Source organism: Pseudovibrio exalbescens, from assembly GCF_028737195.1.
Taxonomy (GTDB): Bacteria; Pseudomonadota; Alphaproteobacteria; order Rhizobiales; family Stappiaceae; genus Pseudovibrio; species Pseudovibrio zosterae.
Genome location: NZ_JAQZAJ010000005.1, coordinates 343,774 through 401,444 on the forward strand (window position 1 = coordinate 343,774; position 57,671 = coordinate 401,444).

The 57,671-nt window shown below is 56.6% G+C and carries 52 protein-coding genes (2 of these 52 only partly in view); 27 read left to right on the top strand and 25 right to left on the bottom strand.

Features of this window, described 5'->3' with window-relative positions; translation table 11 throughout:
- The 4 genes from PUV47_RS15715 to fbaA form a co-directional block, all read left to right on the top strand.
- A protein-coding gene (locus PUV47_RS15715; RefSeq protein ID WP_274219529.1) for a LysR family transcriptional regulator crosses the window boundary here: on the top strand, positions 1-118 show its end. It extends 812 nt beyond the left edge of the window; 118 of the gene's 930 nt are visible here — the last part of the coding sequence; its start codon lies off the left edge, out of view; the stop codon is at positions 116-118.
- A gap of 159 nt (positions 119-277) precedes the next feature.
- Complete coding sequence (locus tag PUV47_RS15720; RefSeq protein WP_274219530.1) at positions 278-679, top strand: c-type cytochrome; 402 nt, start codon at positions 278-280, stop codon at positions 677-679.
- A gap of 120 nt (positions 680-799) precedes the next feature.
- A complete protein-coding gene (locus PUV47_RS15725; protein ID WP_274219531.1) occupies positions 800-1,513 on the top strand; it encodes a (Fe-S)-binding protein in 714 nt (237 codons plus the stop codon).
- 267 nt (positions 1,514-1,780) lie between these two features.
- Positions 1,781-2,851 (top strand): class II fructose-bisphosphate aldolase, encoded by a 1,071-nt coding sequence (fbaA, locus tag PUV47_RS15730; RefSeq protein WP_274219532.1) that lies wholly within the window; start codon positions 1,781-1,783, stop codon positions 2,849-2,851.
- 67 nt (positions 2,852-2,918) lie between these two features.
- Here the strand turns inward: fbaA and PUV47_RS15735 are convergent, their stop codons facing one another.
- Both PUV47_RS15735 and PUV47_RS15740 read right to left on the bottom strand, forming a co-directional pair.
- Positions 2,919-3,731, bottom strand: coding sequence for an amino acid ABC transporter permease (locus PUV47_RS15735; protein ID WP_274219533.1), 813 nt, complete (start codon positions 3,729-3,731; stop codon positions 2,919-2,921).
- Between the two features lie 93 nt (positions 3,732-3,824).
- Positions 3,825-4,625, bottom strand: coding sequence for a transporter substrate-binding domain-containing protein (locus PUV47_RS15740; RefSeq protein ID WP_274219534.1), 801 nt, complete (start codon positions 4,623-4,625; stop codon positions 3,825-3,827).
- A gap of 286 nt (positions 4,626-4,911) precedes the next feature.
- Here PUV47_RS15740 and PUV47_RS15745 point away from each other — a divergent pair, with 286 nt between their 5' ends.
- The 3 genes from PUV47_RS15745 to PUV47_RS15755 all read left to right on the top strand — a co-directional run bounded on the left by PUV47_RS15745 (position 4,912) and on the right by PUV47_RS15755 (position 7,774).
- A complete protein-coding gene (locus tag PUV47_RS15745) occupies positions 4,912-6,072 on the top strand; it encodes a Na/Pi symporter (RefSeq protein WP_274219535.1) in 1,161 nt (386 codons plus the stop codon).
- A 30-nt stretch (positions 6,073-6,102) separates the two neighbouring features.
- The gene (locus tag PUV47_RS15750; protein WP_274219536.1) at positions 6,103-6,759 is read left to right on the top strand and encodes a hypothetical protein; all 657 of its coding nucleotides are present in this window, start codon (positions 6,103-6,105) and stop codon (positions 6,757-6,759) included.
- Positions 6,760-6,841: 82 nt separating this feature from the next.
- Positions 6,842-7,774, top strand: a complete 933-nt coding sequence (locus PUV47_RS15755) for a DMT family transporter (protein ID WP_274219537.1) — start codon at positions 6,842-6,844, stop codon at positions 7,772-7,774.
- A gap of 3 nt (positions 7,775-7,777) precedes the next feature.
- On the opposite strand, the gene PUV47_RS15760 is transcribed toward PUV47_RS15755, so the two are convergent.
- Positions 7,778-8,659, bottom strand: a complete 882-nt coding sequence (locus PUV47_RS15760) for a LysR substrate-binding domain-containing protein (protein ID WP_274219538.1) — start codon at positions 8,657-8,659, stop codon at positions 7,778-7,780.
- Between the two features lie 183 nt (positions 8,660-8,842).
- Here PUV47_RS15760 and PUV47_RS15765 point away from each other — a divergent pair, with 183 nt between their 5' ends.
- The gene (locus PUV47_RS15765) at positions 8,843-9,166 is read left to right on the top strand and encodes a DUF1127 domain-containing protein (protein ID WP_274219539.1); all 324 of its coding nucleotides are present in this window, start codon (positions 8,843-8,845) and stop codon (positions 9,164-9,166) included.
- Positions 9,167-9,229: 63 nt separating this feature from the next.
- Here PUV47_RS15765 and PUV47_RS15770 read toward each other — a convergent pair whose 3' ends face one another.
- The 4 genes from PUV47_RS15770 to PUV47_RS15785 all read right to left on the bottom strand — a co-directional run bounded on the left by PUV47_RS15770 (position 9,230) and on the right by PUV47_RS15785 (position 13,425).
- On the bottom strand, positions 9,230-10,114 hold the full coding sequence (locus tag PUV47_RS15770; RefSeq protein ID WP_274219540.1) for a LysR substrate-binding domain-containing protein: 885 nt from the start codon (positions 10,112-10,114) through the stop codon (positions 9,230-9,232).
- A 137-nt stretch (positions 10,115-10,251) separates the two neighbouring features.
- A complete protein-coding gene (locus PUV47_RS15775) occupies positions 10,252-10,752 on the bottom strand; it encodes a hypothetical protein (protein WP_274219541.1) in 501 nt (166 codons plus the stop codon).
- A gap of 105 nt (positions 10,753-10,857) precedes the next feature.
- Positions 10,858-12,657, bottom strand: coding sequence for an adenylate/guanylate cyclase domain-containing protein (locus PUV47_RS15780; protein WP_274219542.1), 1,800 nt, complete (start codon positions 12,655-12,657; stop codon positions 10,858-10,860).
- 18 nt (positions 12,658-12,675) lie between these two features.
- A complete protein-coding gene (locus tag PUV47_RS15785; RefSeq protein ID WP_274219543.1) occupies positions 12,676-13,425 on the bottom strand; it encodes a 16S rRNA (uracil(1498)-N(3))-methyltransferase in 750 nt (249 codons plus the stop codon).
- Positions 13,426-13,609: 184 nt separating this feature from the next.
- Between PUV47_RS15785 and xseA the strand changes: the two genes are divergently transcribed.
- Positions 13,610-15,100, top strand: a complete 1,491-nt coding sequence (gene xseA, locus PUV47_RS15790) for an exodeoxyribonuclease VII large subunit (protein ID WP_274219544.1) — start codon at positions 13,610-13,612, stop codon at positions 15,098-15,100.
- A gap of 85 nt (positions 15,101-15,185) precedes the next feature.
- Here xseA and PUV47_RS15795 read toward each other — a convergent pair whose 3' ends face one another.
- From PUV47_RS15795 to PUV47_RS15805, 3 genes are all read right to left on the bottom strand, one after another.
- Positions 15,186-16,553, bottom strand: coding sequence for a TRAP transporter large permease (locus PUV47_RS15795; RefSeq protein WP_274219545.1), 1,368 nt, complete (start codon positions 16,551-16,553; stop codon positions 15,186-15,188).
- On the bottom strand, positions 16,550-17,188 hold the full coding sequence (locus PUV47_RS15800) for a TRAP transporter small permease subunit (protein ID WP_274219546.1): 639 nt from the start codon (positions 17,186-17,188) through the stop codon (positions 16,550-16,552). The genes PUV47_RS15795 and PUV47_RS15800 overlap by 4 nt, the downstream gene beginning before the upstream one ends.
- A gap of 110 nt (positions 17,189-17,298) precedes the next feature.
- A complete protein-coding gene (locus PUV47_RS15805) occupies positions 17,299-18,315 on the bottom strand; it encodes a C4-dicarboxylate TRAP transporter substrate-binding protein (protein WP_274219547.1) in 1,017 nt (338 codons plus the stop codon).
- A 424-nt stretch (positions 18,316-18,739) separates the two neighbouring features.
- Between PUV47_RS15805 and PUV47_RS15810 the strand changes: the two genes are divergently transcribed.
- Both PUV47_RS15810 and PUV47_RS15815 read left to right on the top strand, forming a co-directional pair.
- Positions 18,740-19,570 carry a universal stress protein gene (locus PUV47_RS15810; protein WP_274219548.1) on the top strand — a complete coding sequence of 277 codons (831 nt, stop codon included), beginning with the start codon at positions 18,740-18,742 and terminating at the stop codon, positions 19,568-19,570.
- 105 nt (positions 19,571-19,675) lie between these two features.
- Entirely contained in the window at positions 19,676-22,399 is a 2,724-nt protein-coding gene (locus tag PUV47_RS15815) for a bifunctional acetate--CoA ligase family protein/GNAT family N-acetyltransferase (protein ID WP_274219549.1), read from the top strand.
- A gap of 5 nt (positions 22,400-22,404) precedes the next feature.
- Here PUV47_RS15815 and PUV47_RS15820 read toward each other — a convergent pair whose 3' ends face one another.
- Positions 22,405-24,075, bottom strand: coding sequence for a thiamine pyrophosphate-binding protein (locus tag PUV47_RS15820; protein ID WP_274219550.1), 1,671 nt, complete (start codon positions 24,073-24,075; stop codon positions 22,405-22,407).
- A gap of 251 nt (positions 24,076-24,326) precedes the next feature.
- Between PUV47_RS15820 and PUV47_RS15825 the strand changes: the two genes are divergently transcribed.
- The 8 genes from PUV47_RS15825 (at position 24,327) to PUV47_RS15855 (ending at position 32,132) form a co-directional block, all read left to right on the top strand.
- Entirely contained in the window at positions 24,327-25,871 is a 1,545-nt protein-coding gene (locus PUV47_RS15825) for an AAA family ATPase (protein ID WP_274219551.1), read from the top strand.
- 160 nt (positions 25,872-26,031) lie between these two features.
- Positions 26,032-26,337: a FeoA family protein gene (locus PUV47_RS15830; RefSeq protein WP_274219552.1), complete on the top strand. Its 306-nt coding sequence runs from the start codon at positions 26,032-26,034 to the stop codon at positions 26,335-26,337.
- Between the two features lie 2 nt (positions 26,338-26,339).
- The gene (feoB, locus tag PUV47_RS15835) at positions 26,340-28,691 is read left to right on the top strand and encodes a ferrous iron transport protein B (protein WP_274219553.1); all 2,352 of its coding nucleotides are present in this window, start codon (positions 26,340-26,342) and stop codon (positions 28,689-28,691) included.
- 3 nt (positions 28,692-28,694) lie between these two features.
- A complete protein-coding gene (locus PUV47_RS19900; protein ID WP_413697784.1) occupies positions 28,695-28,925 on the top strand; it encodes a FeoC-like transcriptional regulator in 231 nt (76 codons plus the stop codon).
- 95 nt (positions 28,926-29,020) lie between these two features.
- Positions 29,021-29,407, top strand: coding sequence for a DUF805 domain-containing protein (locus PUV47_RS15840; RefSeq protein WP_274219554.1), 387 nt, complete (start codon positions 29,021-29,023; stop codon positions 29,405-29,407).
- A 150-nt stretch (positions 29,408-29,557) separates the two neighbouring features.
- Complete coding sequence (locus tag PUV47_RS15845; RefSeq protein ID WP_274219555.1) at positions 29,558-30,958, top strand: cytochrome ubiquinol oxidase subunit I; 1,401 nt, start codon at positions 29,558-29,560, stop codon at positions 30,956-30,958.
- Positions 30,958-31,968, top strand: a complete 1,011-nt coding sequence (cydB, locus tag PUV47_RS15850) for a cytochrome d ubiquinol oxidase subunit II (RefSeq protein WP_274219556.1) — start codon at positions 30,958-30,960, stop codon at positions 31,966-31,968. Before PUV47_RS15845 ends, cydB begins: the two co-directional genes overlap by 1 nt.
- Positions 31,968-32,132 carry a hypothetical protein gene (locus PUV47_RS15855; protein ID WP_274219557.1) on the top strand — a complete coding sequence of 55 codons (165 nt, stop codon included), beginning with the start codon at positions 31,968-31,970 and terminating at the stop codon, positions 32,130-32,132. Before cydB ends, PUV47_RS15855 begins: the two co-directional genes overlap by 1 nt.
- A 19-nt stretch (positions 32,133-32,151) precedes the next feature.
- On the opposite strand, the gene fcl is transcribed toward PUV47_RS15855, so the two are convergent.
- The 10 genes from fcl to PUV47_RS15905 form a co-directional block, all read right to left on the bottom strand.
- Complete coding sequence (gene fcl, locus PUV47_RS15860) at positions 32,152-33,174, bottom strand: GDP-L-fucose synthase (protein ID WP_274219558.1); 1,023 nt, start codon at positions 33,172-33,174, stop codon at positions 32,152-32,154.
- Positions 33,167-34,261 carry a GDP-mannose 4,6-dehydratase gene (gene gmd, locus PUV47_RS15865; RefSeq protein ID WP_274219559.1) on the bottom strand — a complete coding sequence of 365 codons (1,095 nt, stop codon included), beginning with the start codon at positions 34,259-34,261 and terminating at the stop codon, positions 33,167-33,169. Before gmd ends, fcl begins: the two co-directional genes overlap by 8 nt.
- 176 nt (positions 34,262-34,437) lie before the next feature.
- A complete protein-coding gene (locus PUV47_RS15870) occupies positions 34,438-36,420 on the bottom strand; it encodes a beta-galactosidase (RefSeq protein WP_274219560.1) in 1,983 nt (660 codons plus the stop codon).
- Positions 36,417-37,298, bottom strand: coding sequence for an SMP-30/gluconolactonase/LRE family protein (locus PUV47_RS15875; RefSeq protein ID WP_274219561.1), 882 nt, complete (start codon positions 37,296-37,298; stop codon positions 36,417-36,419). Before PUV47_RS15875 ends, PUV47_RS15870 begins: the two co-directional genes overlap by 4 nt.
- Entirely contained in the window at positions 37,298-37,933 is a 636-nt protein-coding gene (locus tag PUV47_RS15880; protein ID WP_274219562.1) for a 2-dehydro-3-deoxy-6-phosphogalactonate aldolase, read from the bottom strand. The genes PUV47_RS15875 and PUV47_RS15880 overlap by 1 nt, the downstream gene beginning before the upstream one ends.
- Positions 37,930-38,883 (bottom strand): 2-dehydro-3-deoxygalactonokinase, encoded by a 954-nt coding sequence (locus PUV47_RS15885; RefSeq protein ID WP_274219563.1) that lies wholly within the window; start codon positions 38,881-38,883, stop codon positions 37,930-37,932. The genes PUV47_RS15880 and PUV47_RS15885 overlap by 4 nt, the downstream gene beginning before the upstream one ends.
- Before the next feature lie 170 nt (positions 38,884-39,053).
- Positions 39,054-41,222: an alpha-galactosidase gene (locus PUV47_RS15890; RefSeq protein ID WP_274219564.1), complete on the bottom strand. Its 2,169-nt coding sequence runs from the start codon at positions 41,220-41,222 to the stop codon at positions 39,054-39,056.
- Positions 41,223-41,259: 37 nt separating this feature from the next.
- On the bottom strand, positions 41,260-42,108 hold the full coding sequence (locus PUV47_RS15895) for a carbohydrate ABC transporter permease (protein ID WP_274219565.1): 849 nt from the start codon (positions 42,106-42,108) through the stop codon (positions 41,260-41,262).
- Position 42,109: 1 nt separating this feature from the next.
- A complete protein-coding gene (locus PUV47_RS15900; protein ID WP_425313779.1) occupies positions 42,110-43,066 on the bottom strand; it encodes a carbohydrate ABC transporter permease in 957 nt (318 codons plus the stop codon).
- A 122-nt stretch (positions 43,067-43,188) separates the two neighbouring features.
- Positions 43,189-44,421, bottom strand: a complete 1,233-nt coding sequence (locus PUV47_RS15905; RefSeq protein ID WP_274219589.1) for an ABC transporter substrate-binding protein — start codon at positions 44,419-44,421, stop codon at positions 43,189-43,191.
- A 166-nt stretch (positions 44,422-44,587) separates the two neighbouring features.
- Here PUV47_RS15905 and PUV47_RS15910 point away from each other — a divergent pair, with 166 nt between their 5' ends.
- Positions 44,588-45,400 (top strand): IclR family transcriptional regulator, encoded by an 813-nt coding sequence (locus tag PUV47_RS15910; RefSeq protein WP_274219566.1) that lies wholly within the window; start codon positions 44,588-44,590, stop codon positions 45,398-45,400.
- Positions 45,401-45,452: 52 nt separating this feature from the next.
- Complete coding sequence (locus tag PUV47_RS15915) at positions 45,453-46,544, top strand: ABC transporter ATP-binding protein (protein WP_274219567.1); 1,092 nt, start codon at positions 45,453-45,455, stop codon at positions 46,542-46,544.
- 69 nt (positions 46,545-46,613) lie between these two features.
- Here PUV47_RS15915 and PUV47_RS15920 read toward each other — a convergent pair whose 3' ends face one another.
- Positions 46,614-48,311 carry a SulP family inorganic anion transporter gene (locus PUV47_RS15920; RefSeq protein ID WP_274219568.1) on the bottom strand — a complete coding sequence of 566 codons (1,698 nt, stop codon included), beginning with the start codon at positions 48,309-48,311 and terminating at the stop codon, positions 46,614-46,616.
- Positions 48,312-48,532: 221 nt separating this feature from the next.
- Positions 48,533-49,201, bottom strand: coding sequence for an isochorismatase family cysteine hydrolase (locus PUV47_RS15925; RefSeq protein ID WP_274219569.1), 669 nt, complete (start codon positions 49,199-49,201; stop codon positions 48,533-48,535).
- Between the two features lie 223 nt (positions 49,202-49,424).
- Here PUV47_RS15925 and PUV47_RS15930 point away from each other — a divergent pair, with 223 nt between their 5' ends.
- Together PUV47_RS15930 and PUV47_RS15935 are read left to right on the top strand one after the other, a co-directional pair.
- Positions 49,425-50,192, top strand: a complete 768-nt coding sequence (locus PUV47_RS15930; protein WP_274219570.1) for a type 1 glutamine amidotransferase — start codon at positions 49,425-49,427, stop codon at positions 50,190-50,192.
- A 145-nt stretch (positions 50,193-50,337) separates the two neighbouring features.
- Positions 50,338-51,654 (top strand): NAD(P)/FAD-dependent oxidoreductase, encoded by a 1,317-nt coding sequence (locus PUV47_RS15935; RefSeq protein ID WP_274219571.1) that lies wholly within the window; start codon positions 50,338-50,340, stop codon positions 51,652-51,654.
- Here the strand turns inward: PUV47_RS15935 and PUV47_RS15940 are convergent.
- Positions 51,651-53,003: an NAD(P)/FAD-dependent oxidoreductase gene (locus PUV47_RS15940; RefSeq protein WP_274219572.1), complete on the bottom strand. Its 1,353-nt coding sequence runs from the start codon at positions 53,001-53,003 to the stop codon at positions 51,651-51,653. The two genes, PUV47_RS15935 and PUV47_RS15940, sit on opposite strands and share 4 nt — an antisense overlap.
- A 229-nt stretch (positions 53,004-53,232) precedes the next feature.
- Here PUV47_RS15940 and PUV47_RS15945 point away from each other — a divergent pair, with 229 nt between their 5' ends.
- The 4 genes from PUV47_RS15945 to PUV47_RS15960 are packed head-to-tail and all read left to right on the top strand — an operon-like array spanning position 53,233 to position 56,959.
- On the top strand, positions 53,233-53,982 hold the full coding sequence (locus tag PUV47_RS15945; protein WP_274219573.1) for a CerR family C-terminal domain-containing protein: 750 nt from the start codon (positions 53,233-53,235) through the stop codon (positions 53,980-53,982).
- Positions 53,975-54,916 carry an HlyD family secretion protein gene (locus PUV47_RS15950; protein ID WP_274219574.1) on the top strand — a complete coding sequence of 314 codons (942 nt, stop codon included), beginning with the start codon at positions 53,975-53,977 and terminating at the stop codon, positions 54,914-54,916. The genes PUV47_RS15945 and PUV47_RS15950 overlap by 8 nt, the downstream gene beginning before the upstream one ends.
- A gap of 4 nt (positions 54,917-54,920) precedes the next feature.
- Entirely contained in the window at positions 54,921-55,838 is a 918-nt protein-coding gene (locus tag PUV47_RS15955) for an ABC transporter ATP-binding protein (RefSeq protein WP_274219575.1), read from the top strand.
- A complete protein-coding gene (locus tag PUV47_RS15960) occupies positions 55,835-56,959 on the top strand; it encodes an ABC transporter permease (protein ID WP_274219576.1) in 1,125 nt (374 codons plus the stop codon). The genes PUV47_RS15955 and PUV47_RS15960 overlap by 4 nt, the downstream gene beginning before the upstream one ends.
- Here the strand turns inward: PUV47_RS15960 and PUV47_RS15965 are convergent.
- Positions 56,956-57,671, bottom strand: partial view of an ROK family protein gene (locus tag PUV47_RS15965; protein ID WP_274219577.1) — the 3' portion only. Its footprint extends 205 nt past the window's final position; the window shows 716 of its 921 coding nt (coding positions 206-921); its start codon lies off the right edge, out of view — the gene reads right to left on this strand; it ends in the stop codon at positions 56,956-56,958. The two genes, PUV47_RS15960 and PUV47_RS15965, sit on opposite strands and share 4 nt — an antisense overlap.

Sequence of the window (57,671 nt, forward strand, 5' to 3'; positions counted from 1 at the left end):
ATCTCGCCATTTCGTTCCTGCAAAGCTTCGGGCTTTTGTGGAGTTCCTTGCCACGCTCTACAGCCCCCGTCCCTATTGGGATGCGGACCTCCCGGAGATCGGCAATTCGATCAAGTAGGCTTGTTTTTGATTTGAGCCGTTCTAAATCTGCGACAACATGTCGTCATCCATTCCGCTTACCTTAAAGGGAAAGTGGTGGCACCTTTAGAAGAGTTCTTAAAGGTTTAGTGGAGTGGGCAGTCCCAGACTGCCCGACAATCGAGGGAGATTTGTCCGAATGAAGAGACTTGTAGGCGCGCTGGTATCGTTTGGTGTTGCGCTGGCCGCAACCTCGGCCATGGCTGAAGGCGATCCAGGAGCAGGTGAAAAGGTATTCCGCAAGTGCCAAGCTTGCCACGCCGTTGGAGAGGACGCGAAAAACAAAGTCGGCCCGGTACTCAACGGCGTTGTTGGCGCTGGCTGGGGCCATATTGATGGCTATCGGTATTCAAAACCACTGTTGGCTGGCAAAGAAGAAGGCCGCGTGTGGGACATGGAAACGTTGTCTGCATACCTGCGCAAGCCAAAGGATGTGATACCGAAGGGCCGAATGGCATTTGCGGGCCTTCGCAAGGACGCAGACATTGAAAACGTGATCGCGTATCTCAACCAGTACAATCTGGACGGTACGACCAAATAAGCTTGGCAAAGCCTTGAATATGTGATCATGAGGGGGCTGGCGGCCCCCTCTTTTCGTTCCGGCGGACTGTCTGCTGTGTTACGATCACACGTCTTTAGCAAACAAGCCACAAGCTTACCCATGTCGAATGCTCCCAGCCCTCATGTCGGGCTTTTCTCCACTTGTCTTGCAGATACGTTCAGGCCGCAGATTGTTCAGGCCGCACTGGATCTGCTGGAGAAGACGGGCTGTAGGCTTGGCATGCCGCGCGGCCAGAGCTGCTGCGGCTTTACCGCAGAGACTTCCGGGGAGGCCGACAGTGCAAAAGACATGGCTTCGGATGCACTGGCCAGATTCGCTGAGTATGACGTGGTGGTCGCGATATCGCACACTTGTGCGCGCTCGCTTGAGGCCGCAGCTGCTGGGAATTCTGCGCCGCGGATCTATTCCCTCACTCAGTTTCTTTGGGATCACTATCGCCCTGAAAGACCGTTTGGTGCCTATCATGGACGCCTTGCTTATTTGGCCACCAGCCATCGGCCCACTCTGTTTGGCAGCGATACGCCGGGACGTCATCTGCTGGCCAGCCTTGAAGGTGTCGAGCTGATGGATTTCCCAGACATTGGCTCAGACCCGGCAAACGCCAAAGCGCTGCTCTCTGACAAAAAACAGATCAACGGGCTTGCCCGCCGTATTCACCGTTCTGGTGCAGGGCTTTTTGTGGCCGAAGATCTCGGCATGCTCATGAGCCTGTCCGGCCCCTTGAAAGCACTCGGGTCTGGCGTGGAACTACGCCATATTGCAGAGGTTCTTGCAGGCAGGATCAAGAGTGCGCCGATTGGCGTCGGTGGTTGAAGAATACCTGAGAGTTGCATAGCGCTGCGCCAGCCAGATAACCTTTCGCGCAATTGCACGGGGCACTGTTTTCACACCCAATTTCCGCAGGATAACTTTTTTAAAATCGATTAGTGTACTGCTGCGCGTAACCTGTTTCAGTTGCTCACACCAATGACTACCATTAGGGTACGCGCACACGGCAAAGGCCGTACACACCTGTTTTTGCAGGCACGTTTGACTATATGCAAGACCTAGATAACAGCTAACCTCGGGAGCAAATCAATCATGGGAAAGCTTAAGCCTGGTGTTGTCTTCGGTGAAGACTACAAAACCCTTATCGATGCGTGCCGAGAAGGAAAATACGCTCTGCCAGCCGTCAACGTGGTTGGCACCAACTCCATAAATGCTGTTCTTGAGGCAGCTGCAAAAAACAAATCAGACATCATTGTTCAGCTCTCCAACGGTGGCGCTCAGTTTTACGCTGGCCTCGGCATGGAAGATGCTTTCCAAGCGAAGGTTCTGGGCGCAGTGTCCGCTGCTCGCCACGTCCACCTGCTGGCCGAACACTACGGCGTGGCAGTGGTCCTGCATACAGACCACGCCAACCGCAAGCTGGTGCCATGGCTTGAAGCTCTGATCCAGCACGGCGAACAGTTTTTCAAGGACACCGGCAAGCCGTTGTTTTCCTCTCACATGCTCGACCTTTCCGAAGAGAGCATTGAGGACAACCTTTCCGAGAGCGAGCGCCTGTTGAAGATGATGGCACCGCTGCAGATGAGCCTTGAAATTGAACTCGGCGTGACTGGTGGCGAAGAAGATGGCATCGGTTCTGATGAAGACATCGGCGCAGACAATCCCAAGCTGTACACTCAGCCTGAAGATGTCCTGCAGGCCTATGACCGCCTGAACAAGTTGGGTCACTTCTCCGTTGCCGCGTCATTCGGTAATGTTCACGGCGTTTACAAGCCGGGCAACGTTAAATTGCGTCCAGAAATTCTGCGTGAAAGCCAAAAGCTGGTCGCCGAGACCCATAATCTGCCTGAGAACCCGCTGGCACTGGTGTTCCACGGCGGCTCTGGCTCTGACAAAGACAAGATCGCAGAGAGCCTCAACTACGGCGTCTTCAAGATGAACATCGACACCGACACACAGTTTGCCTTTGCAAACCCAGTTGGTGCGTATGTTGAGAAAAACGCTGCGGCTTTCAAATATCAGATCGACCCGGAAGACGGTACGCCCTACAAGAAGCTCTACGATCCGCGCAAATGGCTGCGCGCTGGTGAGCAAGGCATCATTGAGCGCCTTGGTGAAGCCTGCGAAGACCTGCGCTGTGCCGGAAAGTCACTGGCACAATAACGCCGCCCAAAACACAAGCTAGATATGAGGAGAGCCCGGTTTCATGCCGGGCTTTTCCCTTTCGCGGTCAATTCTGTTGGTTGGTGTGGCTGCGCTTCAGGTGGTTCTCCAGAGCCCTTACGAACAGTGACAGGGATACCGTCATGGTGAGATAAAGGAACGCCACCACGTTGTAGGTTTCAAAGAACTGGAAAGTGGAGGACGAATAGATCTTTCCAAGCTGGGTAATATCCTGAACACCCAGTACAGACACCAAGGCGCTGTCCTTGATCATGGCGACAAAATCGTTCCCCAACGGCGGCAGAATGTTCTTCAGCGCTTGGGGCCATACAACGAAGCGGAATGTCTGCCACCGACTTAGGCCAAGCGCTCTTGCAGCCTCTACCTGGCCGGATGACACGCTTTCAATACCGGCCCGGAATATCTCCGCGATAAAAGCAGAGTAGCCTATTGTCAGCGCGATAATGGCACGCCACGTCATAGAGAGGTCGCGTACCAGCAGCTTCTCGATCACACCGGCGTCAATAAAAGGGCTCATTGCGAAGTTGTAAAGCGCAACCAATTGCGGGGCGCCAACGAACGCAATGTAGAACAGGAGAACAAGGATCGGAACACCGCGCACGATCTCGGTATAGAACGTTGCTATCTCACGGATGGCTCTGCTACGCGCGCCCCGCGCCATGGCGACGGCAAGCCCCAGAATGCAAGCAAGAGCGAACGAAACGAACGTCACGAAAAGTGTGACGCCGATGCCCTTTTGGAGCGTGTTCAGGATCTGGGCGTATTGCCCATTGGTTGTTATGAGCCAGAAAAACACAACGGCCAGCAGAATGGCGACAAGGAGCCAGATGGGAAGTTCGCGTTTTTTGGCTTGAGGCATATTTGATCCAAAGAGCTCAAAAGAAAACAGCACGGCCACTTTCATGGCGATGCTGTCCTCAAGATGTTGCTAGAAACAATCGCGGGTCAGCGCTCAGTGCTGCGAGTTGTACTCGTAGAACCACTTTTTGTTGAGCGCATCAAGTGTTCCATCTTCGCGCATGCTCTGAATCGCTGCATTCACCGGCTCAACAAGGTCGGACCCTGGCGTGAAAATGAACCCAAAATTCTCTGAGCCCAGCGGACCACCGACCACCTTGAAGCTGTTCGGAGAAGCGCCCATGTAGCCACGCGCTGATGTTGCGTCCATCAATACCGTGTCTACGTCTTGTGCCCGCAATGCCATGACAGATGCGCCAAAGGTTTCGAACAGCTTGATGCGCGGATTGCTCTCGTCGCCATCAAGCACTGAGTAAACAGCTGTGTAAAAATTCGTAGTACCGGTTTGAGCCCCCACCAGCAGGTCTGGTTTGGCGGCAAAGCTTTCTGCGTCATCGAATCGATTTTCATCTGCACGCACGAGCATGAACATCTCGGAAGTCATGTAGGGCTCGGAGAAATCGACGCGCTTTTTTCTTTCTTCGTTAATGGTGATGCCGTCCATGCCCACATCGAACTGGCCCTGACGAACAGATTCGATCATCGTGTCCCAAGAAGACAGCCGCCAGTCGACCTTGAGGTTCAGGCGTTTCGCAATCTCGTTGAAAGCATCGTACTCCCAGCCGATGCCTTCACCTGTGGCAGGATCCGCAAAATTCAGCGGCGCATAAGCGTTCTCCGTCACGGCGACCACGGTCCGACCACCCAAGTCTGGCAACTCGGCGGCACCCGCAGAGGTCATGCCAAAGGTTACAAAGGCAGCGGCCGCTGCAAGAACTGCTTTCATCCTGTTCATCTGTGAAGTTGTCCTTTTTTATCCCAGCCTGTGGCTGAGTTGCCCCAAAACCTACTGAATCAGCACCGTGATTGTTGACAGGCCGGGGGTTGGTAGGCAATAGGAGCGATTAAGGAAGCACTGAAAAAGTATAGTGCAAACGCCAATAAACAAATAGTGATAGATTATCCGGCAAATAACTTTACCATTTGAGATGCTGGATAATTTTTTGCGGTCCTGAAGAGCACGTGAGCTAAGCAGACTAAGCTTCTCGCCAAGTTCAAGCAGGCGCTACGGAAAGAGCTCAGTGAGTAAACTAGACTCATTTAAGGATGATGACAGTAATGCAGCGCTAGGCATCAGTTTACTGAACTGGGTCTCTGTGTTGTTTCTGGCGTATTTCCTGCTCTGCGCCGTAGGACTGCTGGAAGCAGGCTTCCGCACCCTCTATGCTGATCATGCAGAACACCTGATTCAGGCGGCAACCAACCCTATTACGGGTGTATGTGTCGGCATTCTCGCGACAGCACTTGTCCAAAGTTCATCGGTAACAACCTCAATCCTTGTTGGATTCGTCGCTGGCGGCCTTCCCATTGAGGTCGCGATCCCGATCGTTATGGGTGCAAACTTCGGCACGACCCTCACGAACACCATTGTTGCGCTCGGGTTTGCAGCAAACAGGGAAGAACTGAAGCGCGCCTTTGCGGCGGCTTCGGTCCATGACTGCTTCAATCTGCTTTGCATTGCGTTCTTTTTGCCGCTTGAACTGATGTTCGGCATCTTTGAAAAGATGATCCATGGCATCTTGTCTATCTTGCCCAATGCCAGTTTCGTTCATCATGATCTGACGGAGACCTTCAACTTCATCAGCGCAGCAACCGCGCCATTTGTGCAGGAAGTTGCCAATGGCGTTTCAACCCTGCCTTATCCCGGCGCAGGGGCTTCCTTGATAGCAATCGGGCTTTGCCTCGTTGTATTCTGCATTCACTTTATGAAGAGCCTTCTGCGCGCTCTGCTGGTAGGTTCTTCCAAGCGTATTGCAGAGACGGCCCTCAACCATGGCCCGGTTGCCGGTGTGGCTTCTGGCTGCGCAGCGACAATGCTAACGCAGTCTTCGTCAACCACCACCTCCCTTGTAGTTCCGCTTGTGGGCTCGGGTGCCCTGACAACACGGCAAGTGTACCCCTTCACTCTGGGGGCAAATATTGGCACCTGTATCACCGCCATTCTTGCGGCCTTCGCTGTTACAGGGGCGCGCAATGAGGCCTTTGAGCTGGCTTTTATCCATCTCCTCTACAATGTGCTTGGCGTCAGCATTGTTCTGGCAGTTCCAAAACTCAGATATTTGCCCGCCGCGCTTGCAGAGCGTTTGAGCACAGCGACCCAAGGCAAGCGTGTTTGGATCATAACCTACCTCGCACTGGCGTTTTTTGTAGTTCCAGCCCTCGGCATTCTTGCATTAGGATAACGTCGTCTAGCGTGATCTAGAGACGTATCGATGCCACTTCAAAACCGTGTCCTTCCAGATGGCACCCTCGTTGCCATACCCAGTCGTGGAACGATGATGGGCAATCGCGGCGGGCGCCACCACGACCCGCAAACAAAATGCCTCCTTAAACCCTACCCTCACAGCAAACGCTGGATTTGTTGTCGGCTGAGTTTCAAGGACCGACAGCGTTCGGTTTGGGGAGACAGCTATACAGAACTGTACTTTCTGGATGAGGTCACGGCTCTGGCCGCAGGGCATCGCCCCTGTTTCGAGTGCCGACGCGCGCGAGCGCTGGAGTACGCCGAGCTATTTACCCGGCAAACGCCTCATACTGCCAACTGGGGACCTCCTCGCGCCAGTGCCTACGAAATGGACAGGGCATTATCAAGTCAGCGCCAGCAAACGCACCCCTTGCGCAGCCAAATGGATGCTTTGCCGGAAGGTGCAGTGCTCACGTTCCAACAGGATAACGAGAAAATTTTTGCGGCTAAAGGCCCCTATGGATGGTTGCGATGGACGACCGATTGCTACAAACCGCTGGCAATGGCACTCCCATCCACGGTGGAGCTGGTCACGCCGCCTATCACTCTCGCCATTCTCGGATCGGGTTACAAACCGGAGTGGCACCAAACAGCCCTCGGGCGTTCAACACATCACAAATATTGATTGATTGAATAATAATTATTCGTTTGAGTGAAGAGGTAATTTCGGGAATAAAGGGCTTCAACAAGAATGCGCGGAGCCTCCCATGTCCGAAACGCAAAGTTCGTCACTCCCCCAACTCCGCCAAGCCGAAGTGGCACTAAGTACAAAGGACCTGGCGCTGTATGGCGCCTGTGTCTTTTCTTGGGGTTTCAGTTGGTACGCCATGAAAATGCAGTTAGGCGTACCACCTGAAGTCTCCTTGTTCTGGCGATTTGTGATCGCCTCAACCTGCATGTGGGGTTGGGCTGTGATCGGCAGACATCCCCTGAAGTTTTCGGTCACCACTCATGCGATATTTGCGCTCTTGGGCGTATTGCTGTTCTCGACCAACTTTCTCGTATTCTATTACGGCTCAGCTTATATACCGTCGGGACTTTTGTCGGTGGTGTTTTCGCTGGCATCCGTTTTCAATATTCTTCTGGCCTTTTTGTTCTTTGGAGAGCGGGCAAGCAGACGCACCATCTTGGGAGCGGTGACCGGTTTTGCTGGCGTAGCTCTGATGTTCAGACCTCAGATCATGCAGGACGGCCTGGATCATGGTGCCCTATTGGGTCTTGGCCTGTGCATCGTTGGAACGCTCTGTTTTTGTAGCGGCAACATGGTGTCGTCACGGCTTCAGAAACGGCGAATTTCTGTCATCTCCGCCAGTGCTTGGGGCATGCTCTACGGCACTCTTTTCCTGGGCCTTGAGGCCATGATCATGGGCCGCAGCTTCAACATACTCTGGACACCAGAATATCTTGGTGGACTGGCGTATCTTTCGATAATCGCCTCTGTCATTGCATTTGGTGCCTATCTCACGCTTCTGGGCCGCATTGGCTCAGCGCGAGCTGGCTATGCCACAGTCATGTTCCCTCTGGTGGCTCTCAGCGTCTCCACACTGCTGGAGGGATACACGTGGGGTGCGGACGCCTTGCTGGGCCTGGCATGTGTGTTGTCGGGCAATCTCATCGTGCTCGGCAAGCGTCGCTCCTAACCCCTACTCGGTAACCTCGGTTTCATAGCTGAGGTTACCGACCGCGGTCATGATATGACTGCATAATGCATCATGGATGGGTTCCCTCGCGCCTGTAGAGCGCACCATCGTGATACTGCAATAAGGAAGCCGGGGAAGTCCGTCCTTCTCTCCAAGAACATGCAGCCCCTTTCGAATGGCTGACTCCGGCAGCACCGCTACAGCAAAGCCAGCCATCACAGCACCTGAGAGAGCCGCCGCGCTGGCGCTGGTATAGGTGACTACGTGGGGTACATTGGCGGCGTCCAATGCTCTAATTGCTTCCTTCCGCCATGAACTCGTGACAGGCCCAACAGCAAGACGAACAGGCCGCACATCGCCCAGGCCGTTGTCGGATGCGGTCACCCAGTGCAGAGGCTCACGGCGAATGATGTGTCCATGCACACCGCAATCATCATCCGTAACAATACCGACATCTAATTGATCTTGCTTGATTCTTTCGCCAATCGTCATGCTGCTTTCACAGCTGACCTCAATCGAAATCGCGGGATTGATGCGGCTGAACGTCGCAAGAACGCGTGGCAGCAGACGCTCCGCATAGTCATCTGGCAAACCAAGTCGGATGCGGCCTGCCATTTGGGTGAGGCTGAGCGCACTTACCGTTTCGTCGTTAAGAGCTACCATTCTGCGCGCGTACTCCAGTACGCGGCGCCCATCCTCAGATAGCACCGACTGCCGCCCGCTCTTGGAAAAAAGCTTTAGTTCCAGTCGTTCTTCAAGCTTCTTCATCTGCATGGAGACTGCAGACTGGGTCTTGTGCACCGCCTCACCTGCAAGCCTGAAACTGCCCAATTCGGCAATTGCTACGAAAGTCCTAAGCTGATCGATATCAAGCGAAACGGCCACCCTGCATCTCCCTAAAGTGTGTCCGACAGAACTGATCAAAGACGCTTATCTAATTTGATCAGAAACATTCATTTGTAGAATTAGTCAGACCCTCCAATATATCACATAGAAGGCAACTTCATCAGGAAAACCCTGTATTTCCAATTATCTAACGCCTGTGCAGATCACGCGGAGAGTGGCACAATGACATTAGCTTTCCCTACCCCTACCGAGTACCGCAACCCTAATCGTGCGAATGCTGGTACGTTCGAACCACTTACTTTAAAGAGCACACTGCTGGGTCTGTTTCACGTAATTGTCGATCAGTTGCGGGCGTACCGCAACCGCCGTGCAATTGCTCATTTGGCTGAACAAGAAGACCGGCTGCTCCAAGACGTGGGCCTGACAAGATCTGACGTTGACAGCGCCCTTGCCAGCCATGAAGGCATCGATCCGTCTTGGTATCTGACCTGCCGCGCGAATGAGCGTTATCTGGATCAGATGCGCGAAACCCGCACCATGCGTTAACACTTCGCTCGCACGATCAACGAAAAGGCAAGAAGCTGGTTTCAACCGAAACCAGCTTTATTTTTATTCTGCGGCAATGCGGGTCACGCTCAGATTGTTCAACGATGATTTGATGTGCTCGGCAAGTGCATTCGTCACATTTGCCGAAGCGTTGGGATTGCGAATGAGCGCAATTTCACAGCTTGGCAGATCAGGAAAACCTTCCGCCTCGCCCAAAATGCGCATACCCGGACGGATGGCTGATTCTGGTAGTACCGACACCGCAAGTCCCGAAAGAACGGCTGCGGAGACCGCCGTAGAGTTCCAGCTGGTGTAAAGAATGCGGAAGTTGCGCGACTGCTTGTCGAGTGCCGCCAAAGCCGCCTGACGCCAATCACAACTTGGCCTGCCCAGAGCCAATGGCAGCGGCGTTTCACTTTCAACGCAATGCTGTTCAGAGGCTGTCCACAACAGTGGCTCACGACGGATGATCTCGTCAGTCTCTTGCCGAAACTTCAGCACATGCGTGACGATTGCAATATCCAGTTCATCATTTGCCAGTGCCGCCCGCAGGTCTGGGGTCGGTGCGCAAGTAACAGACACCTCGGCTCCGGGATACGAGCGGGAAAAGCGCGCCATAATCATGGGCAGGAACCGGTCGGCATAGTCGTCGGGTGTGCCGATGCGCACGACGCCTGACACTTCACTCTCATCAAACATTGCGAGAGTTTCATCATTCAACTTAAGCATACGTCGCGCATGATGAAGCAGCCGCTCACCATCTTCAGTGAGCTTTGACTGGCGTCCATCCTTGGTGAAAATGTCGCGGCCAAGCTTTTCCTCAAGGCGCCTCATCTGCATTGAGACTGCAGATTGGGTCTTATGCACCTTCTCAGCGGCGCGGGTAAAGCTGCCAGTATCCACGATTGCAGTTAGCGTTCGTAGCTGATCTAGATCCAATGTTGCCATTTTATGCCCAATCTGCAAACCAAGTGTCGACAGGGAAGCACCCGTTCCACCGCAATTACAACCCTTCTCATCTTATAGGTCCAAGGGCGCAATCCCGCAATTATGCACACGCGTTATTTGCATATGGAGGCAAGGTGTCACGGCATAAACGACTTCCAGAGAGCATATTGTGATTGAAGAAATGGATTAAAAGCCAGCATGCTGTCCATGGCGGGCGATGGCCGTCCGCGCGCATAGCCTTTGAGGAATGCCTCAAGCATTTCCTTGTGCTCTTCCGGCAGGTGTTCTTTCACGGCGTTGCCGACAAAAAGAACTGAGAACACAGGGCCCATCTTCCATGCCCAATCCGGCACGACACGCACCGCGTCATACCAGAAATCCCGCACTTCTTCGTAGGTCTGAGGTACGCCTTTTTTCGCAAGGCGCTGCTGCCCATCCCAAATCTGGATGAACGCCAGCATCTGTTCTCCCAAACGCTGCAATTCATCGGGCGTGGGGTATTTGTTTGGCAAAGCCATCTGGGGGTTGGCGTGCTGAGCGGCCATTTGAGCCAGATAGTCTCCCATCAGCTTCTGGAAATGATGCGACATGGCATCCTGTCCCGGATAGAACAGTTCCCGATCATAGGTCCCAGCCATGCCGCACTCCCTCAGCTCTTCAACGCTGGGGTAGTGTGACACGAATTGCGCCTTAGGTAACTCAGACTTTCTGAGAGAACGTTAGCCAGCAGCTGATCAATTCACTCAAACGAGACGGAAAACGTTGACCGGCTCGTCCCGTCCGCGAAGCTCAAATGAGCCAACGAGATCACCACGTTCAGCCTCTGACAAGTGTTTCACTGTTTCTTCACTGGCAAGCGCGAGCACCTTGGCGTTCGCTTCCACCGTCTTGCCCAGTTCTTGCAGTCGAGAAGCCACGTTCACGGCATCCCCGATTACTGTGTAGTCCATGCGTTCGCTGGAGCCGATGTTGCCTACAACCACAGTTCCAGTATGAAGGCCGATACGCACACGCAGCTTGTCACAAGGTTCAGGGCCGCCCGCGCGTGCAAGAAGCTCCCTCTCAATCAGTTTCACCGCTTCGACAGCGCGCTCGGCATGGTCTTTCATTTCCTCGGGCGCTCCCCAGAAGGCCATAACCCCATCCCCCAGATATTTATCGATCGTGCCGCCAGTTGAGGTGATCAGCTTCGAAATCTCCTCAAAATGAGCGTTGAGCAGGGCTGTTGTTTCTTCTGCCGACAACCGCGACGCAACAGTAGTGAAGCCGGCGATATCAGAGAACATGATTGTCATGGTTCGAAGTTCAGTATTCTTCAAGCCTCTGAAGTCGCGTTCCAGAAGCACCCGAACCAGATCACGCGGCACATACCGGGAGAACGCCTCAAGCGCTCCAATTGCTGCATTGAAACTGGCATTGGTCTCATCCAACTCGCGCAGATGAGAGCGCGGCAATGGTGGTTTACCCTCCAGATCCAGATGCCGAATGTCCATCGCTTTCTCTGCAAGCGCCCGGATTGGCCGTCCCAGTGCACGGCCAAAGAACACCAGTGCTACAAGCCCCACAATCAGCACAGCAACAGCAACCATCACCATACGATTGAGGTTGGTCAGCGGCTGGCCAAACTCAGCAGCGGACATGTAACTTCCAACGAGCAGCGGAATGTTCTGGTGCCTGTTCAACGGCGCGTAAATGAACAGCATGTGCTGCTCGAGGGACTGGTCAACGTGAGCGCCAAAATCCACCCTCAACATTTGCTGTCTACCGCTTCGGTCCCAGATGCGGGGAAGTGGCGTGCCGGTCATGTCAGAGAGTTTGGGAACGGGATGAAGCACGGTGTGCGCGATGTCGTCAAATATCGGCTCGGTGCTTGCCAACACTTTGTCCTTTTGGAACAAAATGAATGGCTTCTGGCCGTCGCGCCAGACCATGCGGTCGAGGAGATGCTCCAGATCACGCACCGGATAGTCGACAGTTATTCGCGCAAGCGCAGTCTCAAACTCCGGCTTCAAATAAACAATCAACCGCAGATAAGTCTCGTTCAACTCACTGTCGAAGTATGGCGGGGCCCAAATCTTGGTCCCATGCTGGGCTTGCTCTGGCACTGAGAGCGGCTTGCCAAGCTTGACGTAGTTTTCGCTTCCGTCTTCGCTCAAGCGCACCACGATGGTGCGCCCATCTGGATAGGTATAGCTGATGCGGCCGATGTTGGTCTGACGAGCCAGAATACGGGCAAGGTGCTGTTGCAATCCCTCCGGCGCTTTCATCAGCTCCCGATCCGTCATGATGTCGGCAATAATCAATCCGACTGTCTCCTCTTGCGAGAAGAATTCGTCGACCACCTCAAGACTGCGCTCGAGCATGAGTTCGCCGATCTCTGCCATCATGCGAGAGGTTTGGCGCTCCGCAGTCCACGTCATGAACAGCAACATGGTGCCGGCAACAGCCAGCAGGAGAAGTCCAAAACCGCCACCCAAGACCCAGGTGATTGGCAGCCGCCAATGGCGCTCGCTTTGTGTCTTGTGGTTGGTGGCGTCAGGCATTCCGGCGTCTCCCAGGTTTTAGAACCAGTCACCCATCCTGGCTTGAACAACAGCCATGGCAGCGACAGCTGCGGTGTCGGCTCTCAGCACTCTAGGACCTAACGGCATAGGATGGACAAATGATTGATCGCGCAGCATTTTGCGCTCTTCTTCCGAGAAGCCACCTTCAGGACCAATAAGCAGAGCCAGCGGACCATCGGGCACATTCTCCAGCGCGGGGAGTGGGTTCTGAGAGCGTTCACCCTCGTCACAAAAGATCAACGCGCGCTCCGCATCGTTTTGTGCCCAATCCGCCACAAGCGCGGTCAGTTTGACTGGCTCCAGAACCTCTGGAATGTGAAGCACCCCACATTGCTCGCAGGCTTCAATCACATTCGCATTCATGCGCTGCAGGTTCAGCTTTGGGTTTTGTGTGTGCTGGGTCAACACCGGGCGTAAGCGCCCTGCCCCCATCTCGACAGCCTTCTGCACCATGTAATCCAGCCGAGCCAGCTTCAGGGGTGCAAAAATGTAATCCAGCTGCGGCTTTGGGCTTTGTTCTCGGATCAGTCTGGTGACGATGAGATCACATGACTTGCGACCAGTGGCCTGCACTTCTGCCATCCATTCGCCGTCGCGACCATTAAACACCAACAGCTCAGCGCCATCCTTCATGCGTAAAACATTGAGCAAATAGTTCGCCTGCGCCCGGTCGGCTTCTACGCGTGTTTTTTCTTCCAGCGGATGGTCAAGATAAAGCCGCTGCATGCGGAATTCCGAACGAGGCATAATTCAATCCGTCGCATTGATAGGTCTCGTCTTGTCTAAGGGATTTTTGGAGGTCCGAACAGAGTGCACCTTTGCGTTTCTAACGATTTCATGGAGGGGAAACGTCTGCAGCGCTTGGTGTGCTTGAGCGAATAGCCTATAGAATGGATTCGATATTTTACAGGTTGACGAGAGTTAGTGCATTTTGTCCGAACAATCGAACGTTGCCGAGTTTTCTGTCTCAGAGGTTTCCAACGCAATTAAGCGGACTATTGAGGATTCCTTTGACTACGTTCGCGTGCGCGGCGAGCTGGGACGTGTGAGCCGCCCAGCTTCGGGCCACGTCTATCTGGACCTGAAAGATGATCGTTCGGTTCTTGCTGGCATCATTTGGAAGGGGAACGCTGCCCGCCTTAAAGTGCAGCCGGAACAGGGCCTGGAAGTGATCGCGACCGGAAAGGTCACCACTTTCCCCGGACAATCCAAATACCAGATGGTCATCGAGTCCATGGAGCCAGCAGGCGCTGGCGCCCTGATGGCGTTGTTGGAAGAACGGAAGAAGAAACTTGGCGCGGAAGGACTGTTCAATCCTGAACGCAAGCGGGCACTTCCCCGCATGCCTCGCGTTGTTGGCGTTGTCACTTCGCCCACCGGGGCTGTCATTCGCGATATTCTGCACCGGATCTCAGACCGTTTTCCGCTGCATGTGATCGTTTGGCCTGTGCGTGTGCAAGGTGAAACATGCGGGGCCGAAGTTGCCAACGGTATTCGTGGTTTCAATGCACTGCCTGAAGGCGGACCAATCCCCCGTCCCGACGTGCTTATAGTAGCCCGTGGCGGCGGGAGCCTGGAAGACCTCTGGGGTTTCAACGATGAAGAAGCCGTGCGCGCAGCCGCAGACTCGCAGATCCCGCTGGTATCAGCGGTGGGTCACGAGACTGACTGGACGCTGATCGATCTGGCAGCCGACGTTCGGGCACCAACGCCAACGGGCGCTGCCGAGTTTGTGGTGCCAGTGAAGTCTGAGTTGAAGGCGATGACGGATGACCTGTCACGTCGCCTGTCGACAGGCTTGTTACGCCTTTTGCAAAGCCGCAAGACTGAGCTGCGTGCAGCTGCCGCCTCTCTACCTGCGCCGCGTGACCTGCTCGCCCTTCCCCGCCAAAGATTTGATGTTGTCGCGGGACGGCTTGAGTACGGCTTGCGCATGAACACGCAAAGCCATCGCACACGCCTTGATACGGCAACACGCGGGCTCAGCCCGATCGCTCTATCCCGCCAGATCGCCTTCAACCATGAACGGCTTCGCAGCCTTGAAGGGCGGAGTGTCCAAGCCTATCGAAACCTCATCAATCGCCAGCGCATGAGGTTGGAAGGGGTGACGCAACTGCTGAACTCCCTGAGCTACGAGCGCGTGATCGAGCGTGGTTATGCCGTTGTTCGCGATGAGCATGACGCGCCAATTGGGTCCGCCACAGCGGTAGGCGAAGGACAGGCGCTGAAGCTGCAGATGAAGGGTGGGATTGTTGACGCCATTGCTGGTGGCAAAGGCTCAGATCCCGTGCCGCCGCCGAGCAGCGCCCCACAAGAGCCGGTTTTGGAAGAGCCCGAGGAAAAAGCGAAGCCCGTCCGCAAGAAAAGCACTCGCCCTGCAAAACCAAAGAAAACCGACGATGCTCAGGGCAGCTTGTTCTGAAATTTAAGGAACATGCATCAGTAGAAGGAACGGCGCGGCTCTCACATGAAAGCCGCGCCGTTTTACATTCAACTCTGCGTAGGCTCTACATCAAAGAGGGCAGTATGGTGATGATTGCCGGGAAAGCGACCAGCACGGCCACGGTTACAACATCTGCCACAAAGAAGGGCATGCAGCCGCGAAACACTTCCTGAACCGGAATATCCGGGCGCACACCCGAGACGACAAAGCAGTTGAGCCCTATAGGTGGCGTGATCAAACAGAGCTCCGCCATTTTCACCACGATAATACCGAACCAGATGGCACAGGCCGCGCCGGACATGCCAAGCGCGCTGTCTGCGGCAGAAACATCTGGCCCACCGTTCAAAGCGATGATTGCAGGAAAGACCACGGGCAGCGTGAGCACCAACATGCCAATGGCGTCCATGAACATGCCCAGGACCGCATAGCCGAGAAGAATGCAGATCACGATCAAGAGCGGTGCGTAGTAAAGGCCAACGATGAAGTCCTTAAAGGCATCTGGCAGACCGGCAAACCCAAGGAAGCGAACATAGACCAGCACGCCCCAAATGAGTGTGAAGATCATCACCGTCAGCCGTGCGGTTTCGTGCAGCGCTTGGAACAACTGCTTGGTGCGCATGCCTTTATAGAAAGCTGTCAGCAACACCACGAAGGCCCCAAGTGAGCCCGCTTCTGTTGGCGTGGCAAAGCCAAAGTAGAGACTGGAAAAAATGATCAGGATCACGCCGATGATGGGGAGTGTCCCCGGCACCGCACTGAAGCGTTGGCCCCACGTGAAGCCGCCAATAGCGGGGGCCCCGCCCTTCCACTTGGCCATGAAGTAAATGATGAGACCATAGATGATGACCGAAACGACACCTGGCAGGAAACCCGCCATCAGCAACTTGCCAACGGACTCTTCCACCAAGATGGCGTAGATCACGAGGATCGCACTGGGAGGGATCAGAGAGGCCAAGGTACCACCTGCAGCTACAACAGCCGCAGAAAGGCGCGGTGAATAGCCTGCTTTCAGCATTTCCGGAATGGCCACGCGCGCAAATACGGCTGAGGTCGCGGTAGATGCACCCGAGACCGCAGCAAAGCCGGCGGTTGCAAATACGGTACCGATGGCCATTCCGCCGGGCAGCCAGCCAAGCCAACGCTTTGACGCTTCAAACAGGTGTTTCGTCAGGCCTGCGTAGTAGGCGAGAAAGCCGATCAGAATAAAGGTCGGCAACACAGACAGGGCGTAGGTTACTGATTTCGAGTGCGGAATGGTGCCTGCCATCTTGAGCGCCACCATGAAACCACGTTCAAAGCCCATCCGCATGGAGAAGATGGCGATCATGCCTACCAGACCCACAAAGGCCGCAGCAAAAGCAACCCGAACGCCGAAGACGACCAGCACGAGCAGTACGCCGGTCATGATCAAACCGATGTCGAAAGGTGTCATCGCGCTCCCCCTTCCTGATGTTCCTCAAGGAACGCTTCTTCGATCTCTGCTTTGGCATGTTCTGCCGCATCATGCTTGTGAGGTAGGTCGAGCAGGGGCCGAGATGGATCGATGATCAGGCGGCTATAGCCATAAAGCTGCAGGCAAAGACGCAGCCACAGCAATGAAAGTGCCAGCGGCACCAGCAACTTGGACGGCCAGGTTGGGAGCCCCACATCAATGGTGCTGTCACCCAATGACCAGGAACGATCGAAATGGAGATAGGAACCGTAGATCAGGATGGTCACCACAAACAGAATGATCAGCACTCCGAAGAACTCGGCGATCCAGAGCCCGCGGCCCTTGAAGGTGCCTAGCAACAACTCCATTCGAATATGACCGCCGACGCGCTGACAGTAGGCCACGCCCAGAAATGCAAAGACGGCCATGGCCTGCTCTGTGAAGTCAATGAAACCGGGAACAGGCTGGTTGAAGAGGTTGCGGCCAACCACCTGCGCCACGGCGAGAAACATAAGCAGCAAAATGCTCGTCGCAGCGATCAGATTGAAGAAATTCTCGAGCTTGCCCAGAGCTCCCGTAAATTTCAGGTAGCGCCGGTCTTCTCCGTCTGCACCCGAGGTATGAACTGTTGTCATTGATAGGTTTCCACCAATCAGAGGGGTAAGTGCGCCTGCCCAGGGAGCGCAAGAAAGCAAAGAGGCCCCACCGCCTTGGACGGGGGGCCCCAACAACGTTTTCCAAGCTCTTACTGGGACATGGTGTCCTGTACGAGTTTCAGAAGCTCGTCACCCGGAACCCCCTTGGATTCCATATCTGCCAACCACGCATCCCAAACAGGCTGACCTGCTTTTTCCTTGAAGGACGCCAGCTCTTCCTGTGAGAAAGAGATCTGAGCCACACCGTTTTCTTCCAGCGCTGGATAGAACTTCTCATAGACCGCTGCGTAGGTTGCAACGTAGTGGTCAAGCGCAGGCTGGATGCTCTCATTCAGCGCTTGCTTGAAGTCATCCGGCAACATGTCATAGGCATCCATGTTTACCACCACAGGACAATGGACGGTGCCTGGATTCAGGTTTGTGGTCCACCAGTTACCTGCCTCGATCGTGTTGAACGACAGGTGTGCATGGGGCGCAAAGGACACGGCCCTGACCGTGCCGGAATCAAGCGCCTGATAAGCTTCCGCGGCAGTTACAGATGTTGGAACCGCACCGACAATCTCCATTGCACTTCCGATGCCACCCAGCGCGCGAACGCGCATTCCTTCGAAGTCCGCAACGGTCTGCGGCGCATCACCTGCCCCGAGAATGTTGTATTGCGGCATCGGCGAGGACATCAGCGGCTTGGCATTCCAGCGCGCCAGATCCTTTTGAACGGCTGGGTGCTGATAGAGCGCGAGATCAACCTTGATCTGGGTTTCAAGATCAGGAACGCCGAGGAAAGGCAACTCGGTCACGGTCAGCGTCGGGTTCTTGTCGGCGTGGTAGGAGGCGCAGAACTGGGCCATTTCAAACGCACCAATAGCAATGCCATCAAGGTTTTCGCGCGACTTGGACAGTGCGCCGCCGTAGTGCAGCTTGATTTCGAAGCGGCCATCCGTACGGGTCGCAACTTCGGAGGCAAGCTTCTCGATGTGTTCGGTAAACGCCCGGCGCTTACCCCAAAGAGACACGTTCCATGTCAAGTCTGCGGCGAATGCTTCGGCAGTGAAGGATGCGCCCATGGTCAGCGCTAGGACGGCGGTGGCGCTTTTCATCAGATTCATTGTGTTTTGCTCCCATTATTCGTCTCCCGCCCGCACCAATCTCCCAATGCATACGGGTAACCCCTATAGGTATAGGTGACTATTTCTAACACATGGATGCAAAAAGAAAACCGTTTCATCCGAAGGTTTAATGTGCTTCCGCAAGGATCATTCAGCAAAAATCACCCAGCACAAAGAGTGACCTAGAGAGAGCACTAAACTCTAGATACATTGTTGCACGTAGTTGCACTAGCTTGGCATATATCACAGTATATTTGATAGTACTGATATATGATTTTCTGAATAAACTATTGTTTTTCAGAGAGATAATAAAATGCTCCTTTTGATAAGCATCAAGGAGCATCCTCGCGCGTGCAGATAGTATAAGTACCGCTGGGTCTAATACCCAACTCAGCACCGCCAAAAAAGGCAGGGAGAAAAGCAAATGGCAATCAAGGACATTATTGTTGTCACGGACTTGAATGGTGAGCAGCCAGCATCCCAAGTTGGCGTCGCACTTGCCGCAAGAGAAGGCGCGCATGCGACTGGTTTGGCCTTGGCATTTGAGCCAATCGTTCCCGGCTTCATCGCAGCCCCAATGCCCGCTGATTTCCTGCAGATGGCCCACGATCAGGCAGTCTCCGCAGCTAAAAAATCTCTCGAAAAGTTCGACCATTACGTCAAGATGGCCGGCATCAGCGGCGAAACCCGCACGGAAGAAATGGTCACGGGTGGTTCTCTCGACCCAGTTCTGCGCCAGGCCCGCCTAACCGACATGATCGTGGTTGGGCAGGACAACCCGGATGATCCGGAGCCAATGCGTGAACTGATCATTGAAGCTCTGCTATTTGACACCGGCGTGCCCGTCATGCTCGTGCCTTACATCTCCAAGGGCGACTTTGCACCCAAGAAGGTCATGATTGCATGGGATGGCAGTGCCACTTGCGCCCGCGCCGTTCATGCGGCCATGCCAATGCTGGAAAAGGCTGATGACGTGAACGTGGTCATTGTCGACAAGGGGAAAACTTTTGTGGGCGAGCCCGGCGCTGATATTGCAACTTACCTTGCACGTCACAACATTGAAGTTAACGTGCAGGTGATCGCGAACCCGCAAGTGTCCGTCTCTGACGCGCTCTTGAACTATGTCTCTGAACAGAACATGGACCTGGTCGTCATGGGTGGTTATGGCACGAGCCGGTTCCGCGAGTACATTCTGGGCGGCGCAACCCGTGACATCCTCAGCAGCATGACCGTACCGGTCATCATGACCCACTAAGTCTTTATTGCTGCTACATTTTCGAGATCACGGTGCACGTTGCAAATCGCGGCGTGCACCTTTTTGATGAGCCTGCCGGTTTCTAACCATTCGGAGCGCTAGTGCATGACCATCCGCAATCTGGACAGCCTGTTCTGGCCCAAAGCCCTTGTTGTTGTGGGATCGCACCGCACCCCGGAAATACTGGCGCACAAGATGCTTCAAGGCATCATCGACAGCGGCTTTACCGGGTCCATCACAACGGTGGGTCTCGCCCCTTCACTTCTGCCGCAAGAACACGCCGATCGGTTCAAGTTCGCCAAGTCGGTTCGGGAATTGCCGCACCCTGTCGACCTGCTGGTTTACATGGGCGACAAGGAGAGCGCTGCCGATGTCATCTCTGCTGCGGGAGAACATGGCGCGCGCGGTGCGTTGTTCCCCTCCAGCGGATTTGATGACTGGGAACCTCAAGACCTCCAACGCGTGCTGAATGCTGCCAAACCGTTCAACCTGCGCGTCCTTGGTCCCGGCAGTCTGGGCATGGCTGCCCCGCATGCGGGCTTTGCCGCCCTGCTGACCTCAGACCAGCCACTCAAGGGTGATCTGGCGCTGATTTCTCGCTCCGGCACCATCTTCAATGCCACCATGGCTTGGGCGCGCTCCAGTTCTATTGGCTTCTCTGGCGTGGCCTCGCTGGGGCGCCGTGCAGATGTTGACGTCTCTGATCTGCTCGATTGGTTCGCTCAAGACTATCGAACCCGTGCGATCCTTGTGCATTTTGAAACCATCGAGAACCCACGCAAGTTCCTCTCCGCTGCCCGCGCCGCCGCCCGCTCCAAACCTGTTGTTGTGATCCGCTCGGGTGCCAGCCGTGACCGCAAGAGTTCCGGCCACACCCATGCAGCGCGTCTGGCCACACAAGACGCGGTGTATGACGCCGCGCTTCAACGCGCAGGCGTGCTGCGCGTGGACGACATCGGGGAGATGTTTGAGGCTGTTGAAACCATCAGCCGTGTCAAACCACCTGAAGGCAAGCGGCTTTCCATAATCGCAAACGGCCGAACGCTGGCAACCATCGCCGCCGACCGTCTGAAAGCAGCAGGCGGCCAGTTGGCAACGATCAATGACGAAAGCCGCGAAAAGCTCGCCAGGCTGACGCGCATCGATGCCCATGCCGCCAACCCGGTCGTCCTGCGCGAGAATGCAAGTCCAGAGGAGTTCAAGGAGGGTATCGATACGCTGCTTGCCGACAAGAACTGTGACGGCGTTCTGGCAATCGCTGCCCCCACCGCCTTCGTGGACTTTACACAAATTGCCGAGGCCATCGCCAAGGCTGGCAAAGACCACATGAAAGGCTACGGCAAGAAACGCGCCCTCATTGCCACGCTTGCCTGTGGCAACACCCTGCCTCGCGCGGCGCTTGATGAGGCAAAAGTTCCCTGTTACGCGAGCCCTTCCGAGGCTATCGCCAGCTTCATGCACCTGATCCGCTATCGCGAGGTCAAAGAGCTGCTGATGTCGGCGCCTGAGAACATCGCAGCGGACTTTACACCCAACCTGCGCCTTGCAAGGCAATCGGTGCAAGGCGCACTGCTGGAAAAGCAGCGTTGGCTCACGCCGTTGCAAACCCGCGATCTGCTGCGTGCCTATGGCATACCGCAGGTGCCGTTACATCTGGCGGCAACGATTGAAGAGGCTGTTATCGCGGCGCAGGATTTCCTGAAGGACTACACTCAGGTCGCGCTGAAAATCTCCAGTCCAGACCTGATTTTCAAATCGGATGTGGGCGGCGTTGTTCTGGGCCTCGAAACGGGCGAAGCCGTGCACAAAGCCGCAGATCAGATGCTCACCCGCCTGCAGGCACAGCACCCGACGGCCCGCATCACCGGCATTGAAATTCAGCCCATGATCGTTCGGCAAAACGGTGTTGAGCTTTATGTGGGCATTGCGGATGATCCCGTGTTTGGCCCGGCCGTGGTTTTCGGCAAGGGTGGCACTTCCGTCGAGATTGTCGGTGACCGCGCTATCGATCTTGCGCCACTGGACATGAACCTTGCTCGTGCCCTCATAGAGCGGACAGAAACGGCTAAACTGCTCAAGGGCTTCCGCAGCCGACCTGCGGTCAAGACCGATGAGATTGCGCGGCTTCTGGTGAAGCTCTCGCAGATCGCCATCGACTTTCCGGAGATCCGGGAACTGGATCTCAACCCTGTCGTGGCCGACGCTGACGGCCTGATCGCGCTCGACGCGCGCGTTGCCGTTCAGCCGCCGCACCAGCGCCCGGGCCGTCAGGGCGCCTCACGCATGGCGATCACGCCCTATCCGAAAGAATGGGAACTGCGTGACAACCTGAAGGATGGCTCTCCCATCTTCATTCGCCCGCTGAGGCCGGAGGATCAGGGGGCTCTGCTGGAGTTCTTCAAGCACGTGACCCAAGAGGACATGCGCCTGCGGTTCTTCTCCCCAATCAAGGAGTTCAACCAGCCGTTCCTTGCCCGCCTTGTGCAGCTTGACTATGCCCGCGCCATGGCATTCGGCGCTTTTCGCCCCGACACTGGCGAGATGTTGGGTGTCGTGCGCATTCACGCCAACCCCGATCACACAGAGGGTGAATACGCGGTGATGGTCCAGTCGGGCATGAAAGGGCAAGGCTTGGGCTGGCTTTTGATGCGCCTGATGATCCGCTACGCCAAAGCCGATGGCATTGACATCATCAAAGGGGAAGTCCTTCGTGAGAACTCCACAATGTTGGAGATGTGCCGCAGCCTCGGCTTTAACATCAAGCGCTCACTGGATGACGACGCTCTGACCATCGTCACCTTGGATACCCACGCCGACAACTCTCTCTAGGGCAGTCAGGCCTTCTGGCTTTCCTCCCGGATGGCCGTCAGCGACTTCACTGGTGTGATGGCTTCCGGGTCGAGCAGCAGATGGAGGAGCGCAGGCCTGTTTCCAGCCGCCGCTTGCTCAAACGCAGGTCCGAACTCTTCAGCACTGCGGATTGTTGCCGAGTAGAAGCCATAGGCCTCAGCTATGCGGGCGAATGCCGGGTTCTGCAGCGTGGTCGCGCTGACCCGACCCGGATACTCCCGCTCTTGATGCATGCGAATAGTGCCGTAAATCCCGTTGTCGACCACGATAACAATGATATTGGCATTCTCCTGAGCCGCCGTCCCCAGCTCCTGCATGGTCATCTGAAGGCAGCCGTCCCCTGCAAAGCAGAGAACCATACGCTCCTTGTGCTTCAGCTTGCCTGCAATTGCTGCGGGCAGGCCGTATCCCATGGAGCCGGAGGTTGGCGCAAGCTGCGATCCATACGTGCGGAAGCGATGGAAGCGGTGCACCCACGTGGCGTAGTTGCCTGCGCCATTAGCAATGATGGCATCATCCGGGAGATTGTTTTCCAGCCAGTCCACCACTTGTGCCATCTGCAGGTCACCCGGCACCTCCGGCCGTGCACCCGACCACGCGAGATAATCCTGATGAGCCGCTTCGCGGTGGGCGGACCACGCAGGCGCAACTGACGGTCTCAGGTCTTCCAGCATGCTGGCAAATGCAAGCGGCGAGGCATTGATGGCTAACGTTGGTGCGTACACCCGACCCAACTCTTCCGGACCCGGATGGACATGAACCAGCTTTTGCTGCGGCACAGGGATTTCCAACAGCGTGTAGGACTGACTGGCCATTTCGGAGAGAATGTCGCCAACAACCAGCAGCAGATCCGCCTGCTCTACCCGCGACTTCAGCTTCGGGTTGATGCCAATGCCCACGTCACCGGCATAGTTGGGATGAAGGTGGTCGAAGAGCATTTGGCGGCGGAACGCAACAGCCACTGGCAGATCATAGCGCTCAGCAAAGCGGGTCAGCTGATCGCGCGCAGTTTCTGTCCAGCGGGAGCCGCCGATGATCACCATCGGGTTCCTTGCTGCCTTCAGCATCATGTCCAGATCTGCCATCTGCTGGGCAGAAGGGTAGCTTTCTACAGGCTGCATCATGGGCGCGACTTGTGCATGCACCTCTTCCACCAGCATGTCTTCCGGCAGCGCCAGAACCACTGGTCCAGGCCGACCGGATGTGGCCACATGATAGGCTCTGGAGATGAATTCCGGAACGCGTGCGGCGTGGTCGATCTCAGCCACCCACTTGGCCATACCGCCGAACATCTGCCGGTAGTTCACTTCCTGAAACGCATCCCGCTCGCGCATACCGGTCTCAATCTGCCCAACGAAAAGGATCATGGGCGTTGCATCCTGCTGCGCGACATGAACGCCTGCGGCCGCGTTGGTTGCGCCCGGCCCGCGGGTGACCATGCAGATGCCGGGCCGCCCGGTAAGCTTGCCATAGGCCTCGGCCATCATGGCTGCGCCGCCCTCTTGTCGGCAAACAGTCACCGGGATCTGGCTGTCGTAAAGCCCATCCAACACGGCGAGGTAGCTCTCCCCCGGCACACAGAACACGCGTTCTGCGCCTTGCGCCTCCAACGCTTCAACAATGAGCTGACCACCGGTTTTTTTCTTGAGTTCCATTCAGGGGCTCCACGGGCATTTGCGTAGGTTTGTTTCGGTGTAAGCTATGCGCGTTCGTTTCGCTTTGAAACCGGAAAGCCGTTGTGGGTTCATTCCCATATGGAATGATGCAAAATCACATTGAGACTTCTTTCGCGGTTGCGGAATCGCAGATGGCCAGTACACCTGAAAGCAGCAGAACCCTCAATCAAAACGGGTAACCACACCAGCACATGGTTCAGGGCCACCCCCTCACCGGAAAGGCGTAGAGAATGAAAGATCCTCACACCGTCCGCGACCAGTCCGAGGCCTTTGCCCTTATGGAAGCCCCGGAGACGCACGGTGGGTGTCCGGTCAAACGGATCGATACTCATGCGAACGTCGTCTTTCTTGCGGGAAAGAACGCCTACAAGATGAAACGAGCGGTCAAGTACCCCTTCCTCGACTATTCCACGCTCGAAAAACGCCGTTACGCCTGTGGCCGCGAAATTGAGTTGAACCGCCAGTACGCTCCAGAGATTTACCTCGGCGTGGTTCCGTTGACCCGAGAGGCCAACGGAACACTTGCGCTGAATGGATCAGGCACCCCCGAAGAATGGGTGGTTCACATGCTGCGTTTTGACGAAAGCCAAGGCCTTGACCTCATCGCAACCGAACGCGGCATTGATGACAAACTGTCTGAGGACCTCGCGCGCCTGATGGCCCGCGCTCATGCTGCTGCTGCGCCCTCTGATGCCGCGCGCTGGATTGCGGACCTCAGGAACTATGTGGAACAGAACCGCGAGGCATTCAGTGAGTTCCCGCAGTTTTTTCCCAAAGATCTGGCGGAGGAGCTCTACCGCAGAGCCTGTGCCGAGCATGACCGCATTGCCCCGCTCCTGAAGAAAAGGGGAGAACAGGGATACATTCGCCTTACCCATGGCGATGCGCACCTGTCCAACATCGTGCTTATTGATGGAGAGCCGAAGCTGTTTGATGCCGTAGAGTTTGACGACATCATCGCAACGGGAGATGTGCTATACGATCTGGCATACCTGCTTCTCGACTTGTGGGAGCGGGAGGAAACCCGCGCTGCAAACCGTGTTTTGAACCGCTATCTCGTTGTCACGCACCGGGACGACGACCTGTCTGCCCTCACCTTCCTTCCATTTTTCATGATGATGCGCGCGGCAATCCGGGCCAAGGTTGTGGCCGCTGCAAGCCTGCACAAGACCGGCAAAGACAAGAGCGATGCGGAGGAAAGCGCCAGCAAGTACTTCCGCATTGCCTTTGAGGCACTGAGCACAGAGCCTGCCCGCTTGGTGGGTATTGGCGGGCTTTCCGGCACCGGAAAAACAACGGTTGCTCGCGGCGTCGCGCCCTTTATCGGGGCCATGCCCGGCGCGGTGCACATCCGCACGGATGTGGAACGCAAGCTACTGCTGGGTTTGCAAGAGACCCAACAGGCCCCGGCAGAGACCTACAGCAAAGAGGTTTCGGATCAGGTCTACGCACAGGTCTACCGCAAGGCCGCAGCCGTTCTTGCCACCGGACATTCCGTGGTGGTGGATGGCGTTTTTGCCGCTCCAGAAGAACGGGAAAAACTGGCGGAAATCGCACAATCGGCTGGTGCCAGCTTTTCAGGTATTTGGCTTGAAGCACCTATGGATGTGAAAGAGAGTCGCGTCACCGACCGAAAAGGCGACGCATCCGATGCAAATGCAGCAGTTGTGCGTGCTCAGGAAGGCTACGTAACCGGAGAAATCAGTTGGACGAAAGTAGATGGCTCAGCTCCTGCAATTGATGTGCAACTTCAAGTGCTTGAGGTCTTGATTTAGCCCTGCGCTCTACTTTGTAACCGTTCCAAACGATTGAAATGTAAGGGTTTTCCGTCTGTGACAACCTAGCACTTTTGATAATTATCAATGCGAATGGTTCGCATTAGCAGTCCATTGAGGTCAACTAGACTGCACCTTTTCACCTTCGGAGACACACTCCATGCAAAGGCAAGTGACCAATGCCTTGGCGCCAACCCATGACGCTCAAGAACATAATCCAGCTGCCCACAGCTCCCCCAGCCTCACCTGGCTGAGCGATGCTCCTTTAAACACCGAGGTTCGCATCACTCGCCTCGGCCACAGTCGGCAAGAAGCACTTCACTTGCGCAGCCTCGGCCTTTCGGAAAAGCAGGCGCTGACTGTCTTGCGAGGCCGAAACACAGAACCACGCATCATCGCCAGTGGTGCAAATCGCGTTGCTTTGGGCGTTGATCTGGCGCGCACCATTAAAGTAGAGGTCGCCTGATCATGGGATGTCACGACACAACCGTCACCGAGGTTCCGGAAAACGCGCAACATGTGTTGCTGCTCGGCACGGCCAACTCCGGCAAAAGCTCGCTCTTCAACCTTCTAACAGGCAATCAGCAGACAGTCGGCAACTGGCCGGGTGTAACCGTTGACAAGAAAAGCGGTTTGGCGCGCCACAACGGCCAGGTCTTCAACATTGTTGACCTGCCCGGTGTTGCGAGCCTTGCCAGTGACCATACCGAGCGCTTGGATGAAACAATCACACGGCAAGTGCTGCTGGAGAGCCCGGCCTCAACGCTTGTGGTCACAATCGACCCCTTGAGCCCCGAGCGCGCGCTTTCAATCTTGCTGCAAGGCCTGCATTACGGTCTGCCAACCATTGGCGTTTTGACCAAGGCAGATATGTGGCCAGAGGAAGAAGCCGTAGCTGGCGCCAATCGCCTCGCCGCCAATCTCGGTATTCCGGTGCTTGCTGTTTCCGCCAATACGGGCGCAGGCCGCGAGGCCCTGTTGGCGACCCTAGCCGATGCGGCGGGCAACAAGGTTTGCCTCAAAGATCCAGCTGTTACACTTCCATCGGTTGATGTGCAGGTAACCGAGCTGGAGAAGTTCATAACCTCAAATGAGCAGATCAAACCTCGCCGGGCCCGCGCGCTTTCCTATCGCTTGCTGGAAGGCGACAAATTGGCCAGCACAATGGTCAGCGCTAAAACGCGTCACAAGGCTCAAGAGCTGATCATCTCCTACGAAGAGCAGACAGAAAACGCACTGAACTTCGACATTGCGGATGCCTACTATACCCGTGCATTCGAGCTGGACCGGGTGCTTGATTTGCCAGACCCGGCCTCTGTGCGCTACGTCTCCGACAAGCTGGACTCCATTGCCCTTTCCTCTTGGTTTGGCGTCCCGGTGTTTATGGCGGTGATGTACGCCATGTTCTTCATCGCAATCAGTTTTTCCGGCCCGTTCATCGACTTCTTTGACGGCATTGGCGATGCATTCTTCGTCCAGACCCCCGCACTTGCCCTTGAGACCCTCGGCCTCGGCGGCGGTATGCTGGAAACAATTGTTCTTGCCATTGGCGGCGGTGTGCAGACTGTTCTCACATTCATACCGGTCGTGGGCCTGCTGTTTCTGTGTCAGGTGTTCCTTGAGCAGAGCGGCTACATGGCCCGTGCCGCTGTTGTGATGGACCGCTTGATGCGCAAGCTTGGCTTGCCGGGCAAGGCCTTCCTGCCCATGATCCTCGGGTTTGGCTGTACCGTTCCCGCCGTTATTGCCACCCGCAGTTTGGAAAACCGCCGGGAGCGCATCATGAGCGCCATGATGACGCCGTTCATGTCTTGCGGCGCGCGCCTTCCGGTCTATGCGCTTTTTGCAGCGGCATTCTTTGCAGACAACGGCCAGAACATTGTTTTCCTGCTCTATCTGATGGGTATTGCAGTGGCGATCTTTACCGGCCTTGTCCTGAGCACCACAGTGTTTCCGGGAGAGCGCTCCGCCCTTGCTATTGAACTACCCACCTATCAGCTGCCGGACTGGACCTCCCTTTTCCGGATCGTCTGGGCGCGCCTTTACATGTTCATCATGAGCGCGGGCCGCGTGATCGTGATGATGGTTGCCGTACTCGCTGTGCTGAACTCCGTCAGCTTCGACGGCTCCACCGGGAACGAGAGCAACGGAACCTCCGTACTGGCAGTAACCTCCAAGGCCGTCACCCCTGTTCTTAGCCCCTTGGGCATCACTGAGGACAACTGGCAGGCAACTGTTGGACTTGTTACCGGCATTTTCGCCAAGGAAGCCTTGGTGGGCACCTTGCAAGAACTCTACGTCGAACCGGCAGCCGAAGAAGAAGCCGGTGGCCCAGCGCCTCTGGAAGCGTTGGCAGGGGCGTTCGACGCCCTGTCAGGTGGGCTGATGGACCTGAGCGCCGCTGCGCTTGATCCGCTCGGAATCAGCGTTGGCGACATCTCAAGTGAGCAGGTTGCTGCCGATGAACTGGAAGTGGATGCAGCGGTTTTTGCTTCCCTTCGTGCGCATTTCGACGGTCAGGTCGGAGCCTTCGCGTTCATGGTTGCAGTGCTGCTTTACATGCCCTGCGCTGCAGCAGTGGCCGCTATCTGGCGTGAAATTGGCCGCGAATGGACGCTGTTTGCCGTGGCGTGGACCAGCCTGCTTGCCTACTCAGGGTCCACGATCACCTATCAAATCGGCACCTTTGCCAGACATCCGGGAAGTTCCCTAGTTTGGATATTGGGGCTTGTATCTTTGATCGCCATGGTGATTATCGCGAGCAAATATTTCGTCCGAACGGGTGCAGACGAGGTGAGACTGGCGACCACGACAGGGTAGTACATGCTCGGTAAAGTAAAAAAAACAATCGCAAAAACAGGGTACGCGACATCGTCAGATGTCGCGGAAGCCTTGAATGTTGCTGAGGATTTTGCACAGGCGATGCTCGATCGACTTGAAAGCATCGGTCAGGTCTACAAGGTTACATGCGGCGCGTGCACGGCGTGCCCTACCGCTCAAAAACCTGGTTACACGACCCTTCCCAGACCGCCTGTCAGAACCTGCGCGGAATAAGTACCTTAAAAATCAGAGGCACCAAACTGCGGGTTCCCTAAGATCAGTCATGGCGTCATAGTCCCATTCAGAAAAACAACTGGATGTGCAGAGCCATGACCTTTCCAGAAGCCATTCGCACCTGCCTTAGCAAATACACCGAGTTTCAGGGCCGTGCCGCACGGCCCGAATTTTGGTGGTGGACGCTGTTTGCGATCATCACTCTTTCTGTCGCACAGCTGGTGGACATGATTGTTGTAGCTCCGCTGCTGGGCCTACCCGATCCGGGCACCATGGAACTTCAGCCCATCTCGGCTTTGACGGGTTTGTTCTTGCTGATCCCGGGCCTTGCTGTTTCCGTGCGCCGCCTGCATGACACAGACCGCTCAGGTTGGTGGTTGCTCCTTCATCTGATTCCCATCATTGGCCTTCTGGTGCTGCTTTACTTTTACATCCAGCCGGGCACCGGGGGACCCAACCAATACTCAACCGCCGGGTCGTGAGCATTTTTGCCTGCACTAAAAAGGATTTCCTAACCTGATTGAAGGAAACTCTGCCCCACAAACTACCGCAGCGGACTCAAAACCTTGACTTGTGGGGCCGCTCCCACACCCTAGTCTAGAGACCAAGACGCAAACAGCATCAGGTGCTCCATGGACTTCTCCGCAGTAGACCTTGCGCGTTTCCAGTTCGCGTTCACAGTGTCGTTTCACATCATATTTCCAGCCTTCTCGATTGGATTGGCCAGCTATCTGGCGGTGCTTGAAGGCATGTGGCTGTGGACCAAGCGGGAGGTTTACCTTCAGCTTTTCAAGTACTGGCTAACAATCTTCGCAATCGCCTTTGGCATGGGAGTGGTGTCTGGCGTCGTTATGACCTACCAGTTTGGAACCAACTGGGCCGAGTTCTCTGACAAGACAGGACCCGTGCTTGGTCCGGTAATCGGTTATGAAGTGCTGACCGCGTTCTTTTTGGAGGCCGGTTTTTTGGGCATCATGCTGTTTGGCATGAACCGCGTAGGCAAGCACTTGCACTTTGCGGCAACGCTGATCGTTGCTTTTGGCACTGCGCTTTCCGGTTTCTGGATCCTTTCGGTGAACAGCTGGATGCAAACGCCTGCTGGGTTCAGCATCAATGAGGCGGGCCAGTTTATCCCTGAGGACTGGTGGGAGATCATCTTCAACCCCTCCTTCCCCTACCGCTTTGTTCACATGATGCTTGCGGCTTATCTGACCACCGCATTCGTCGTGGCCGCAGTTGGGGCCTACCACTTGCTGAAAGACAAAACGAACCAAGCGGCGCGAACCATGTTCTCCATGGCGCTTTGGCTGATCGCGTTTGTTGCGCCCGCGCAAATGTTCGCCGGCGACCTGCATGGCCTTAACACACTTGAGCACCAGCCTGCCAAGATCGCCGCCATGGAAGGTCATTTTGAAACGCAGTCACCCGCGCCGCTCATCCTGTTCGGCTGGCCTGACATGGAGAGGGCCGAGACGCTCTACAAGATTGAAGTGCCTTATCTTTCCAGCATCATACTGACCCACACACTGACCGGCGCGGTTCCCGGACTCAAAGAGTTCCCCCGTGAAGACTGGCCCAACGCCACCATTGTATTCTGGTCCTTCCGCGTCATGGTGGGGATTGGGCTGCTTATGACCTTGGTAGGCCTGTGGAGCCTCTGGAACCGCTACCGTGGGACCTTGTTTGACAACCGTGCGCTCCAACGGGCAGCGCTCGTTATGGGGCCATCGGGCTTCATTGCGGTTCTTGCTGGGTGGATCACAACAGAGGTCGGACGCCAACCGTTTACCGTCTACGGCCTGCTGCGAACCTCGGATTCCGTGTCTCCCATAGATGCGCCAGCGGTCGCGACTTCGCTGACCATATTCATTGTTGTCTATTTCATCGTGTTCGGAACCGGCATCGCTTACATCCTGAAGTCCATGCGGAAGTCACCTCATGCCAGCATTGGACCTGAGCCGGGCATACCAACGCGAACCGCCGGGATCACCCCTGCTCCAGCTCTCACCCCAGATACCGTGGAGAAGGACTGATGGAACTCGATTATCCGCTCATCTGGGGTCTGTTGATCGCGTTCGCCATCTTTGCCTATGTGTGCCTTGATGGTTTCGACCTTGGCATTGGCATCCTTTACCCCACAACCTCGGATCAGGATGAACGCAGCTTGATGATGAACACTGTTGCGCCGGTATGGGATGGCAACGAGACCTGGCTTATCCTTGGCGGCGGCGGGCTGTTTGCCGTGTTCCCGCTGGCCTACGCCACGATCATGCCAGCCCTTTACATGCCGATCCTTCTCATGCTCATCGGATTGATCTTCCGAGGGGTTGCGTTTGAATATCGCTTCAAGGCCAGCGACAAACGCCGTCCCTACTGGGATCTGGCTTTCTTCCTTGGCTCGCTCGTTGCGGCACTTTCACAGGGCGTCGCCCTTGGTGCCCTGATCCAAGGCATTGAAATCGAAGGACGCTCTTATGCCGGTGGCTGGTTTGATTGGCTGACACCCTTTAGCGTGATGACCGGCTTCGCTCTTGTTTCAGGCTATGCCCTGCTTGGCGCAACGTGGCTCATCATGAAGCTAGAAGGCACGGCGCAGGAGCATTTCCGCCGTGTGGCACGTCCCTGCGCGCTTTTGCTGCTCATGTTCATTGGGATTGTCAGCATTTGGATGCCGTTTATCGACCCGGGCATTGTCAGACTTTGGTTCAGCATGCCCTATGTGCTTTACACGGTGCCGGTACCGATTGCGGTAGCTGCTCTCGCCTTTGTCATTTGGCGCGGCATCACCTATGACCATCATCACGCGACCGCGTTCCTCGCAACGCTTGGCCTGTTTCTCGTCACCTATATCGGCCTTGGCATCAATCTCTATCCCTACGTCGTGCCACACAACTTCACCATCTGGGAGGCTGCAGCGCCCGACAGCAGCTTGAAGTTTCTGCTGGTTGGTGCCGTGGTGCTGATCCCCATGATCCTTGCCTACACCGGCTACGCCTATTGGGTGTTCCGAGGCAAGACCAAGTCAACGGAGGGCTACCACTAGTGAGTAACACCGGCGAAAAGATTGAAGGCAAGAAGACAAAGCACGCGGACAAAGACGCCCCCCTCACAGCGTTGAAGCAGGTGGGATGGTTCATCTTGCTTTGGTGTCTGGGTATCTCAGTCGTGGGGATCATTTCCTACGGGATACGCGCCGTAATCCTCTAGGGTTGCTTTGGCGCGGGCCTTAGGTAGGCTCTGGCTCTGTCACAGGCTCCCCGAGATCTCTCAGGGCTTGTTCCAACGATAGCTTAAGATCGTCGGGAACCTCGCGAGACTTCAAGAAAGCCGCATAGGCGAGCTTTAGCCCCTGCTCCAACCCAATGCTGGGCTGCCACCCCATCGCCTGAAGACGCGCGTTGTCCATCAACTTCCTTGGTGTGCCATCGGGCTTGGACAGATCGTGCGTGATACGTCCTTCAAAACCGACAGCTTTGCAAATCATTACAGCGAGTTGCTTGATGCTCACTTCCTCGCCGCTGCCCAGATTGATATGCTCTTCTTCGCTGTAGTTCTTCATGAGAAAGACCAGCGCGTCGGCGCAATCTTCCACGTAGAGGAACTCGCGGCGGGGCGCACCGGTGCCCCACATTACGATCTTTTGCTCTCCGTTTGCCTTTGCTTCGTGCACCTTGCGCATCAAGGCCGGGATAACGTGAGAAGTTTCCAGATCGAAGTTATCTCCGGGACCATATAGGTTCGTTGGCATGGCGCTGATGAAGTCACAGCCATGTTGGCGTCGATACGCCTGACAGAGCTTCACCCCTGCAATCTTGGCCAATGCATACCATTGATTTGTGGGCTCCAATGGACCTGTTAGCAAGGAGGCCTCGGTAATCGGCTGGCGCGCAAATTTTGGATATATGCAGCTTGAGCCCAGAAACAGCAGTTTTTTCACCCGTGCTTTGTGCGCAGAATGAATGACGTTGGCTGCGATCATGAGGTTATCGTAGAGAAAATCTGCCGGGTAGGTGTTGTTGGCAAGAATACCGCCAACCTTTGCGGCGGGAAGAAAGATCGCCGTGGGTTTTCGGGTCGCAAGCCAGAAATCGACTGCCTGCGGGTCTCTGAGATCCAGCTCGTCGCGCGGTGCGGTGACAACCTCGCAGGGCTCCCGTTCAAGACGGCGTAAAAGCGCTGAACCAACCATGCCGCCATGCCCCGCGACCCAAACTCTTTCTCCTGCTAGGTCAAAGAGTTCCCTAGACATGCTCCACCTCCCGAGCGGCGTCTTTCTCATGCTGGCGTGTTGTTCGTTGAAGCTCTGCCAGATCCTCTTTGACCATTTCGGCAACCAGCTCCTCGAAGCTTACCTTTGCCGCCCAACCAAGCTTTTCCCGCGCCTTGCTGGGGTCACCTTTCAACAGATCGACCTCTGTTGCTCGGAAGTACCGCGGGTCCACCTCCACAAGCAGCTTGCCGCTGGCTGCGCAAATGCCTTTTTCGTCCAGGCCCTCACCACGCCAGATCAATTCAGTGCCAGTTTCGGCAAATGCGCGTTCCACAAATGCACGAACGCTGTGGGTCTCTCCCGTTGCAAGCACGTAGTCATCGGCAATGGGTTGCTGCAGCATGCGCCACATGCCCTCCACATAGTCGCGGGCATGCCCCCAATCGCGCTGCGCTTCCAAGTTGCCGATGTAAAGCCGGTCCTGCAGCCCATGGGCGATGGCCGCCACCGCACGAGTAATCTTGCGGGTGACAAAGGTTTCCCCGCGAACCGGGCTTTCGTGATTGAACAGAATGCCGTTGGACGCATGAATGCCATAGGCTTCACGGTAGTTGACGGTAATCCAGTAGGCATAAAGCTTTGCAGCGGCATAGGGGGAACGGGGATAGAATGGGGTCTGCTCGTTTTGTGGGACCTGCTGTGCCTTGCCATAAAGCTCCGAGGTTGAAGCCTGATAGAACCGCGTTTTTTCTACAAGGCCCAGAAGCCGGATCGCCTCCAGCAGCCGCAGTGTCCCCATGCCGTCTGCATTGGCGGTGTACTCGGCCGTCTCAAAGGACACCTGCACGTGGGATTGGGCCGCAAGATTATAGATTTCGTCTGGCTGAATTTCCTGAGTGATGCGGATCAGATTGGTCGCATCTGTCATGTCGCCGTAGTGCAAAAAGAACCGCTGATTTTGTGTATGAGGATCCTGATAGAGGTGCTCGATGCGCTCCGTGTTGAAGCTGGAGGATCGCCGCTTGATCCCGTGCACCTTGTACCCCTTGCTGAGCAGCAATTCCGCTAAATAGGCACCGTCTTGCCCGGTGATGCCGGTTATGAGAGCTGTCTTTTCCTGAGTCACGCAACCACCCCTGTCCTCAGCGGTAGTCAGCGCCAAAACCCTCATGGTTTCAAACCCCTAAAAGGGCCAGCTACAAAATCCGCCCTGTCAAAAACAGAGGTAAGCAGCGCACAAAAAAGCGGCATTTCCATTTCAGGAAACGCCGCGATTTCAAAACACTATTGGAGGCTGGAGCCTCAGCGCACCAGTGACACCCCTGCCGCTGGAATTTTCAAACCATCAAGTTCGGCCGCTTCGGCGAGCCCCAGTGCCCTGAGATCCTGAGGATGTTTGGCGTAGTTGTAATAGAACGTGCCGATGCTGGTTTTCCGGCGACGCAGGCCTTGCGGCAAGTCCACTGGTTCAATCCCCTTTGGTTCCAGAACCTGCGCGAGGAATTTCTTCAGTGTTTGAGGACGAAGCCAAGCGCCTGTGTAGACAACGCTTTCGTTGCCAACCACGATTGGATCACCATTCTCGAGTGCAAGAATTGTTGGCAGTGAACTGACGAGTTCCTCCACCCAAATGGTGGCCTCGCCGAACTTTGACCCATCCCGGCTCAACAGCGTTTCACCAAAAAGCTTGGGCATGGTGGAAACGCGGGCCACTTCAACCGCTTCAAAAGGCGCTGGCAGCGCTGAGGTTTCCTGCGAGATTTGATAATGCTCATTCTTCTGAGCAAAACGCGGTCCTGCTACAACAAGCCCCCCTTGCGAAGCGTAGGTGGCCAGACAGCTGGAGAACTCCGCACTTACCGCATAAAGCCCTGGAACAATTACAGCTTTATATCTCGACAGGTCCTGCTCGGAGGGCCGAACGATGTCGACATCCACACCCAGCTCCCTAAGAGCGCGGTAGGCATTCATGGCCAGCAGACTGTAGGTAAAATCCTGACTTTGCGGCTGGGTTTCGTGGGCCCACTGGCTCTCGTAGTCAAACACCAAGGCCACGGGGGCTGGTGCGATGTGGAACGCGCCAAGAGCATCCCGTTCCCTAGCCACCTGCCCGGCCTCCTTGAAGGCCTGCGCGGGGGCATTGTCAGGCCGTTTGAGGCCAGCGTGCATCTGCTCCTGCGCAAAAGGGGCCTGCCTCCAGCGGAAATAGCTCGTCGTTTCAGCACCATGGGCGAAAGCCTCCCATGACCACAAGCGCACCATGCCATCAAGTGGCGAGGGGTTATAAGGGGCCCAGTTCACCGGCCCCGGCTGCTGCTCCATGATCCAGAGGCGGCCATTGCCTGCGGCGCGATATAGGTCGTGGTGGAAGCCTTGGAAGTCCGGATCGCCTTGCTGGAAGAAGTCGCGCCAGAACTCCGGGGCCATTTCCGTGCCCGACTCCATCTGATTTAAGCTATGGAAACCAAGGGGATAGCTGTCCCAACTGGCGACATCAAGCTGATCCCCAACCTTATAATGGTCGAAGTGGAAGAAGCGCCCCATGAAGTTATGAATTATCGGACGCCCCGGAGAAAGCTCGCGCAGCATCTCCACCTGCGCCTGATTAAACTCTGCTACCTTGTCTGAAGAAAAGCGATAAAAATCAAGCCGATGAGCGGGATTACTCTCTGTGACCGTCAGGTATGGCAGGTCTATCTTGTCGAAGCTGCCATATTCCATGGACCAGAACACGTTGCCCCAGGCTTCGTTTAGTTTTTCTACTGTTCCATACTTTACTTCCAGCCACCTTTGGAACGCTACCCGCGCGACGGGAGACCAAGAGCGGATGGTATCATGGCAGCCATATTCGTTGTCGGTCTGCCAGGCTGCTACGGCAGGATGCTGACCGTAACGCTCGGCAATGATGCGAGAAATGCGTTTACTTTCCTCACGATAGCCCTCATGAGAAAAGCAATAGTGACGACGGGAGCCGAACTTGCGCGGATTGCCGTTTTCATCATGAGCCAGCATGTCCGGGTGCTTGTCCAGCATCCAGCGCGGCGGCGTTGCCGTTGGCGTACACATGACAATTTTTAATCCATTCCGCGCCAAGGTCTCAACAGCGCGGTCAAGCCACTCCCACTGGAAAGTGCCCGGTTCAGGCTCTATCCGAGACCATGCAAATTCTGCAATGCGCACCCAAGTGATGCCGAGTTCCGCCATTTCGCGGGCGTCCTGCTCCCAAAGGGCTTCATCCCAGTGTTCGGGGTAGTAGCAGACGCCAAGGGTCTTTTCCTGGGTCATGCAGTTATCCTCTCAATGACGGGATCAAAAAGCCCCTCAATTTCAAGCTTCACAGCAAAGGTGGCGCCAGCCAGCGGCTCGCGGGCGAGTTGCTCTTCGCTCAGGTCCTGACGCGCTGTGGTGATGAAAAGCGTCTTGCCATCCGCACCTCCGAAGGCGGGGCAACTTGGCTGGCTTACCGGCAGTTCGATGACGCGTTCTTGTGTTCCATCAGGACGATAGCGGACCACGCGCGCCCCGCCCCACTGGGCATTCCATAGATGTCCTTCCGCATCCACCACGGAGCCATCCGGACCAAAACCGGTGGCGCTGATGTCAACAAACAGCTCCGGCTCACCCGCTGGCAGGCCGGTTGCCTTGTCCAGCGGCCAGCGAATGATGCAGCCGGATGGAGTATCGGAAAAGTACGCCCACTCTCCTTGCGGAGAGAAGCAAATGGAGTTCGGAATGGAGATCTTGTCTTTGATCAACTGAAGGCCGCTTACGCCGAAGCGATAGAGGCTGCCCGCCTCCTTTTCCGCGTTGTAGCCCATGGTGCTGATCCAAAAGCCGCCCAGACGATCTGTTCGGCCATCGTTGGACCGGGTGACAGGGTTATCCCCCTCCACCGGGTGAACAAGGTCCAGCGCAGCGCTTCCCACCTGCCAGCGATGAACACCGCGAGACGTTGACACGATGAGGCTTTCGCCGGGTTCGCGGGCGAAGGCTGAGACAGGATGGTCAAACTCATAAATGCGGGTGTCGGCATCGGCTTCACCCTGTTGCAGCACACGCTGATTATCGATGTCGACCCAGAACAGGCAGCGGTGTTCAGGCGACCATAGAGGCCCTTCCCCTAAAGAGCAAAGAACCTTTGAAAAAACAAAGGGATCAGACATCAAGCACCACGCTCCTGAAGGGCATCATAGGCAGCCACCATTTCTTGAGCATTTGCGGCAACCTCTGCGACGGTATCACCGGGCTTGTAGATGTTGGCACCGAGGCCAAAGCCCGCACAGCCCGCTGCGGCATAGTCAGCAAAGTCCTTCGCGCCCACGCCGCCCACGGCATAGACCGGCTTGTCCTTCGGCAGGACTGCATTCATGGCCTTGATGCCTGCAGGGCCCATGATGAAGGCGGGGAATATCTTCAAGATATCCGCGCCATGTTTGACGGCCTCAAAGCATTCGGTTGGGGTAAAGACGCCCGGACAGGACATCATTCCGGCCCGCTTGGTGGCCAGGATGACCTCCTTGTCCATGTTTGGCGAGACAATAAACTCGCCGCCGACGCTGCGAACCGCCTGAACATCGTCTGCGGTGAGGACAGTGCCCGCTCCAATGCTCGCCTTGTGGCCAACCTTGGCCTTCATGAGGCTGATGCTCTTGAGTGCTTCGGGGGAGTTGAGTGGCACTTCAATCTGCGTGATGCCTGCGGCTACAATCACCTCAACAACGGCTTCAGCCTCATCCGGCGTAATGCCGCGCAGAATTGCGATGATGTTACGTGCGTGATCAGTTGGAGATGAGGTCATACCCCAGATTCCTTTCTAATGATGGAGAGCCCCTTCAGCGCGGCCACGTCGCCATCATGGACCCGTGTCTCTATACCGAAGATGCGCATGGCGCTCGCATAGCATTTCACGAGCGAAGAACTACCAATGATTTCAACCAGATACCCCGGAGAAACCCCGCCAGAGGCGGCCAGCTCTTTCAGTTCCGTGGCAATGGTAACGCCGGAAAGATAGGCATAGGCGGCCTTGGGATCGGTGCCGTTCAACAACTGTGCTGCCCGGACCGGGAACAGGGCGGACAAGAACTGAGCCGCGCCGGAATGAACGTCGTGCACCCCTTTGGCAAAATGAGTGGGCTCGGCCCCTTCAGAGCCATCCAGAGAGTGGCGCAGCATGGAATGCTTCACGACAAGAGCAAAGAGTTCGCCAGTCAGGAATGTACGGGACTGGAGAATCCGCTGGTCTTCGGTGTGAACCCATTTGCTGTGGGTGCCCGGCAAGCAAAAGATGTGGCGGCCTGTCTCCATCTCGTCCAAAACGCCGAGAAGCAGGGTCTCTTCACCGCGAATGACGTCCGGGCCAAACTCGTTGTTCTGGCAGACCCCTGGCACGATGAACGGGCGGATGCGCGGGTCTTTGACCGGAACCTCCACAAGCCGCTCAGCAAGGGCAGAGAACGGTGTTGGCAGCTCAACGTACGCGGCCTCTTTCCAGCCTTGCCGACTGCCTGCCATGCCGCAAATCAAAATGGGCAGGGGCGACTTATCCCCCTCGAGCCACGGGTCGATGAGGCCCAGCAGCACCCCCTCGAAAGCATCGCTGGAGAGGGTGCCCGCACCCTGCGTTGATTTTGCGTTGGTTTGAATAAAACCGTCAGATTGAACGTACCAAGCGCGCAGGCTGCTGGTTCCCCAGTCAACGGCGATCCAGTCGCCGTTGCTTGCCGCCAGTTTGAGAGGGGTATCGGCCATCAGACAAAGCCTCCGTCGAGGATCGACCCATGAACTTGCATGCTGCGATCTGCCCCGGCGGCGACGGGCAGGACTGGCTCAGCCGCGCCCTCTAATTTTTCGCCGAGTGATTGTGGAAGCATGAGAACGGGTCTTTCAGTTTCTTATTGGTGGGTAGAAGTGCATGCAGGTCAGCGGTCCCTCTCCGCGCGGCCCTCGAAGACCAGCATGGTCTCCGGAAATTGGATCGGCAGCGCAACGCCTGCCCGCATGAGTGAAGCGCCAGAGAGCGTCAGACTGTGCTCGCGCCAATCGACGCCCGCCAGAACGCGGTTCGCCGTTGCTGAAATGCCTTCAGCATTCAGCGCCGAAACGGTGTAGGTCTGCTCCTCTGCCAGACCGGCCAAACGCAGGGCCGATGTGGAGGAGGATGCTGGTACGGACTGTTGCCCCACGAACAGCAGGAACTGGTCCCGATCTCTGGACACCATTTGCATGGCAATTACATCTTGGGTTGACGTGGTATGTACGTAGATGTGCGCTTCATGCATAAATTTGCGGTGTTTCTTGTAGAACGCACTCCAGCCTTTCAGCTCAGACAGGTCCTTTTCGCCGAGGACTGTCAGGTCCGCCTCATAGCCCATGTGGCAACTCGCAGCGACAGCCCCCCGGTAGTTCATTGAGAGGCGGCGACCGGAGGTGTGGCACTCGTCTGGCCCCACATGAGAGCCTATGACTTCCGGCGGGAGAAACAGACTTGCGGCGGCCTGCATGCGCCAGCGTTCGCGGGCGTCGTTGGAGTCAGACAGCCAGACACGTTGGGTGTACTTCAAGATTTCATAGTCGATCCGCCCACCGCCGGAGGAGCAACTCTCGATGACGACATTCGGATGGGCCTTGCGCAAACGGCCAAGCAGACTGTAGAGCGCCTGCACGTAGGCATTGCTGGCCGGTCGCCCGAACTGATCCGCGGGCAATACGATACTGCGGTTCATATCCCACTTGATGTAGTCGATGGCATTGTTCGACAAGATCTCGTGGATGCGCTCAAACAGGTATTCCTGAACCTCGGAACGGGTGAGATCCAACACCAGCTGATTGCGACCCAGCATGCGGTCGCGGCCCTCAGCGTGAAGGATCCAGTCCGGATGGGCGCGATAAAGCTCTGAATCTTCGTTGATCATCTCCGGCTCGAACCAGATGCCGAAGCGCAGACCGCGAGACTTTACGTGATTGATGAGAGGGGTAAGCCCTTGAGGATACTTGTTCTCATCAACAAACCAATCGCCGAGGGAAGACGTGTCGTCGTCTCTCTTGCCGAACCAGCCATCATCCAGAACAAACAGTTCCGCGCCTGCATCGGCTGCCTTCTCCGCCAAGGCGGAAAGCTTTTCTACGGAGTGGTCAAAATAGACAGCCTCCCAGCAGTTGTAGTGAACCGGGCGAGATTTGTACCACTCAGGAACTTGAAGGATCTGCGATCTCAAGAACGCATGGAAGCGTTGACGAATGCCAGAGAGCCCCTGGGAGGACTGAGCAACATAGAGCACCGGCGTTTCATAGCTCTCACCGGAGGAGAGCATGACTTCGCCCATCTCCAGCAGAGCCCCATATTGAACGGACCGGCGACCATCTGGCAGTTCCTGAGCGACCATGCGGTAGTTGCCGCTCCACCCCAGATGAAAGGCAAGTGCCTGCCCTTCCAGGTCATTGGCGTTGGCGCTGAGCGCCACAAAACCGGGAAAGTGTTCATGGGAGGTGCGACCAAGGCGGCATTCGCGGGCATAGATGCCCTTTTGCCAGTCAGCACGCTGCTCGCGGAACTCGTTACACCAACGGCCCTCAAAACTGAGATGCTGGACTAGATGTTGAGGCACTGGAACGCAGGCAGCATTCAACCAGTCCACCGCGTAGGGACGCCCACCGGAGTTTGTGAGTTTCTGCCGGAAAGCAGCAACGCCCGTTTCGGGATCTAGGGTCACATGGATGTTGAGGGTGAGCCCGACGGTACTGTCGGAAAGCTCAAACTCGACCGCCTGTGAGGTTGACGTGAGGACGGACGTCAAGCGGAACTGAGTGTGCCAGTTCTGTCCCTGATGGCTGTCGCCGCGAATGCCCGGGTGGCCTGGAGTGGCGCGGCCGGCTTCGGGGGTCAAGGTCAGGTCCAAAGGTTCGTCGAGCATCACCTGCCCGACAGGTGGGCGCAGGCTGGCCGCCAGCGCCTCCAGATTTTCATAGAGCGGCAACGCTTCGCCCATATAGATCAAGGCGGGAACACGGTCCTCATAGGCGGCAAACACCATAGTCTGCCCTGCCCCGTCGAGACGCCAGCAGCGCGCACCAGCTTCGCCCGTTTCCATGTTTTTCTCCTCGTGTCCGAAGGTTGCCATTGCAGGATCAGCCCTTTGTCGCGCCGAGCGTGAGACCCGCTATGAAATGCTTCTGCATCAGGAAGAACATGATGACAGGAGGCATGGCCGCAACGATGGAGCCTGCAGACACCAGCTGCCACTGAGCAACCCACTGACCATTCAGCGAGAAGATACCAGCGGTGACCGGCAAAGCGTGGCTGCCCTGAACCAGAACGGTTGCCCAGAAATAGTCGTTCCAGATGAAGGTGAAGATCAGAACCGACAAGGCCGCAATGGCAGGCCGCATGAGCGGCAAGACGATGAACCAGAAGATCTTCAGCTCGGAAACACCTTCTACGCGGGCAGCTTCAATGAGCTCAAATGGCAGAGCCTTGATGAAGTTTCGCATGAACAGGGTACAGAATCCGGTCTGAAACGCAATGTGGAACAGGACAAGGCCCATGCTGGTGTCATAAAGGCCCATGTTCAACGTGAGATCGCGCACGGGCACCATCAGGATCTGGAAAGGCACGAAGTTGCCTGCCACGAACATGAAGAACACCAGCAGGTTGGACTTGAACTTGTAGACCGCCAGCGCAAACCCGGTGAGACACGACAAGGCCACGGCACCGATAACGGTTGGAATGGTCACCTTGAAGGAGTTCCAGATGTAGGTGCCCATGGGAGTGTTGGCGAACACTTCCAGATAGTTGCCCAGCGCAATGGTCGAGGGCACGCCGAAGTAGTTGCCCTGCGCCAAGTCAGATGCAGGGCGAATGGAGGTCATCATGACGCCGAGGAGCGGCAGGAGCCAGAGGATCAGGACGATCGGCACGGCGAGCTTGTAGCCCCAACGCCAGGGAGCGGCGATTTTTTCGACAGGTGTCGGGAACATATCAGTAGCCCTCCCTTTCGTCTTTCAGCATCCGAACGATGAAGATTGAAATGAAGACCATCATGATTGCGAACAGGACAACCGCAATTGAGGCACCGTAGCCCATGCGGAAGCCGTATTCGGAAAGCGCCTGCTCATACATGTAGAAGGAAAGCACACGGCTTGAGCCCCACGGTCCGCCGTCGGTCATGATGGAGACAAGGTCGAACGACCGCAGCGCACCGATCACCGTCACGACAACGGCAATGAAAGTCGCCGGGCGGAGCTGAGGAATAATAACGTACCAGAGCATCTTCCAGCCCTTGGCCCCATCGAGCCGGGCGGCCTCGATCTGATCGGGCGATACGTTGTTGAGACCCGTGAGGTACAAGATCATGCAGTAGGCGATTTGCGGCCACAGACCAGCGATGATGATGCCGTAGGTGACATAGGTTTCGTCAGCAAGAACGGCGACATCCCCGAACCCCAGAAATGACAGAAGCTGTGTGAAGAGGCCGAAGTTTGGCGCGTAGAACCATGAGAAGATCAGACCGACCACGATCTGAGAAATCACAAAGGGAAAGAAGAACAAAGACTTGTAGATGCGAATGCCGGTGATGGTCTGATTGAGGAAAATTGCCATCAACAGACCGGCGGGCACTGCCAGCATGTACATGACCAGCCAGATCACATTGTTCTTCAAGGAGACGTAAAAGGCTTCGTCATCCAAAAGCTCAACGTAGTTTGCAAGCCCAATGAAGGTCTTCGCGCCGATGCCGTCCCACTCGTAAAAGCTGACCCAGATGGATTGAGCGATGGGCGCGATCACATAAATGATGAACATCAAGGCGCCAGGCGCCAGAAACAAAAGGGGAGCTAGTCGGCGTTGGTTTACCAGCCACCGGGTTGTCGTGGATGCAGCTTGGGCGTTGCCGCCCGCGGTGCGTTCGACATTTGGCGACAGTATGGAGTCACTCATCGGCTTATCCCTGAGATGAATTGAAAGGCCATTGCCACGGCAGCCCTCCCCGCCGTGTCAGGCTGGACATGAGGGCCCAGACCGGTCCGCAAGAGCCGATCCGGGCCATCACTCAGAGCATGTTAGTCGTAGACGCGCTCACGCACCTTATCGAGGCGCTTGAGGATGCGATCAACGCGTTCTGGCTTGACCATGAACTCCTGGAAGCCTTCCATGCCAGCCTTCGCCATTTGCGCAGGCACATCGCGGTCGTAGAACTGCGCCAGTGCGTAAGCTTCAGACAAAACGTTGAAGCCCTGAGCAAGGATCGGGTCTGCCGGGCGGGTTGCCTTTGAGTTGACTGGCAGCTGGCCGAGGGTTTCGTTCAACTTGGTCTGAACGTCTGCGCGGGCCATGTAGGCAAGGAATTTACGGGCGTCTTCCTTGTTCTTTGCGCCGGATGGAATGTGGATGGTGTCCGTTGGGGCTTCTTCAGCCATTGGGATGGACGGGTCGATGACCGGGAACTGCATGTAGCCGATCTGGTCTTCTGACAAACCACCGCTCTTGAACACGTCTACCGCAAAGTTGCCCATCAGATACATGGCGGCCTTGCCCTGCACGAGCGGCGGAACCGCATCCTGCCAGTCCAACGCTGCGTGGTTCTCGATGAAGTAACCGGGCTCTACCAGCTCTGCCCACTTGTCGAATGTGGCGCGCACGCGCTCATCGGTGTAAGGCACCTTGCCGGATGTGAGGTCCATGTGGAACTCGTAACCGTTGACGCGCAGGTTCATGTAGTCGAACCAGCCACCGGTTGGCCAAAGGGCCTTGGTGCCAATGGTGAATGGCGTAATGCCGTTTTCCTTCAGCTTGGCAGAGGCAGCCAGAAGCTCTTCCCAGGTTTCGGGCGTTTCAATTCCCAGATCGGCGAAGATGTCTTTGCGGTAGTAAATGCCCCACTGATAGTAGGTGAAAGGCACGCCCCACTTCTTGCCATCGATGGTCATGGAGGCCGCTGCGGAGCTAAGCGTTTCATTGAGACCGTGCTCTTCCCAAACATCGGTCACATCTTCAAACAGGCCCGCCTCCACGAACGGTGCCATACGGTTACCGGCATACCAGGTTGCCAGATCCGGTGCATCTGCGGTCAGGAAGTTTCGGATGGAAGTCTTGTAGCCTTCCTTGTCCATGAAGTTGACGATGACTTCAACATCAGGATTTTCGGCCTTGAAGCCTGCAATCATTTCTTCAAAAGCTTTTTTTGGTGCCGGATCGCCCTGATCAAGATTGATGACCAGCTCGCCCGCCAGAGCGGATGAAGCAAAAGCAACGCCTGCCACTGCACCAATAAGCGCGGATTTAAAACTACTAATCACTGCACAACCTCCCTTGAGTGATAAGGATAAAACTGTTTCATTCAATGGAACTGCGTTTTATCAATTGAAATTAAAAGCCAGAAATGCATAATTGTCAACCAACAGGTGAAGACTAGCCTTTGCTACACGGGAGGAGGGTTTTCCATTTGGGAGTGGAAAGCCAATGACCATGAAAAATATAGAACCAGACACGCAAGTCCCTCAGGAAGTTGATCTTTCCAGCCCGATCTCGAAAGCGCTGGCGGTGCTGGACGCGGTCGCTGCGGCGGACCACCCACCCCGTTTCGTCGAGCTTTTGAGCAGCGTTCCGCTATCGCGCGCCACCTTGCACAGAATGCTTCGGCAACTGACCAACGAGGGCATGCTCTCGTACGATTCGGAGCAGCACACCTATCGCGTGGGCTTTCGACTGATGCGCCTTGCGCACTCTGCGTGGGCAAACACCAGCTTGGCGGGCGCTGCCAGTGACGCCCTCGACATTCTGAGCGCCAAGGTGAGCGAAACCATTCACCTGGCTGTGCTCGACAATTACCAGGTGCTTTACGTGGACAAGCGCCTGCCTGCCCGCTCCGTGCAGATGTATTCCAGCCCCGGCAAGATCGGCCCGGCTTACTGCACCGGCGTTGGCAAGGCGATGCTGGCCTTCCTGCCCGACGCACAGTTGGACCACGCGATTGCGGCGCAGTCTTTTCAAAAGCATACGGCGAAAACACTGGTGACTCCGCAAATGCTGAGGGACAACCTGTCCGTCATTCGCCAGCGGGGCTACGCCTTTGACGATGAGGAGCATGAGCCGACCATCATCTGCATTGCCGTGCCCATACTCGGACGGCGCGGCGAACCCATTGGCGCCATGTCCATTACCAGCACCACCGGGATTACCAATCTGGACCAGATGGTGGCGACCTATCTGGCACCGCTGCAGGAGACAGCACGCCAGATTGCCCACAGTGCTGAGATTTCAATGAATTTGTAAATTTGCGCCAACCATGAGCGCTTCGAATTTCTGACGTTTTGGGAGACACCTTATGACCACGGTGCGTTTGACCGACCTGCGCAAAAGCTATGACAAGCTTGAAATTCTGCATGGCATCAATCTGGACATCAAACAGGGAGAGTTTGTTGTGTTCGTTGGGCCCTCCGGTTGTGGCAAGTCCACCTTGCTGCGGACCATTGCGGGCCTTGAGCTTTCCAACAGCGGCACCATCGAGATTGATGGCGTTGATGTGACCAACGTGGATGCGTCGCTGCGCGGCGTGGCCATGGTGTTTCAATCCTACGCGCTCTACCCCCACATGACCGTTGCTGACAACATGGGTTTTGGCCTGAAAATGGCCGGGCGGGACAAGGCGGAGATCAAACGGCGCGTGGATGAAGCGGCCCGTATTCTGCAGCTCGAACCGCTCCTCGAACGCTTCCCCAAGCAGCTTTCGGGTGGTCAGCGCCAGCGCGTTGCCATTGGACGCGCCATTGTGCGCAACCCGAAGGTGTTCTTGTTCGACGAGCCGCTTTCCAACCTTGATGCGGAACTGCGGGTGCAGATGCGCATCGAGATTGCCCGCCTGCACAGTCAGATGGATGCCACCATGATCTACGTGACCCACGATCAGGTGGAGGCCATGACGTTGGCGGACAAGATTGTGGTGCTGGAAGGCGGCCATGTGCGCCAGTTCGGAGCGCCGCTTGACCTCTATGACGATCCGGCCAACCAGTTTGTGGCTGGCTTCATCGGCTCGCCAAAAATGAACTTCCTGAAAGCCCGCTCTGAAGGCAACACGGCGACCGGCCTGAAGGTGACCGTGGAAGGCTTTGGGGATCAGACCCTTGAGATACCGGGGATCAAAACCGCTGTGGCGCAGGGCTCCGAACTCACCCTTGGCATTCGCCCCGAGCACTTCCTGAATGGCGCGGATGCAGGAGAGTTCTCTACGGACCTGCCGGTTGCCTTCGTTGAAAACCTAGGCGAATCCACCTTCGTTTACGCCAATCTGGCTGGCGGAACGCAGGTGACCGCAGAGCTACGCGACAATCGCCTTTCCAACAAGGTCAAGAGCGTGACGCTTGGCATACCAGCGAACAAGGCTTTCCTGTTTACGCCGGACGAAGAACGGCTGCGGTAACACCTCCCAGAGCCGCAGATCAAGGAAGGCCGCTGCACACCCCCGCAGCGGCTTTTCTTCATGCCCGCCCTACCCTTTGCACTTGGCAAGCGCGGTTTCGACCGAGCGTTCAAAGGAGACCACAGGGGGCTTGAGCCCCTGCGCAAACAGGGCCTGCATCACATCCCGCGAGGCGCCTGCCACAATGACCTTGATGCCGTGGCGGTTGTGTTTCTCCGCGGTGCCTTCCAGCGTCTTCGCGGCAGTTGAATCGATGAAGGGCACACCGGTAAAGTCCAGTATCAAGGCCTTGCGGTCATCGGCAATGGCATCCAGCGCCGCACCGACGGCTGACGCGGCCCCGAAGAAGAACGCCCCGGTGATGCGGTAGACGACGATATCGGAACTGGCCACGTTTAGGCCGTTATAGGCACTGCGCGCCTCCACGCTGTCGGGCAGATCGTCCTGCGCGAAGGAAGGGCACATCTCGACCGATGTGGCGCGGGCCATCCGGGAGATGAACAGCACGGACCCCAGCGCCACCCCAACCACAATGGCCTCGGTGAGATCGCGAAAAATGGTGAGCAGGAAGACCGAGCCCAGAACCAGCGCATCTCCTCTGGACGCACGCAGCAGGCTGACAATGGCGGACTTTTCAATCATGTTCCATGCCACCACGGCCAGAACCCCAGCAAGAGCGGCAAGCGGAATGAAATAGGCCACCGGCGCGGCAATCACGATGAACAACAACAAACACACAGCGTGAACGATGCCAGCTACAGGCCCATGAGCCCCAGCCCGGATGTTGGTGGCGGTGCGGGCAATGGTGCCCGTGACGCAAATGCCGCCGAACAGCGGTGAGATGATGTTGGCGATGCCTTGCGCTGCCAGCTCGCAATTGGACCGGTGACGACGCCCGGTCATGCCATCGGCCACCACGGCGGACAAGAGTGACTCAATGGCCCCAAGCAACGCAAAGGCGATTGCACTGGGCAGGACGGCCACCGCTTTCTCCCATGAGAGCGCGGGCAGATGGGGCATAGAGATCTGTGCGGGAATGCCGCCGAAACGGGAGCCGATCGTGTCCACCGGCAAGTCGAAGACAGCGGTGGCCAGCGCTGCAAGGGATACCGCGAGCAACATGCCCGGCCATGCGGGGCGGAACCTCTTGAGCCCGACAATGAGGAGGATTGTTGCCACCGAAATGGCGGCGGCGCCCGCATTCCAAGAGGAGAAGGCCGCCGCGAGAACCGGCAGCTTTTCAAGAAGGGGGCCGGGCTCGGGGCCAGAAAGCGTTAGTCCAAGCAGCTCTTTGAGCTGACTTGCGAAGATGATGATGGCAATGCCCGCAGTGAAGCCCACCGTTACCGGATAGGGGATGAACTTGATGTAGGTACCAAGGCGAAGCAGGCCAATGAGAAGCAGCAGGACACCCGCCATCATGGTGGCCAACAAGAGCCCATCCATGCCATGGGTGGCAACGGTGGTGGCCATGAGCACAATAAACGCCCCCGCCGGCCCACCAATCTGAAACCGACTGCCGCCCAGCGCGGATACGAAAAGCCCGCCGAAAATTGCCGTATAAAGCCCTTGTGCCGGCGTTGCGCCAGCGGCAATGGCAATTGCCATTGACAAGGGAAGCGCCACAACGGCGACAGTGAGCCCGGCGATCAGATCGCTCTTGAAATGGCTCAGGCCGTAGCCCTCCCTCAACACGGTGAGGAGCTTAGGCGTGAACAACTCTGCAAAACGCGCGGAAGAACCGGCTGCGCTATCGGTATGGGTCATGGGCATCTCATGGGACCGTATGGATGGACGGTCTCTTTATGAGAGAACACGGCACAGGGACGTCTGGGCTGGTCGAAAGGCCAAGTCACTTACGAGGCGTGCGATGTGGGGTGTTCAAGGGGATTGAACTTTGGACCTGACCGTATTGCCAGTTCAGCAGCCTTGGGGCAAGGACAAACGGCATACATAAGTATTCCATTTAAGAAGGACTGCGCCCACGCTCAGGCAGGCTCTGGCACCGGAAGCTTGAAGGGCTTGACCCCTTTCTCCCCATAGGTGCGGCGGGTCTCCCACCACTTGTTGGTGTCGCGAGAGATGACCGCATCTTCACTGAAGAGAATGCGATAGCCGCGATTGAGGCCGCCTTGTGCGGTGTTTTTAACGCAAAGATTCCCATCCAGCCCAGCAAGAACAAGCGTGCCAATCTTCCGGTCCTCCAGATAGTCGTTGAAGGCATGGGAGGAAAACGCGTCGCTGCGATGTTTGATGAACTCGGCATCGCCCTGCACATTGAAGCGCGGGTCCAACCCCAGACCGTCGGAATCTGCTGCGCCGCGCCCATCGTCCACCATGTGCACGACCTTGTTGGTGTACCAGCCCTTGTAGATGTGACGAATGATGATCACGGGCCAACCCTGCGCACGGGCGTAGGACGTCAACCTCCTTATTTCAGCGGATGCGCGGTTGATTTCCTCGGAGAACGGCCGGTCCTCTGACACGGCCCGCAGAAAATCTTCCTGCAAATCCACAAGTACCAGAGCGGTATTGGGGCGCGCTGCCAAAGTAATCGGCATACCATTCGTGGGTTTACGCAGGTTGTGCAAACCGCGAATTGTATAGATCAGAAGTGCTGCTATTGCAGTTAGTGCAACGACTATTCCAATGATCATTCCAGTCCCCAAATCAAGACCGTCTTGATATTGCCACCGTTTGGCCTTGCTAGGAAGCCCCTATTGTTCTGAGGGGTGGGTTTGCAAAAGTGTTTCACAGGATGGACTTAATGAATGCATTTAACTGAATGCGGCCAAGCGGTTGACAGACAATGCAATGACGCCCCATCTACAGACCATTGAGTAAAATCCTCGCAGCATTTCGGGATCAGGAGCACTCCAATTGAGCACGACTTTTACACTGGGCATTCTGGAAACCGGCCGCCCGCCTGAAGCGCTGGAAGAAGAATACGGCTCCTACCCTCAGCTGTTTGCAGACATGTTGTGTATTGAGGCCCCGGAGTGGGACTTTCGAGCCTATCGCGTCAATGAAGGTGAGTTTCCGTTTACACTGGACGAATGCGACGCCTGGCTGGTGACCGGCTCCAAACACGGCGTTTACGATGAACTGGACTGGATCGAGGAACTGAAGGAGTTCCTTGAGGAAGCCTATGAGGAGGGCATTCCTCTAGTCGGCATTTGCTTTGGACATCAGGTCTTGGCCGAGGCACTTGGCGGATCGGCTGTGAAGTCGCGGCGCGGCTGGGGCCTTGGCGTGCAGTCCTACGAGGTGACTGAGGACGGCAAGGCGCTCTTCCCGGAGGCCACTGAGTTCTCGCTAAACACATTCCATCAGGACCAGGTGGTTGAAATTCCGGAGAGCGCAAAGGTGCTGGCGAAATCAGAGTTCTGCCCCTATGCCGCCCTCTCCTACGGCGACCGGGCGTTGAGTTTCCAAGGCCATCCGGAGTTTGACCGGGCCTTCACGAAAGCGCTGGTTGAAAACCGCCGCGGCGAAGTGCTGACCGATGAGCTGGCCGACGCGGCATTGTCCACGCTGGATGAGAAGACCGATAATGACCAGCTGGCCCAGATCATCGTCAAGTTCATCGAAGACAGAGCTGGCACGTCAGGAACTGGCGGGGACGAAACCGAGAGCCCTTCGGCCTGATCAACGCCCCACATGCGGCGGACGGCCCGGCTCAGCCCCGCGGCGGATAGGAAAAGCAGGGCAAAAGGCGCATGATGTTGCTGCGCCTTTTGTTTCAAGCGCGCTACACTCTGTCTGATCTGGAGGGGAGGACCGGGCAACAACCATGGGACTGAGCGGGAGTTTTCTTTACGCCAATGATGAGGCGGGCACCTACCCGGCCTCTTACTACCATGCCAGCGCAGAGTTTCTGGAGGCCTTTCCACCTCTTGCCGACGACATCCGCTGCGATGTGTGTGTTGTGGGCGCGGGCTACATGGGTCTTTCGACCGCCCTTCACCTGCGCGCACGCGGGTATGACGTCGTGGTGCTGGATGCCCACCGCATCGGCTGGGGTGCCTCGGGGCGCAATGGGGGCCAGCTGGGTAGCGGCCAGCGCGTTGACGTGGATGAACTGGAAGACCTTGTGGGGCCGGAACGGGCGTTGGCGCTTTGGCAGATTGGCGAGGACGCCAAGGCGCTGGTGAAAGAGCTGATTGCACAGCATCAGATTGACTGTGACTTGACGCCGGGCATCTTTTACGCCGACCACAAACGCAGCTATTCAAACCACAGCAGGGCTCTGGTGGAGAAGCTTCACCGCGACTACCACTATGATGAGATCGCGTTCTACGATGAGGAACGCACGCGCGCGCTGATCGACAGTCCCTCTTACTTCAGCGGCACCATGGACCATGGCGCGGCACACCTTCACCCGCTCAATCTGGTTTTGGGTTTGGCACGTGCGGCAAAGGCGGCGGGTGTGCGCTTTCATGAGCAAACGCAGGTGCGAAAGGTGGAGCAGACCACCCCTGCCATTGTGCATTGCTCTTCTGGAGGCCGGGTCCGGGCAGACCACGTGGTTTACGCCTGCAATGGGTACATCGAGAACTTGAGCAAGCCAGTGGCGCGCCGGTTGATGCCCATCAATAACTTCATCGTGGCGAGCGAACCGTTGCCGCAAGAGATGGTGCAGAGCCTGATTGCCAAGCGCGTGGCAGTGGCCGACAGCCGTTTCGTGATCAACTACTACCGATTTTCTGCCGATAATCGGCTGCTGTTCGGCGGCGGTGAAAACTATCGTTTTGCATTTCCCAAGGACATAAAAGCCTTCGTGCGAAAGCCCATGCTGGACGTGTTTCCGCAGCTCAAGGATGTGCGCCTTGACTATGGCTGGGGCGGCACACTGGGCATTACGCTCAACCGCCTGCCCCTGTTCATGCGCCTTGCACCGAACGTGTGGAGTGCGGGCGGCTTTTCCGGTCATGGCATCAGCATTGCGACAATGGCCGGCAAGGTGATGGCCGAGGCGATTGATGGCCAGTTGGCGCGGTTTGATGTGATGGCGAAGATCCCGAGCCCGGTTTTCCCCGGCGGGCGTCACCTGCGCTATCCGTTGATGGTGCTCGGCATGATGTACTACGCCCTGCGGGACCGGCTCTAGAGCTTGCCATCCACCCATTGGTAGTGGCAGTAGGCCGCTTTCAGGTACAGCAGGCGCAATGCGGACAGCGGAAAGCGCTTTGGGACTTGCCGCATCACAGCGGGGATGCGGTCGATGCCTTGCTGATAGCCTGCAGCAAAATCCGCAAGCGCCTTGCCCGCCCATGAGGCCATGGCAATGCCGTTTCCGTGGTAGCCTGCCGCCGTCCAAACCCGTGACAGCGACCCGACGGCTCCAATGTAGGGCGCCAGACTGCGGTTCATGCAGACAAAACCACTCCAGAAGTGTGTGGCCTCCACATCGGCCCATGCAGGGAACATGAGGTCAAAGTGCTGGCGCGTGCGCTCGAACATGTGCTGGCGCTTTTCCGGCGCAGCATCGGTGCCCCCACGCATGCCAAACAGGAACCGTCCGTTGGGCAGAAGCCGAAAGTAGTGCAACAGGTTGCGGGTATCGTACGCCATCTCATGTGCCGTCCAACCTTGCGCCTCCTGTTCCTGCGGGGAAAGAGCGCGCGTGACCATGACATTGGACAGGACCGGCAAGTGCCGACCGGCGAACCAGTCATGGGGTCCATCCTGTCCATAGCCATTTACCGCAATCAGCAGGTTCTCCGCTGAGATTACCCCTTTGGGCAGATGCAAGAGGTAGCGGTTGCCCTCCTTGGACAGGCCTGTGACCGGGGAGTGACCGAATATCTGCACCCCGGAACACAACACGGCGCGAGTTAGCCCCTCCACATAGCGTGCGGGATTGAGAGCAAAACCAACTGGAATATGCGCCGCGCCATGAAAGTGCGGGCCAGCCATGCCGATCTCCGCCAGCGCATGTGGGCCATAAAACGCAGGCTGAAGCCCGGCATAGCGCTCAAGGGCGTTGGCCTCCAAGCGCAAATCGTCAAGAGCCTCGGGGCAATGGGCCAAGGCCCACTCCCCGTTTCCGTGCGCTTCCACTTCCATATCGTGCAATTCGGTCAATTCGCGGACAAACGCGACGGACTCGACTTGGGTCTTCGCGAACTTTTGCGCTTCTTCCAGTCCGTGGTTTCTTTCAATCTGACTTTCCGAGAGCCGCGCACCGCCCATGCAGCAGAACCCGCCACTGCGCCCCGACGCGCCCCAGCCGGGCCAACCAGCATCCAAAACCGCAACAGAGGCGGAGAATTTTTGCGACAGACGCAGCGCTGCATTCAGGCCCGTGTAGCCTGCGCCAATCACGGCGAAGTCCACCGCCAATGCGCCATCGGGCGGTGTGAAGCGCCCCCCAGTTTCGTCAACGGTTTCGGACCAGTAGGTACCAACCGGCAAATTGGGATCAAACGCAGCGGGACTGTAGAGCCGTCTTAACATTGCAGGCGGTTCCTTCTTGGACGGGACGCTCGATGTTAGGCACCGGAAGGGCTGACTTGAGCCTGTGCCGCAGTTTGCTGTGTTCAGACTGCCCCAATGCGGGGCCTGACGAAAGCCCCCTTTTCCGTAAACTTACTTAGATAAATGCGATTGCGTTTTGACGAATATCCCTCTACAAATAATTCAAACGTTTGTTTTAATCAGTCGATTGATTGAAAGGAGTGCCCTCGTGGACACCGACCGTCTCAGCAACGCAGCTGCCGATCCCGCCCAAACCCAACACCTAAACCTTGGGAATGCAGAGGCGTTGCTGAACCCCACCTCCGCCTCTGACCGGACCAAGGTGGCGTTGATTGAAGCCGCCTTGCAGGCCTTTACCAAGAACGGCTATGCCGCCACGTCTACGCGCGAGATTGCCAGCTTGGCAGAGGCGAACATTGCCGCCATTTCCTATCACTTTGGGGGAAAGGAAGGCCTGCGAGATGCCTGTTCCGTGTTCATTGTTGCCGTCATGCGACAGGCTTTGATCCAGCACCTGCATGGCTACATGGAAGAATTGACCACAAGCACGCCCGAGGAGGCAGAGAAGCAACTGCTGCAGCAGCTGGAGCGTATGGTTTTCTTTGTGCTGCTGGACCCAAAGGCGCGGCTGTTTGTGCGTTTTCTCATAATGGAAATGGCCTCCCCCTCCGCTGTCGTGGATCATGTTTACAGCAACCTGATCGAGCCTGCGCACAAGGCCATTTGCCAACTGTTTGCAAGGGCATCCGGCTGGGGGGCCGAGGAAGAACGCACTCGACTTGCTGTCTTTACCTTCGTTGGCCAGATCTTCTACTTCCGCATGACGCAGGATGTGATCTTGCAGCGCTTGGACTGGGAGAGCCTCACCCCTGTGGAGGCAAAGAAACTGGCAACCGCTGTGACTTTCAATCTGAGGGCGACACTGGCGCTTGCAAGGTCGGAGGCTGAAGATGATTGATCTCTGCGTGATCCCTGTGTTGGCGGGTTTGCTAGGCTCATGCGGGGCGGATGCTGTGGTTATCCCTGGCTATGTGGAGGGTGAATACACCCACATCGCCGCCAATGAGCAGGCAGAAATTCTGGAGCTGGCGGTAAAACGCGGAGAACGGATTGGAGCCGAGCAGGTGATCGCCCGTCTCGAAACAGAAGATGCCGAAATTGCGCTAAGTGAGGCGGAGGCGTCACTGGCCACAGCGAAAGCCGAGTTGGAAGACTTGCTGATTGGCAAGCGGCCGGAAGAGATTTCGGTGATTGAAGCCACTTTGCGCTCCGCGGAAGCACAGGCAAAGGAAGCCAAACGCGTGATGAAACGACTGGAGGGGTTGCACGCCCGCGCTGTCGCTTCGCAAGCGCAGTTGGACGAAGCGTCCACCGCCCATGACATGGCCATCGCCCGCGTGGCCGAACTGGAGGCGAACCTTGCTGTGGCGCAGCTTCCTGCACGGGCCTCTGTGATTGAGGCGGCGGAAAAAAAGCTTGAGCAGGCACAAACGCGTGTGGAACGGGCACAATGGCTGCTCGACAAACGGGTGATCCGCGCCCAGCAGGATGGCGAGGTTTCCGACGTCATTCGCCGGGTTGGCGAGATGGCGGGCCCCGGTGCGCCAATCGTTTCCGTGTTGCCAGATGGGGCTACGAAACTCACCCTTTATGTGCCGGAGGCTGCGTTTTCCGCCGTGGACATGGGAGACAAGCTATCAGTTGCCTGCTCGGGGTGCCCCAGCGGCCTTGAAGCGATTGTGACCTACATCTCCGCAGAGCCTGAGTTTACCCCACCGGTGATTTTTTCTGTCGATACACGAGACAAGCTGGTCTACCTGGTGGAGGCACGCCCCACATCTGGCTCGGAACAGCTGAAACCCGGCCAAATTGTCGATGTGACGCTGGATTGATGCCATGTACGCCATTGATGTTACAGGCCTGACCAAGCGTTTCGGCGACAAGACGGTGGTCGACAACGTCTCCATGGAGGTGAAGACCGGAGAAATCATCGGCTTTCTAGGGCCGAACGGCTCCGGAAAGACCACAAGCATTCGCATGATGTGCGGATTGCTGAGGCCAGACGCCGGTCGCGGCTCTGTGCTGGGGTTTGACCTTGAGAAAAGTCAGCTCAGCATCAAGAAGGAGGTGGGGTACATGACCCAAAAATTCTCCTTCTATGAGGATCTGACCATTGAAGAGAACCTGAACTTCGTCGCCAAGCTCTACCGGCTCAAAGCAGCAAAGGACCAAGTGCGCTCGACGTTGGATCAACTGGGCCTGACGACCCGTCGACACCAACTTGCAGGCTCGCTTTCGGGCGGCTGGAAGCAGCGCCTTGCCCTCGCCGCCTGCACCATGCACCGGCCCAAACTGCTGTTGCTTGACGAACCCACAGCAGGCGTGGACCCCAAAGCTCGGCGCGACTTCTGGGATGAGATCCACCATCTGGCCGCTGAAGGCATGACGGTGCTTGTTTCCACCCACTACATGGATGAGGCCGAGCGCTGCCACCGCATCAGCTACATTTCCTACGGCAAGATGATCGCCGAGGGCACCATTGAAAGTGTGATCGCCAACTCCGGTCTGGTCACCTATCTGGTGCACGGCGAAAAGCTGGAGGGCGTGAGCGCTCTCTTGCTGGCAGAAGACGGGGTGGAACAGGTGGCCCCGTTTGGCGCGTCTCTCCATGTGGTTGGCACGGAAAGACCGGCGCTTGAACGGGCGCTTGGCAAGCTGGAGGGCCGGTCGGGCATTACCGTGAAACCCGGCGAAACAAGCCTTGAGGACGTCTTCATCAAATTCATGAGTGACAGCAAGGACAACATGTCATGACCGGCTGGTTTTCTCTCACCCGCTTGTGGGCCTTGTTCCTCAAGGAATTCGTCCAGATGCGCCGGGACCGCATTACCTTTGGCATGATGCTGGGCATCCCGATCATGCAGCTGCTCTTGTTTGGCTATGCCATCAACAACGATCCACGCGACCTGCCCGCCGCGCTGGTCGCAACGGGCAATGACCCTTACACCCGCGCCATTGTGCAGGCGCTGGAGGTATCGGACTACTACCGTTTTACCACGGTCAACAGCTCGGCTGCAAAGGCCGATCAGATGCTCGTGCGCGGCGAGGTGGCGTTTGTGGTCACCATTCCCTCTGACCTTGCGGTGCGCATGGAGCGGCAGGAAAAACCTCAGATCCTCGTGGAAGCAGATGCCACCGACCCTGCGGCGTCCAGCGCTGCCATATCCGCCCTGCCGGAGATTGCGCGTCAGGCCTTTTCCCGCGTGAACATGACCGCCCCTGAAGAACAGCGGGGGCTCGAGGTGGTGGTGCACCGGCGCTATAACCCGGAGGCGATATCGCAATACAATGTGGTTCCAGGGCTCCTGGGTGTGATCTTGCAGCTGACGATGGTGATGATGACGTCCATGGCGCTGACGCGTGAGTATGAACGCGGCACCATGGAGAACCTGTTGGCCATGCCCGCGACGCCCGCCGAAATCATGCTGGGCAAGGTGTTGCCCTATCTGGGCGTTGGTGCCGTGCAGGTGGTTGTGGTGCTGGTTGCGGGGCGGCTTGTGTTTGACATACCGTTTGTGGGCAGCGTCGGCCTGCTGTTTGCCACGACCATCATCTTTGTGTTTGCGCTGGTTCTGCTGGGATACTTCATTTCCACCATTGCCAAGACCCAGATGCAGGCCATGCAGATCACGTTCTTCTTCTTTCTGCCCTCTCTGCTGCTTTCCGGCTTCATGTTCCCGTTTCGCGGGATGCCGGACTGGGCCCAGGTGCTGGGAGAGATCTTTCCGCTCACCCATTTCCTGCGGGTGATCCGAGGGGTGATGTTGAAAGGGGCCGAATGGCCTGACGTGGCAGCGTCGAGCTACGCGCTCCTTGCGTTTGTGCTGGGATTTGCCGTGCTGGCCCTATTGCGTTTCAAACGCACCTTGGACTAGCCCGCCCAAGCATTACGCGCTGCAAGTGCTGCGCCCCATGCGCCACTGCTGTCCCCGTGCTCCGCCAAGCAGAGCGCGGGGGCTTCTGTCTTCGGCAGCAGCTTTTTTGAAAGGGGCTTGGCTATGCGGTTGGTCAGATCCGGGAGGTTTGACAGCCCCCCGCCGAAGATGACCACCTCTGGGTCAAAGGTGACTTGCAAATCTGCGACCAGGCTGGCCAGCAGCTCTGCCCATAACGCAAGCGAGCGCCTTGCCAGCTGATCCCCAGCTGCCTCCAGAGAAATCAACTCCTTGGGACTGAGGGGCCTTCCCCCAGAATGCTCATGAATCTGCGACAGGCCGGGACCGCGCAGCAATGTCTCATAACAACCGGTCTTGCCACAGCCGCATGTGACCAAAGGAAGATCCAGCCTTTGCGCCTCAATGGCCGGTATGCTGAGATGCCCCAACTCACCGCATGCGCCATTCCGGTCTGGCGGCAGCGTTCCATTGCAGACATAGCCACCGCCAACACCAGTGCCAATGATCAGGCCAAACACAGAGGAATACCTCCGCCCGGCGCCGAGCATTGCTTCTGAAAGGGCAAAACAGTTGGCGTCATTTTCAAACCAGATGGGAAAACCGATCCGGTCCGACAGCTCCTGCTTGAGGTTGCGTGTGCCGCCAGAAAGGTTTGCCGCAAAGCTGAAACCCCGCTCCCGTGCCTTCAAAC

What these genes read in the sequence shown, in the direction of transcription:
- PUV47_RS15720 (WP_274219530.1), top strand. Translation starts at nt 278, where the DNA reads ATGAAGAGACTTGTAGGCGCGCTGGTATCGTTTGGTGTTGCGCTGGCC.
- PUV47_RS15725 (WP_274219531.1), top strand. Translation starts at nt 800, where the DNA reads ATGTCGAATGCTCCCAGCCCTCATGTCGGGCTTTTCTCCACTTGTCTT.
- fbaA (WP_274219532.1), top strand. Translation starts at nt 1,781, where the DNA reads ATGGGAAAGCTTAAGCCTGGTGTTGTCTTCGGTGAAGACTACAAAACC.
- PUV47_RS15735 (WP_274219533.1), bottom strand. Translation starts at nt 3,731, where the DNA reads ATGCCTCAAGCCAAAAAACGCGAACTTCCCATCTGGCTCCTTGTCGCC.
- PUV47_RS15740 (WP_274219534.1), bottom strand. Translation starts at nt 4,625, where the DNA reads ATGAACAGGATGAAAGCAGTTCTTGCAGCGGCCGCTGCCTTTGTAACC.
- PUV47_RS15750 (WP_274219536.1), top strand. Translation starts at nt 6,103, where the DNA reads ATGCCACTTCAAAACCGTGTCCTTCCAGATGGCACCCTCGTTGCCATA.
- PUV47_RS15755 (WP_274219537.1), top strand. Translation starts at nt 6,842, where the DNA reads ATGTCCGAAACGCAAAGTTCGTCACTCCCCCAACTCCGCCAAGCCGAA.
- PUV47_RS15765 (WP_274219539.1), top strand. Translation starts at nt 8,843, where the DNA reads ATGACATTAGCTTTCCCTACCCCTACCGAGTACCGCAACCCTAATCGT.
- PUV47_RS15770 (WP_274219540.1), bottom strand. Translation starts at nt 10,114, where the DNA reads ATGGCAACATTGGATCTAGATCAGCTACGAACGCTAACTGCAATCGTG.
- PUV47_RS15775 (WP_274219541.1), bottom strand. Translation starts at nt 10,752, where the DNA reads ATGGCTGGGACCTATGATCGGGAACTGTTCTATCCGGGACAGGATGCC.
- PUV47_RS15780 (WP_274219542.1), bottom strand. Translation starts at nt 12,657, where the DNA reads ATGCCTGACGCCACCAACCACAAGACACAAAGCGAGCGCCATTGGCGG.
- PUV47_RS15785 (WP_274219543.1), bottom strand. Translation starts at nt 13,425, where the DNA reads ATGCCTCGTTCGGAATTCCGCATGCAGCGGCTTTATCTTGACCATCCG.
- PUV47_RS15795 (WP_274219545.1), bottom strand. Translation starts at nt 16,553, where the DNA reads ATGACACCTTTCGACATCGGTTTGATCATGACCGGCGTACTGCTCGTG.
- PUV47_RS15800 (WP_274219546.1), bottom strand. Translation starts at nt 17,188, where the DNA reads ATGACAACAGTTCATACCTCGGGTGCAGACGGAGAAGACCGGCGCTAC.
- PUV47_RS15805 (WP_274219547.1), bottom strand. Translation starts at nt 18,315, where the DNA reads ATGAATCTGATGAAAAGCGCCACCGCCGTCCTAGCGCTGACCATGGGC.
- PUV47_RS15810 (WP_274219548.1), top strand. Translation starts at nt 18,740, where the DNA reads ATGGCAATCAAGGACATTATTGTTGTCACGGACTTGAATGGTGAGCAG.
- PUV47_RS15815 (WP_274219549.1), top strand. Translation starts at nt 19,676, where the DNA reads ATGACCATCCGCAATCTGGACAGCCTGTTCTGGCCCAAAGCCCTTGTT.
- PUV47_RS15820 (WP_274219550.1), bottom strand. Translation starts at nt 24,075, where the DNA reads ATGGAACTCAAGAAAAAAACCGGTGGTCAGCTCATTGTTGAAGCGTTG.
- PUV47_RS15825 (WP_274219551.1), top strand. Translation starts at nt 24,327, where the DNA reads ATGAAAGATCCTCACACCGTCCGCGACCAGTCCGAGGCCTTTGCCCTT.
- PUV47_RS15830 (WP_274219552.1), top strand. Translation starts at nt 26,032, where the DNA reads ATGCAAAGGCAAGTGACCAATGCCTTGGCGCCAACCCATGACGCTCAA.
- feoB (WP_274219553.1), top strand. Translation starts at nt 26,340, where the DNA reads ATGGGATGTCACGACACAACCGTCACCGAGGTTCCGGAAAACGCGCAA.
- PUV47_RS19900 (WP_413697784.1), top strand. Translation starts at nt 28,695, where the DNA reads ATGCTCGGTAAAGTAAAAAAAACAATCGCAAAAACAGGGTACGCGACA.
- PUV47_RS15840 (WP_274219554.1), top strand. Translation starts at nt 29,021, where the DNA reads ATGACCTTTCCAGAAGCCATTCGCACCTGCCTTAGCAAATACACCGAG.
- PUV47_RS15845 (WP_274219555.1), top strand. Translation starts at nt 29,558, where the DNA reads ATGGACTTCTCCGCAGTAGACCTTGCGCGTTTCCAGTTCGCGTTCACA.
- cydB (WP_274219556.1), top strand. Translation starts at nt 30,958, where the DNA reads ATGGAACTCGATTATCCGCTCATCTGGGGTCTGTTGATCGCGTTCGCC.
- fcl (WP_274219558.1), bottom strand. Translation starts at nt 33,174, where the DNA reads ATGTCTAGGGAACTCTTTGACCTAGCAGGAGAAAGAGTTTGGGTCGCG.
- PUV47_RS15870 (WP_274219560.1), bottom strand. Translation starts at nt 36,420, where the DNA reads ATGACCCAGGAAAAGACCCTTGGCGTCTGCTACTACCCCGAACACTGG.
- PUV47_RS15875 (WP_274219561.1), bottom strand. Translation starts at nt 37,298, where the DNA reads ATGTCTGATCCCTTTGTTTTTTCAAAGGTTCTTTGCTCTTTAGGGGAA.
- PUV47_RS15880 (WP_274219562.1), bottom strand. Translation starts at nt 37,933, where the DNA reads ATGACCTCATCTCCAACTGATCACGCACGTAACATCATCGCAATTCTG.
- PUV47_RS15885 (WP_274219563.1), bottom strand. Translation starts at nt 38,883, where the DNA reads ATGGCCGATACCCCTCTCAAACTGGCGGCAAGCAACGGCGACTGGATC.
- PUV47_RS15890 (WP_274219564.1), bottom strand. Translation starts at nt 41,222, where the DNA reads ATGGAAACGGGCGAAGCTGGTGCGCGCTGCTGGCGTCTCGACGGGGCA.
- PUV47_RS15895 (WP_274219565.1), bottom strand. Translation starts at nt 42,108, where the DNA reads ATGTTCCCGACACCTGTCGAAAAAATCGCCGCTCCCTGGCGTTGGGGC.
- PUV47_RS15900 (WP_425313779.1), bottom strand. Translation starts at nt 43,066, where the DNA reads ATGAGTGACTCCATACTGTCGCCAAATGTCGAACGCACCGCGGGCGGC.
- PUV47_RS15910 (WP_274219566.1), top strand. Translation starts at nt 44,588, where the DNA reads ATGACCATGAAAAATATAGAACCAGACACGCAAGTCCCTCAGGAAGTT.
- PUV47_RS15915 (WP_274219567.1), top strand. Translation starts at nt 45,453, where the DNA reads ATGACCACGGTGCGTTTGACCGACCTGCGCAAAAGCTATGACAAGCTT.
- PUV47_RS15920 (WP_274219568.1), bottom strand. Translation starts at nt 48,311, where the DNA reads ATGACCCATACCGATAGCGCAGCCGGTTCTTCCGCGCGTTTTGCAGAG.
- PUV47_RS15925 (WP_274219569.1), bottom strand. Translation starts at nt 49,201, where the DNA reads ATGATCATTGGAATAGTCGTTGCACTAACTGCAATAGCAGCACTTCTG.
- PUV47_RS15935 (WP_274219571.1), top strand. Translation starts at nt 50,338, where the DNA reads ATGGGACTGAGCGGGAGTTTTCTTTACGCCAATGATGAGGCGGGCACC.
- PUV47_RS15940 (WP_274219572.1), bottom strand. Translation starts at nt 53,003, where the DNA reads ATGTTAAGACGGCTCTACAGTCCCGCTGCGTTTGATCCCAATTTGCCG.
- PUV47_RS15950 (WP_274219574.1), top strand. Translation starts at nt 53,975, where the DNA reads ATGATTGATCTCTGCGTGATCCCTGTGTTGGCGGGTTTGCTAGGCTCA.
- PUV47_RS15955 (WP_274219575.1), top strand. Translation starts at nt 54,921, where the DNA reads ATGTACGCCATTGATGTTACAGGCCTGACCAAGCGTTTCGGCGACAAG.
- PUV47_RS15960 (WP_274219576.1), top strand. Translation starts at nt 55,835, where the DNA reads ATGACCGGCTGGTTTTCTCTCACCCGCTTGTGGGCCTTGTTCCTCAAG.